Below are 54,798 nucleotides of genomic sequence, written 5' to 3'. Positions count from 1 at the left end.
CATTCTCATCGGTGGTAACAATTCTGCCATCCATTGTAATTATTTCATACCTTAATTTAAAGTCGTCTCCAACAGAAAGGTCGGATAGTTCCAAGTCTTCACCTAAAAGTTCTTCGATGGTATAAGAAATGTCCAGAGTTCTAACACTATCTGCTAAATCGAGGTCTGCAATGGTGTAAGTTTCAAAAAGCTCCTCTTCTTCTGAAAGATTCACATTGTCGTCACCAATGGTCAAGTCCCTGAAAGTCCTGTAAATGTTCAATGTTTCCAATAAACTAACTTCTTCGGTTCCGTCTTTAATACTTATAGATGCTTCATAATCCTCGATTACTCCACCTTCGGATAGATCTATTTCGTCGCTTGTGGTTACTTCATAATCGAAAGCAATACCATCATCGATCAATAGGGAATACAAGAAAGGTGAGCTAAAGAACGAGCCTCCTGTTACCGTAACGGCTGCATCACTGGCTTTAAAAGACCTACCATCGGTGAAGAATAGTTCAAGATTCATAATGATTCTATCTCCAGGTAGAACTTCGGTCAATGGAATGTTCAAAGTGGTCAAAGCCTCTTCCATGGTGAATGAAAAGCTGGTGCTTGGCAATCCTCTGTCACCTACTGTAAAAGCAGATGCCGGAATAGTGCTATAGGCAACACCGGATACACTGACATCGTTGTCGTCCTTATTGTTGTCCACATAGTCAACGGTAAGGTCAACACGGTCGATAAGTTCGCCTTCGGTTTCGTCTTGTTCTTCAACCGTAACAGAAAAAGAGTTTTCCGTCCTGAACATATCAAACGCTTCATCTTCGTCATCTGGAACTGTTTCCAGGGTTCTTAATACGGCTCCGGAGGTGTAGGTTTCCAAAACCTGATCCACTACTTTTTCGTCGGTATCACAAGAGAAATTGAGCGCGAGTAGGGAAATACAAATTAGATATAAACTGATTTTTTTCATCGTTATTTTTTTTAGTTAGCAGGTGGAAATGCTGGAGATGCAGGGTTTGTATCCCAGAATACTTGGCTCGCAACACCTGATTTCTGTACTATAAACTGATTGTTACTAGCAGCATTTGCAGGGTAGAAGAAAGATCGGATGAATGCTCCTGGATCTGGCTCTATGTTTGGCTCAAGGTTATCAGGGAATCCTGTTCTTCTGTAAAAGTTATAGGCATCATGGCCGTTTCCTTTTAATGCAGTAAAGAATTGTTCCGCCAATACGTTCCACTTGTCGGTTCCCTCTGCTTCATCGAAAGCCGCTCCTCTGTTCAAAACAAAGTCGTTGATCTCGAGTGCGGTTGGGCCAACAGAAAGGTCGGCATCTGGGTCTAAGCTACCAAAGGATTGAACCTTGGCGATAGATTTTTCGATACCGGAAATCATAAATGGTCTTGCTGCCTCTGGGCTTGTTGCCATGGCCAACTCAGCTCTCCAAAAGTCAACCGTAGAGGCCAAAAGCATTGGTGTAACACCTGCCCCTTGTCCACCTGTAACTAATGAAATTTCGGAGAACGAACTGTCATCATACTTACCTGCTTGTGGGTAAACACCAGGAGAAGTCCTTAAAAGACCATCTGGTGGAATACCTTCATCGTTACCGTGATTTCTTCCCCAGTAGCCATTAGGCAAAGAACAGTATGGGTATCCTCCATTTACATAATGTGCAGGAGCACTTGTAAGAGAACATGCCAAGGTTTCTTCGTTAGGGGCTACACCTGGAGCACCAGGTACAGTTTCGCTCTGACGATAGAAGTAATATCTGATCCTAGGGTCACCTGTGGTATCCATCATATCCATCAACCAAATGGAAGCATAGTCGCCACCACCTTCGTTGGAGTAGTTTTGCGAATAGTTTGGATGCCTTGTATCTGGTTGTACCTGGTTGGCGCCCCACTGGAATTGTAGGTCATCTTCTGTACTTTGAATGTAATTTCCACTACTGATTATTGAGTTGAATGCAGCTGTGTTGCCTAGATTTAGGTGTAACCTTAATTTTAAAGTGTTACAGGCCTTGATCCATTGGCTGGCATCCCCGTCATAAAAGAAATCGTATTGAGGCAATGCAGATGGTGTCGCATTGAAGCTAGAAATTGCTTGGTCTACCAAGGCCAATGCAGCTGCATAAATATCTGCTCCGCCATCAACTTGTGGATTAAGGATCTCTGGAGCTGCGATGGCCTCTGTATAAGGTACATCTCCAAAATAATCCACCAAAAGGGTAATCGTGTAAGCCTCTATGAATTGGCCCATTCCAATATGGTAGGTCAATTCAGCTTCTTCGGCCAGAACATTCATGTCGCGAATGTTCTTTATTACCTCTTGATACGCTCTTTCCCAAGCTGTATCGAAAGATGATGGAGAATAGTTGTTCTGGTAATTTCTACCATTCATATTCTCTATTCTTGTCACCTCTGCACCATTCTCGCCAAGTTCCTCCACTACACGAGCAAAAGTTTCTTGAAGGGCGTTCAAATAGAAATCCGGATTCGCCTGACTCGGGGTGAGTTCATTAGGGTTTTCACTAATGTCCAATTCTACTGTCTCACACGAGAAGAGCAATGTGGCGGTCATTAGAGCAAAACCAAAGTATTTTGTTATTTTTTTCATGATTCAATTTTTTTCTAATTAAAATGATGCTTTAACGCTCAAACCGTATCTTCTAGAACTAGGTCCATTTAGGTAATCAAAACCAGCACCGTTACCAACACCTACACCCGCAACGTTTGGATCAAAGTTTGTTCCATCGGGCATGTTGATGGCTTTATACCATAGGTTCTGTCCTGATACCGTGAAGCTCAAGCTTCCGAAAGGAGTTTTGTCCAAAAATTTACTTGGTAGGGCATAAGTTAATCCCAACTCCTGAAGTCTGATGGTCGAAGCATCGTAAATACCTAATTCATCCGGTCCAAATAGAACGTTGTTGAAGTAGAACGTTGAGTTGTTGATCTGTCTGGTGTTAGGAGTGCCGTCCGCTAATACACCCGGAAGGATGTACGTGTTCAAACGATCTTCTGTATCCGTGGTCAGACCTCTACCCAAAAGGGTCGAAACAGTACGACTGTATATGTCCCCGCCGTGGGTGTAGTTTACCAAGAAATTCAAAGAGAAATTTTTAAATCTCAATGTGTTTGCCACGTTAAATTGCCAGTCCGGGTTTGGATTGCCAATTACAAAAGTACCTTCCTCAACTACATAATCACCAGCAGAATTTACCAAATACTCTCCGCTTTCGGTCCTGCCGATTCTACTACCAACGATTACACCTAATTGTTCTCCTACGATGGCTGCATTACCCAGGTTACTGAACCCGGCATATACAACAATATCGGTATCAAGACCAAGGTCGGTAACTTCGGAGTCGTAAGTTGTCCAGTTGGCATTGATGTTCCAGTTGAACCCATCGCCATCGTTACGGAAGATATCCGCTCCCAAGTCAATTTCCCAACCATCGGATTTGATCTCACCAATGTTTGTTTGTGTGGAAGTATAACCTGTAGATGGATCAAGTGGTCTATCGATGATCAAATCTTCGGTTGTTCTACTGTAGTAAGATACATCTAGCGTTAAACGACTGTTAAAGAACCTTGATTCCATACCTACTTCGATCTCAGATAAAAGCTCGGGCTTCAAATTTGGGTTACCCAAAAGATTTGCACTTGTGTTGCCCACTACATCAACACCAGATCCATCTTGGAATGACTGGGTGTTCAGGTTTAGCGTGGACGCCACTGGATATCCTGTCGGGAAGTTTGCCGAAGTTCCGTAACCAGCTCTAAGTTTAAGGTAATTAACTCCTCCTGGTGTTTGTAACCCTGGGAATATTTTGGTAGGGATCACAGAAAGACTCGCGGATGGATAGAATATAGAACGATTTTCTCTTGCTAGGTTGGATACCCAATCGTTCCTTCCTGCCAAGGTTAAGTACACCATTCTGTCATAATCGAAATCCAACTGGCCATATGCGCCTGCAATATTCCTCTCTTGGAAGAACTGAATCTCATCTTGAAGTGCAAAGTTGAAGTGTCTAAGAACGCCAAATACCTGCTGACCTGTACTGCCTACACCGTTCTGGTCAAAAACCTCTCTTCTGGTAGTCGCACCGGTGTTGAAGCTAAATCCTACTTTTTCGGATAGCTCATATTGACCTGTAAGTATAAGGTTGTGGTCGTGGATGGTATTGGTGTTGTTCCATGTGTCCAACACACCACTTTGAGTGGCAACACTACCACCTACACCACCTTTGTTCTGGTAGTTGGTGTTGTTCTCGCTATAGTTGTCCAAACCGAATCTATAAGTAAGATTCAAATTGTCGTTTATGTTATAGGACAAGGCTGCATTACCAAAAACACGGTTGGTAACCTGTTGGTTTTTGGAGTTCTTAACAGTCCACAATGGGTGTTGTATACTATTATTTTGACGATAGTAAACGCTGGAACCATCAATTGGGTTCTCGAAAGGCAATCCTTGGATATCTACACTTCGGGGAGTGTAGAACAAATTTGCGAATATGGAAGAACCTGTACCGAATACACTGTTACCTGTACTTGCAGCAACAGGAGGTGTCTCAAAATCCGTTTTGGCATAGTTCAATGTTCCGGAAACTGTGAACTTGTTGGATAATTCTGCTCTACCTCCCAAACCTATCGTATGTCTTTTAAGCTGGTTTCCAGGGGTAAAACCTTGATCGTCCAGATGTCCAAAGTTAGCGTTGTAGGATACTTTTCCGTCGGTAGAAGCTCCTCGAACGTTAACAGAGTTAGTTTGAACTACTCCGGTTCTAAAGAATTTTTCAACGCTATCATAAGGTTTCCAATCGTAACGAGCGCCTTGAAATTCTGGAAAGGCTGCTTGGATTGCAGATGTAGAAGTTGAATAAGGGTGAGCCAATGTTCCATTGTCATCAATTGAGGGTTGAGCTCCCCATCCAGCGATTCCGCCTCTATCAAAACTTGGTCCCCAGTTACTAAAGAACCATCCAAAGTTTTGGTCGAATCCGTTACCGTACTGATCTTGGTAATCCGGCAACGAAGCAATCTCGTTGAAGAAAATAGAGCTGGAAACGGTAATCTCATTTTTCTTGGCCGCAGTTCCAGCAGCACCGTTTTTAGTGGTAATCAAGATTACCCCATTACGCCCTGCCGTACCATATAATGTTGCTGCAGCAAGACCTTTAAGTACGTTTACACTTTCAATGTTGTTCGGGTCCAAATCCAAGAAACGGCTGGAACCATTGTTACCATCCACGAAATCTCCTTGTTCGTTGGTTCCGCTATCGAAAGGTACACCATCAACAATGAACAATGGCTGGTTACTTCCACTAAATGTGCTTAAACCACGAATAATAATACTTGTACCAGATCCTGAAAGACCACTTTGGGAAGTAATGTTTACCCCGGAGGCCTTACCTGTCAGAATACGTCCGACATCACCCTCGGCACGCTGCTCCAATTGCTCGTTTCCTACTTCGGAAACCGCATAACCTAGAGCCTGCTTTTCTTTCTTGATACCTTGTGCGGTAACAATAACTTCCTCGAGCGCTTGAGTATCCGCCTCCATCTGAACGTTTATTACGCTGGATGCGCCAACAGTTCTGGTTGCGGGTCTCTGGCCAATGTAGGTAAAGAGAAGTGTTTGGCCTTCACTTGCGCTGATGGCATAGTTCCCATCAAAATCCGTTTGGGTACCCGTGGAGGTCCCTTCAACGACAATGTTGACCCCAGGCAGCGGGAGGCCATCGCCATCCGTAACCGTACCTGTAATCGTCTTGTCCTGCGCATAGGATATATGCACAACAAACGCCAATAATAGCGTTAACAATCCATTAAGTTTTGTTCTCATTGTTAAATTATTTGAATTAGCTGATCGCTAAAATCTTAATTTCATGTTAATAATCCAAAATAATTTTATAAAATATTTAAGAATATGGATTTAATTTAGATAACAATAAAATCATTGAGTATGATTAATAGATGTATAAAAATTAAGTCAAATGATTATATAATGCATAATAAACATGATTTAACATAAAAGAGGGGTGGTATATTTAAATCAACTGTATTTTGATTAGATTGAAGTAAAATCAAAAATAATGTTAACGAAATATGTTATAGAAATGTTAACATAAACAGATTTGAAATTTATCGTATACCTTAATATATATAAGTGGTAAAAAAACAAATGAAAACACTTTGTTTGGTGGTGATATTTTGCTGTTGTGGTTCCATGTTGACTCTATTGGTTTAATGGGCACACAACTTTTTTCTGTTAAGATGAAAATTAAATCGGTATGGATTTGAATTATTGGGAATTATCATTACATTTGCAGCCCTCAAAAAGAGGGTTATTTAGTTTTTAAAAGAAATTTAATGCCAACAATTTCACAATTAGTACGAAAAGGAAGGGCCACAATTACCAAGAAGAGTAAATCGGCTGCTTTGGATTCGTGTCCTCAAAGAAGAGGGGTTTGTACGCGTGTTTACACTACTACACCAAAAAAACCTAACTCTGCAATGCGTAAAGTTGCAAGGGTGAGGTTAACTAACGGTAAAGAGGTCAACGCATACATCCCCGGAGAAGGCCACAACCTCCAGGAGCACTCGATAGTATTGGTTAGAGGTGGGAGAGTAAAGGATTTGCCTGGTGTGCGTTATCATATCGTTAGAGGTGCGCTGGATACTGCAGGTGTTGCAGGTAGAACTCAGCGACGATCTAAGTATGGTGCAAAGCGCCCTAAAAATTAATCATTTTTAAGAAGAAGCGATGAGAAAAAAGCAGGCAAAAAAGAGACCATTATTACCAGATCCAAAATTTAACGATCAACTTGTTACACGTTTTGTTAACATGATGATGTGGGATGGTAAGAAATCAATTGCATTTAAAATATTTTATGATGCCATTGAGATAGTCGATGAAAAGAATACGGACGAGGAAAAAACAGGATTGGAGCTTTGGAAAGATGCTCTTTCCAATGTAATGCCGCACGTTGAGGTTAGAAGTAGAAGAGTGGGTGGTGCTACATTTCAGATTCCAATGCAAATTCGTCCAGATAGAAAAATCTCAACTGCTATGAAGTGGTTGATCAGTTTTTCTAGAAAACGTAATGAAAAATCTATGGCCCAAAAATTAGCGGCCGAGATTTTGGCAGCGGCCAAAGAAGAAGGTGCTGCAGTGAAAAAGAGAGTAGATACACACAAAATGGCCGAGGCCAATAAAGCATTCTCGCACTTTAGATTCTAATCAATACAATGGGAAGAGATTTAAAATATACAAGGAACATAGGTATTGCGGCACACATTGACGCAGGTAAGACGACGACTACAGAGCGTATTCTTTTCTATACAGGTGTGAGTCACAAAATCGGAGAGGTGCACGATGGTGCAGCTACCATGGACTGGATGGAGCAAGAGCAGGAGCGGGGTATTACCATTACTTCTGCAGCTACGACTTGTACTTGGAAGTTTCCAATGGAGAATGCGCAGACTTTGCCAGATACAAAAGATTATCACTTTAATATTATAGATACTCCCGGGCACGTGGACTTTACCGTTGAGGTGAACCGTTCTTTACGTGTGTTGGATGGTTTGGTTTTCTTGTTCAGTGCTGTTGATGGTGTTGAGCCTCAGTCGGAAACCAACTGGAGATTGGCTGATAATTACAAAGTGCCCCGTATTGGATTCGTAAACAAAATGGACCGTCAAGGTTCCAACTTTTTGAATGTGTGCAAGCAGGTTCGAGAAATGTTAGGTTCGAATGCTGTACCAATTGTATTGCCAATTGGCGAGGAAGCGGATTTTAAAGGTATCGTGGATTTGGCCAAGAACAGAGCTGTTGTTTGGCACGAGGATAACTTCGGTTCTACCTTTGATGTAGTTGATATTCCAGCAGAAATGCAGGAAGAGGTAAGAGAGTATAGAGCTGCCCTTATTGAGGCTGTTGCGGAGTATGATGAGGAGTTGATGGAGAAATTCTTCGAAGATGAGGATTCTATCACAGAGGAGGAAGTGCATGCTGCATTGCGTGCCGCTGTAATGGATAGGGCTATCATTCCTATGGTTTGTGGTTCTTCGTTTAAAAACAAAGGTGTTCAGTTCTTGTTGGATGCTGTTTGTCGTTACTTGCCATCGCCATTGGACAAGGATGATATCGTTGGTGTAAATCCGGATACAGGTAAAGAAGTTACAAGAAAGCCGGATCCAAAAGAGCCTTTTGCTGCGCTTGCATTTAAAATTGCTACCGATCCTTTTGTTGGTCGTTTGGCATTCTTTAGAGCGTATTCAGGTCGTTTGGATGCAGGTTCTTATATATTGAACAACCGTTCAGGTAAAAAAGAGCGTATTTCCCGTATTTACCAAATGCACTCCAATAAACAAAACTCGATCGATTATATCGAAGCAGGGGATATTGGTGCGGCTGTTGGTTTCAAAGATATTAAGACAGGAGATACTATGTCGGCCGAGAATGCTCCGATAGTATTGGAGAGTATGGATTTCCCTGATCCCGTAATCGGTATCGCGGTGGAGCCAAAAACAAAGGCTGATGTTGATAAATTGGGTATGGCCTTGGCTAAATTGGCCGAAGAAGATCCAACATTCCAGGTAAAAACAGATGAGGCTTCAGGTCAGACCATTATTTCTGGAATGGGCGAGCTTCACTTGGATATTATTTGTGACCGTCTTAAACGTGAGTTCAAGGTGGATGTGAATCAAGGCCAACCTCAAGTAGAGTACAAAGAGGCTATTACTGGAACGGCCGATCATAGAGAGACATATAAGAAACAAACAGGTGGTCGTGGTAAATTTGCGGATATCGTATTTACTATGGAACCTGCCGAGGAAGGAAAATCTGGACTTGAGTTTGTGAACGAAATTAAAGGTGGTAACATTCCTAAGGAATTTGTGCCATCGGTTGAAAAAGGATTCAAAGAGGCTATGAAAAATGGTCCTTTGGCCGGTTTCGAAATGGATTCTATGAAAATTACCCTGAAAGATGGTTCGTTCCACCCAGTGGATTCTGATCAGCTTTCTTTTGAATTGGCTGCCAAATTGGGTTATAAGGAGGCTGCTAAGAAAGCAAAAGCGGTAATAATGGAGCCAATCATGAAATTGGAGGTGTTGACACCAGAAGAGAACATGGGTGATATTGTTGGGGACTTGAACCGTAGAAGGGGTCAAGTGAACAACATGTCCGACAGGGCCGGTGCCAAGGTTATCAAAGCTGAAGTGCCACTGTCCGAAATGTTCGGGTATGTAACTTCTTTGAGAACATTGTCCTCTGGTAGAGCGACATCAACAATGGAATTTTCACACTATGCCGATACCCCTTCCAATATTGCAGAGGAAGTTGTAAAAGCAGCTAAAGGAGTAACCGCTTAATTTTTCAGCAAGATGAGTCAAAAAATTAGAATAAAATTGAAATCTTACGATCACAATTTGGTGGACAAATCTGCTGAAAAGATCGTGAAGACAGTAAAAACAACAGGGGCTGTGGTAACCGGACCAATTCCATTGCCAACACGCAAGAAGATATTTACAGTTTTGCGTTCCCCTCACGTTAATAAAAAATCGAGAGAGCAGTTCCAATTAAGTTCATACAAAAGACTATTGGATATATATAGCTCTTCATCAAAAACCATCGATGCACTTATGAAGCTCGAGCTTCCAAGTGGTGTCGAGGTTGAGATCAAAGTCTGATAATGTTTCTGCCTCGAGCAGAAACGACATGTCCCGAACGACGGTTCGGGAAAAACGGAGAAAGAAAAAAATCTGGGTCAGAACAGAATGTTTTTCTTGACCCAATTTTTTTGCCAAATAATTGGCGAGATTTTAAATAAGTAAGTAATTATTAATTAATTAAATATGTCTGGGTTAATAGGTAGAAAAATCGGTATGACCAGCATTTTCGACGAGAATGGAAAAAATATTCCATGTACCGTGCTAGAAGCTGGGCCATGCGTGGTTACCCAAGTCAGAACCGAAGAGGTGGACGGGTACAAGGCCCTTCAATTAGGTTTCGATGACAAGGCAGAAAAACGTGCTAACAAGGCCGAAACAGGTCACTACAAGAAAGCAGGTACTTCTCCTAAGAAAAAAGTCGTTGAGTTCCAAGGATTTGAAGGTGAATACAAATTAGGTGATACTGTTGGTGTCGATCTATTTGTGGAAGGTGAATTTGTGGATGTAATCGGTACATCCAAAGGAAAAGGATTCCAAGGTGTTGTAAAACGTCATGGTTTTGGTGGAGTTGGACAAGCGACACACGGTCAGCACAATAGATTGAGGGCTCCAGGTTCCATCGGTGCGGCATCTTACCCTTCTAAAGTTGTTAAAGGTCTTCGTATGGCCGGTAGAATGGGTGGTGAAAGAGTGACAGTTCAAAACTTGAGAGTATTGAAAGTGGTTCCTGAGAAAAATCTTTTGGTTGTCAAAGGATGTGTTCCAGGTCATAAGAATGCTTACGTAACAATTGAGAAGTAATGAAGGTTGCAGTATTAGATATCAACGGAAAAGAAACAGGTAGAAAGGTAGAGCTTTCTGACGATGTTTTCGCGATAGAGCCTAACGAGCACGCTATTTATTTGGATGTTAAGCAGTACTTGGCCCATCAAAGGCAAGGAACGCACAAAGCCAAGGAGAGAGCTGAAATCGCTGGTAGTACCAGAAAGATCAAAAAACAAAAAGGTACCGGTACCGCAAGGGCGGGCAGTATCAAATCACCTGTTTTTAGGGGTGGTGGTAGGATTTTTGGACCAAGACCAAAGGATTATACCCAAAAGTTGAACAAGAACATGAAGCGATTGGCCAGAAAATCGGCTTTGAGCATGAAGTCTAAAGAGCAATCCTTGGTGGTTGTGGAGGACTTCAGTTTTGAGGCTCCAAAGACCAAGGACTTCGTTAATTTCTTGTCTTCCTTGGGGATAGAAAAGAAAAAGTCCCTTATAGTGTTGGGCGATACAAATAATAACGTATATTTGTCGTCGCGTAATTTGGAGCGCTCTGAAGTCGTAACAGGCTCAGAATTAAACACTTACAAAATAGTTAATGCAACTAGTTTGGTGTTGACCGAAAGCGCTTTGGAAGGAATTGAATCGAACCTAAAGAAATAAGAGAATCATGAGTGTGTTGATAAAACCGATAATTACGGAGAAAATGACCGCTGACAGCGAGCTTTTCAATCGCTATGGTTTCTATGTTGATCCGAAAGCTAACAAGTTGGAGATCAAGGAAGCTGTAGAAGCTACTTATGGTGTTTCTGTTGAAAAGGTAAGAACCATGATCTATAGTCCAACGCGTAAGAGTCGTTATACAAAAACCGGAATTCAGCACGGTAAGACAAATGTTAGGAAAAAGGCAATTGTTGATGTGGCTGAAGGCGATATTATTGATTTTTACAGTAATCTATAAAGACGAGAAATGTCAGTTAGAAAATTAAAACCGATAACCCCTGGGCAGCGTTTTAGAGTAGTAAACGGATTTGACGCGATTACTACTGATAAGCCGGAGAAAAGCTTGCTTGCTCCGTTAAAAAAGTCAGGTGGTAGGAACAGTCAAGGAAAAATGACCATGCGTCACAGAGGTGGTGGTCATAAGAGAAGATATCGAATCATCGATTTCAAAAGGGATAAGCAAGGTGTAGAGGCCACTGTGGTGTCTATACAATATGATCCCAACAGAACTGCGTTTATCGCCTTGGTAGAATACAAGGATGGAGAGAAAAGGTATGTAGTGGCGCAAAATGGTATGCAGGTTGGGCAAAAAATCCAATCTGGTACCGGATCTGCACCCGAAATAGGAAATGCACTTCCTTTGAGTGAGGTTCCTTTGGGTACTATTGTCTCTTGTATAGAGTTAAGGCCTGGTCAAGGAGCTATTATGGCTCGTAGCGCAGGTACATTTGCTCAGTTGATGGCAAAAGACGGTAAGTTTGTAACCCTTAAATTGCCTTCGGGGGAAACTAGAATGGTGTTGGCTACTTGTTTGGCTACCATCGGTGCAGTTTCCAACTCCGACCACCAATTGCTTGTATCCGGTAAAGCAGGTAGAAGCAGATGGTTGGGTAGAAGACCAAGAACCAGACCAGTAGCTATGAACCCTGTGGATCACCCAATGGGAGGTGGTGAAGGTAGAGCTTCAGGAGGTCATCCAAGATCTAAGAACGGTATTCCTGCAAAAGGATTTAGAACTCGTTCCAAGACCAAGGACACCAATAGATATATCATAGAACGTAGAAAGAAATAAAAGAAAAGTAAATGGCACGTTCGTTAAAAAAAGGACCATACGTTCATTTTAGTCTGGAGAAAAAAGTCCAGGCCAATATAGAATCAGGTAAGAAATCAGTTATCAAAACGTGGTCTAGGGCCTCTATGATAACGCCGGACTTTGTTGGGCAGACCATCGCGGTGCATAATGGGAGACAATTTGTTCCTGTATTTGTAACCGAGAACATGGTGGGTCACAAATTAGGGGAATTTTCACCTACAAGATCATTTAGAGGTCATGCAGGGGCTAAAAACAAAGGTAAAAAGTAAGTAAGCTATGGGAGTTCGTAAAAGACAAATGGCCGAAAGGTTAAAAGAAGAAAAAAAGCAACTTGCTATTGCAAAGCTTAACAATTGCCCAACTTCTCCAAGAAAAATGCGTTTGGTCGCTGACTTGGTAAGAGGTAAGCAAATTGAGATGGCCTTGGCAACCTTAAGGTTTAACCCTAAAGAGGCATCCAGGAAATTGGAAAAGCTTTTACTTTCTGCGATTGCAAACTGGGAAGCTAAAAATGAAGGTGCCGATATCGAAGCTGCGGATCTTTATATTAAAGAGATCCGTGTAGATGGGGGAACCATGTTGAAGCGATTGAGACCAGCTCCGCAAGGTAGGGCACATAGAATTAGAAAGCGTTCCAATCATGTAACCATGATCTTGGAGGCCAATAACAACGTTCAAAGCTAGAAGAATAATATGGGACAGAAGACCAATCCAATAGGAAATCGCTTAGGAATTATCAGAGGATGGGAATCCAACTGGTACGGAGGAAATGATTATGGCGATAAACTGGCTGAAGACGATAAGATCAGAAAATACCTTTATGCGCGTTTGGCCAAAGCCAGTGTATCAAGGATTATAATTGAGAGAACCTTAAAATTGATCACGATTACCATTACCACGTCCAGACCTGGTATCATAATCGGTAAAGGTGGTCAAGAGGTAGATAAACTTAAGGAAGAGCTTAAGAAGATCACCAATAAGGAAGTTCAGATCAATATACATGAAATAAAGAGACCTGAGCTTGATGCAAATTTGGTCGCTGCCAGTGTTGCAAGACAGATCGAGAGCAGAATTTCATACAGGAGAGCCATTAAAATGGCGATCGCCGCAGCAATGCGTATGAATGCCGAAGGTATCAAGATTCAGATTTCCGGACGATTGAACGGTGCAGAAATGGCACGTTCCGAGTCCTACAAAGAAGGAAGAATTCCATTGTCTACTTTCCGTGCAGATGTGGACTACGCTTTGCACGAAGCTCATACTACTTATGGTAGATTGGGTATCAAAGTTTGGATCATGAAAGGAGAGGTGTATGGAAAAAGAGAGCTTTCACCACTTGTAGGATTGAGCAAAAGTCAAGGAAAAGGCGGCAAGGATAACAAGAAATCCCGTCGTAGAAAGTAATTAAGATAAAGTAAGGTAAAATGTTACAGCCAAAAAGAACAAAATTTCGTAAGGCCCAGAAAGGGCGTATGAAGGGTAACTCCCAGAGAGGGCACCAACTTTCCAATGGAATGTTCGGTATCAAGTCCATGGATTCACACTTCATTACTTCCCGTCAGATAGAGGCTGCGCGTATCGCTGCGACAAGATACATGAAGAGACAAGGTCAGTTATGGATCAAAATATTCCCGGACAAGCCCATCACCAAAAAACCTCTTGAGGTTCGTATGGGTAAAGGTAAAGGTGCTCCGGAATATTGGGTAGCCGTGGTAAAGCCGGGTAGAATCATGTTCGAGGTTGCCGGTGTACCAAAGGAGATTGCCCAGGAAGCCTTAAGGCTTGCGGCACAAAAACTTCCGGTGAAGACCAAGTTTGTTGTAGCAAGGGATTATTCCGCCTAATTTTTAATTGAGAAGAAAGATGAGACAATCAGAAATAAAAGAACTTTCAATTGAAGAGCTAAAGGAGAGATTGGCCGAGTTCAAAAAACAACACGCCGATCTTAAGATGGCCCATGCCGTTACGCCTTTGGAAAATCCTTTACAGATCAGGAAGACTAGAAGGACGGTAGCAAGACTTGCAACTGAATTAACTAAAAGGGAATTACAATAATCGGTTCTGCCTTATGGAAAACAGAAATTTAAGAAAAGAAAGAATAGGCGTTGTTACCAGCAACAAAATGGAGAAATCGATAGTGGTTTCTGAGGTAAAAAGAGTGAAGCACCCCATGTACGGGAAGTTCGTTCTGAAGACCAAAAAATATGTTGCGCACGACGAGAAGAACGATTGCAACGAAGGTGATACCGTTAAAATAATGGAAACACGACCATTGAGCAAAACAAAATGCTGGAGGTTGGTAGAAATCCTAGAAAGAGCTAAATAATTATGGTACAGCAAGAATCAAGATTAAGAGTTGCGGACAATACAGGTGCAAAAGAAGTTTTGACCATCCGCGTACTAGGAGGAACAAAAAGAAGATATGCTTCTTTGGGTGACAAAATTGTTGTTACCGTAAAAGAAGCCACTCCAAACGGTACTGTAAAAAAAGGTTCTGTTTCTACAGCAGTTGTTGTTAGAACCAAGAAAGAAGTGAGAAGGCCTGACGGTTCTTACATCCGTTTCGATGACAATGCATGTGTGTTGTTGAACCCGACAGGGGAGATGAGAGGAACTCGTGTGTTCGGTCCTGTTGCAAGAGAGTTGAGGGACAGACAATTCATGAAGATTGTTTCATTGGCGCCTGAAGTGCTATAACAGAAATATCAGAAAGATGAAGTTGAAAATAAAAACAGGGGATACGGTAAAAGTCATTGCGGGAGACCACAAAGGCAGCGAAGGTAAAGTACTTAAAGTAGACCGTGAAAAGAACAAGGCTATCGTAGAAGGCATCAACGAGGTGTCCAAGCACGAAAAGCCAAGTGCGAACAACCCTCAAGGAGGCATAACAAAAAAGGAGGCCCCTATACACATTTCCAATCTTTCCTTGATCGACCCAAAATCTGGCGAGGCAACTCGTGTTGGGTACGAAGTAAGGGACGGGAAAAAAGTAAGGTTTTCCAAAAAATCCAATGAAGTAATTTAGTCATGAGTTACATTCCAAGATTAAAGCAAGAATACAAGGAGCGCGTGATCAAGGCGCTGACCGAAGAATTTGGTTACAAAAATGTAATGCAAGTTCCCAAGTTGCAGAAAATAGTAGTTAGCCGAGGAGTAGGTGCTGCTGTTTCCGATAAAAAACTAATCGATCACGCTGTGGACGAGTTGACCAATATTACAGGTCAGAAAGCGGTTGCGACCCTATCCAAAAAGGATGTGGCTACCTTTAAATTAAGAAAAGGTATGCCAATCGGGGCCAAAGTAACCCTTAGAGGAGAACGCATGTACGAATTTTTGGATAGATTGATCACAAGTGCCCTTCCAAGGGTGCGTGATTTCTCAGGAGTTAAAGCCACTGGTTTCGACGGTAGAGGTAACTACAATTTGGGAGTTACCGAGCAAATCATCTTTCCAGAAATCAATATCGACAGAATTAACAGGATCAATGGGATGGACATCACGTTTGTGACCTCCGCTGAAACTGATAAAGAAGCAAAATCATTGTTAACCGAACTGGGAGTACCCTTTAAAAAGAACTAGAATGGCCAAGGAATCAATGAAAGCCCGCGAGAGAAAAAGGGCTAAAATGGTAGAAAAATACGCCGAGAAAAGAAAGGCTCTAAAAGAAGCGGGAGATTATGAGGCTTTGCAAAAGTTGCCAAAGAATGCTTCTCCTGTTCGTATGAGAAACCGTTGTAAACTAACTGGTAGACCACGTGGTTACATGAGAAACTTCGGTATATCTAGGGTTATGTTCAGGGAAATGGCCAATAAAGGTCTAATTCCAGGAGTTAAAAAGGCAAGTTGGTAATTTAGATAAAGAAAAGAAATGCTTACAGATCCAATTTCAGATTATTTGACCAGATTGAGAAATGCCAACAAGGCAGGTCATAGGGTTGTAGATATCCCAGGTTCCAATCTAAAGAGACAGATTACCAAAATATTGTTCGATCAAGGATATATTTTGAGCTATAAGTTCGAGGACAATAAAGTACAAGGGAACATTAAAATAGCCCTTAAGTACGACAAGTTGACCAAAGAACCCATCATAAAAAAATTGCAGAGGGTAAGTAAGCCCGGTCTGCGCAAGTATTCAGGCTCTAACGATTTACCTAGAGTTCTGAACGGATTGGGAATTGCCATTGTGTCAACATCACATGGTGTTATGACAAGCAAGCAGGCCCAACAGGAGAACGTAGGTGGTGAAGTATTGTGCTACGTATATTAATTGAGAAAAGAGAAGAAAAATGTCTAGAATAGGTAACAGTCCAGTAAACATTCCTGATGGAGTCACTGTAGAAGTGAAAGATTCCACGGTTACTGTAAAAGGTAAAATGGGTGAGCTTACACAAGAATTTTCGGGAATCGACATCAAAGTCGAGGACGGAAGTATTGTTTTAGAAAGAGCCTCCGACGACAAAGATCATAAATCAAAACATGGTTTATACCGAGCTCTTATCAATAATATGGTAGAAGGTGTTTCCAATGGATGGACCAAGGAATTGGAACTAGTAGGCGTTGGTTACAGAGCCAGCAACCAAGGACAAAAATTGGATTTGGCACTCGGATTCTCTCATAACATTGTTCTGGACATTGCTCCCGAAGTAAAGATCGAGACCATCTCCGAAAAAGGGAAAAACCCTATTGTAAAACTAACATCTCACGACAAGCAATTGGTAGGTCAGGTGGCCGCCAAGATCAGATCTTTCCGTAAGCCAGAACCTTACAAAGGAAAAGGAGTGAAGTTTGTAGGTGAGCAATTAAGAAGAAAAGCAGGTAAATCAGCTTAATAATTAAGACTATGGGATTATCTAAGACTGAAAGAAAATTACGCATCCGAAGAAGAATACGAAAAGTGTCCTTCGGAACTGAAGCAAGACCAAGGTTGTCTGTATTCAGAAGCAATAAAGAAATATACGCCCAGTTGATTGACGACAATAAAGGTGTAACTTTGGCGGCAGCTTCATCCAGGGATAAAGATGTCGATGCCAAGGGAACCAAGTCCGAAGTAGCGACCAACGTGGGTAAGGCCATAGCCGAAAAGGCTCTTAAGCTAGGTGTTGAAACTGTTGCTTTTGATAGGGGAGGAAACCTATATCACGGAAGAGTAAAATCATTGGCTGAAGGAGCTAGGGAAGCCGGACTAAAATTTTAATAAACTATGTACCAGAATTACAAAAACGTAGAAACAGTAAAGCCGGGTGGACTGGAGTTGAAAGACCGTTTGGTTGGAGTACAAAGGGTTACCAAGGTAACAAAAGGTGGTAGAGCCTTTGGTTTTTCAGCAATTGTTGTGGTTGGTGATGAAAACGGAGTAGTAGGACATGGTTTGGGTAAATCCAAAGAAGTAGCAACGGCAATCGCCAAAGCTATCGAGGATGCCAAAAAGAACTTGGTTCGTATTCCATTGAACAAAGGCACGCTGCCTCACGAGCAAAAAGGAAAGTTCGGTGGAGCTAGAGTATTCATTAAGCCTGCATCGCACGGTACCGGGGTAATTGCCGGTGGAGCTGTAAGGGCCGTATTGGAAGCTGTAGGTGTACAGGACGTACTTTCTAAATCCCAAGGTTCTTCCAACCCGCACAACGTTGTAAAAGCTACTTTTGATGCATTGTTGCAACTAAGAAGTGCGGATACCGTTGCAAAACAGAGGGGAATTTCTTTGGAAAAAGTCTTTAAAGGATAAATAGAGGATATTATGTCAAAGATTAAAGTTACACAAATAAAGAGCGGCATCAAAAAGCCACAGAACCAAAAAAGAACTTTGGAGGCTCTTGGACTAAAGAAAATCGGACAGGTGGTTGAGCACGAAGCAACTCCTAGTATCCTTGGAATGGTAAATAAGGTAAAACACTTGGTTTCCACAGAGGAAGCTTAAAATATAAAGGCACATGGATTTGAATAATCTTAAACCAGCGGATGGCGCTGTGCACAAAGAAGGAAAACGTGTAGGACGTGGAGAAGGTTCCGGTAAAGGAGGAACTGCAACACGTGGGCACAAAGGAGCCAAGTCTAGATCGGGGTATTCCAAAAAGATTGGTTTCGAAGGTGGTCAGATGCCATTGCAAAGACGTGTACCCAAGTTTGGTTTCACCAACATCAACAGAAAAGAGTACACAGGGATCAATTTGGGCAAACTACAAGAATTGGTGGACAAAGGAACCATTAAAGATGTTGTTACCTTGGACATTCTTGTGGAGAACGGATTGGCACACAAAAACGATTTGGTAAAGATATTGGGCGATGGTGAATTAAAAGCAGCGCTAAAAGTATCTGTACATAAATTTACTGCTTCCGCTAAAGCTGCTATCGAGTCGGCAGGAGGTGAAGCAATAAGTTTATAAGAATTATAGCATGAAGAAATTTATTGAGACCATATCAAATATCTGGAAGATAGAAGAACTAAGACAACGCATTATCCTAACATTGGGTTTATTGTTGGTGTACCGATTCGGTGCGCAAGTTGTACTTCCCGGTATTGATACCGCCCAGTTGGCCCAATTATCCTCGAACACTGAAAATGGTATCTTGGGTATTCTGAATGCTTTTACGGGTGGTGCTTTTGCGAATGCTTCGGTGTTCGCTTTGGGTATTATGCCCTACATCTCCGCTTCCATTGTGGTGCAGTTGATGGGAATAGCGATTCCCTACCTTCAAAAACTACAAAAGGAAGGAGAAAGTGGTAGAAAAACCATAAACCAGATTACCCGTTGGTTAACTATCGGTATCTGTATTGTCCAAGCCCCTGCCTATTTGTACGGTCTTGGCGCCCTAGGTGTACCGGACAGTGCTTTTGTTTTGGGTAAAGGCTTGGATTTTATCGTTCCAGCTGTTATTATATTGGTAACAGGGTGTGTGTTTGCCATGTGGTTGGGTGAGAAAATCACCGACAAGGGAATCGGAAACGGTATCTCCTTGTTGATTATGGTCGGTATCATTGCAACATTGCCACAAGCGTTTGCACAGGAATTCGTATCAAGAACAACCAACAATACCGGTGGAATCATGTTTATGTTGATAGAGGTGATTGTTTGGTTCTTGGTTATCTTGGCCAGTGTGTATTTAACAATGGCTGTAAGGCAGATTCCGGTACAGTACGCAAGAAGAACAGCTTCTGGAGGATACGAAAAGAACGTGATGGGAGCACGTCAGTACATTCCACTTAAGTTGAATGCATCTGGAGTAATGCCCATTATCTTTGCACAGGCAATTATGTTCGCGCCAAGTTTAATTGGTAGAACATTTAACGATACCGCAGCAGGACAATGGATGGAGGTTCAATTTGCCGATATATTCGGATTGGCCTACAACATACTGTTTGCAGTGTTGATCATAATATTTACCTACTTCTACACAGCGATTACCGTGCCTACGAACAAAATGGCCGATGATCTGAAAAGAAGTGGTGGTTTTATCCCGGGCATTCGTCCAGGGAAAGAAACCGGAAACTATTTGGACAAGATAATGTCCTTGATTACATTTCCTGGTTCCATCTTTTTGGCACTTTTGGCAGTGTTGCCGGCAGTAGTGGTAAAGTTGATGGATGTACAGGCAGGTTGGGCATTGTTTTATGGAGGTACATCACTGTTGATTATGGTAGGTGTAGCTATTGATACGGTACAGCAAGTAAATTCTTATTTGTTGAACAGACATTACGATGGCTTAATGAAAACCGGTAAAAACAGAAAAGTAGCATAATTTATGGCAAAGCAGCCAGCAATAGAACAAGACGGGACTATTATTGAAGCATTGTCCAATGCAATGTTCAGGGTAGAATTGGAAAACGGGCACGTGGTAACGGCGCACATCTCCGGAAAAATGCGGATGCACTATATTAAGTTGCTTCCCGGGGATAAGGTAAAGTTGGAAATGAGTCCATACGATTTAACAAAAGCAAGAATTACGTATAGATACTAGTTACATGAAAGTAAGAGCATCAATAAAGAAGAGAAGTGCCGACTGCAAGATTGTTCGCAGAAAGGGCAGATTGTATGTAATCAACAAAAAGAATCCTAGATTTAAACAAAGACAAGGGTAATTATGGCAAGAATTGCAGGGGTAGATATACCTAAACAAAAGCGTGGCGTTATTTCGCTTACCTATATCTTCGGGGTAGGTAAAAGCAGGGCGAAGGAAATTTTGGCGGCGGCCCAAGTAAGTGAAGATACCAAGGTTTCAGATTGGACCGACGATGAAATCGGAAAAATCAGGGAAGCTGTTGGTGCCTACACTATAGAAGGAGAACTTCGTTCAGAGACCCAAATGAACATCAAGCGTTTGATGGACATCGGTTGTTACCGTGGAATTCGTCACAGATCCGGATTGCCATTGAGAGGTCAACGTACCAAAAACAACTCTAGGACCAGAAAAGGAAAAAGAAAAACAGTTGCCAACAAGAAAAAAGCAACTAAATAATATATAGTCATTAGTATTTAGACGTTAGAAGAATCTGTTTGAAATGTAAAAGTCTAGGATTCCAATAACCAAAAAGCTAACACTAGAAACTAAAAAATATGGCAAAGGCAAGTACCAAAACAGCAAAGAAGCGCAAGGTAGTAGTAGAATCTACAGGAGAGGCGCATGTTGTTGCATCTTTCAACAACATCATTATTTCACTTACCAATAAGAAAGGTGATGTTATATCATGGTCATCCGCAGGTAAAATGGGTTTCCGAGGCTCTAAAAAGAACACTCCATACGCAGCACAGGTTGCAGCAGAAGATTGTGCCAAGGTTGCTCACGAAGCAGGACTGAGAAAAGTGAAGGTTTATGTAAAAGGACCAGGTAACGGTAGAGAATCAGCTATACGTTCCATTCACAATGCAGGAATCGAAGTAACAGAGATCGTAGATGTTACTCCATTGCCGCACAACGGATGTAGACCACCGAAAAGAAGAAGAGTTTAATTATCAATTATATTGTTTAACGGGCCCCCTAAAAAGGGTCTTCACCCCGAAGGTGCAGTTAGATTATCGAAGGATAAGCCTTAATTCATAATCGCACTTTCAAATAAATAGAAGATGGCAAGATACACAGGACCAAAAACAAAAATCGCTAGAAAATTTGGAGAAGCGATTTTCGGAGACGATAAGTCGTTCGAAAAGAAAAATTATCCTCCAGGACAACACGGTAACAACAGACGTCGTGGTAAGAAATCTGAATACGCAATCCAGTTAATGGAAAAGCAAAAAGCAAAATACACATACGGTATTTTGGAAAAGCAATTCCGTAACCTGTTTGCCGAGGCGAAAAGAAAAGAAGGAGTAACCGGTGAGGTATTGCTTCAATTGTGCGAGTCTCGTTTGGACAACGTAGTTTTCAGAATGGGAATTTCACCATCAAGAAGAGGCGCGCGCCAATTGGTTTCGCACCGTCACATTACCGTAAACGGAAATGTTGTTAACATTCCATCCTATTCACTAAAAGCAGGAGATGTTGTTGGTGTTAGGGAAAAATCTAAATCAGTACAGTCCATCGTAGATTCTTTGGCTAACAATAGCAGTGTTTACGAATGGATCACTTGGAACTCTGAAAAGAAAGAAGGTACTTACGTTGCTGTTCCAGAAAGACTTCAGATCCCTGAGAATATCAAGGAGCAACTGATAGTCGAATTATACTCTAAATAAGAATTCAACATTAATCCAATTATGGCATTACTTAATTTTCAGAAGCCCGATAAAGTTATAATGATCGATTCAACAGATTTCGAGGGGAAATTCGAATTTCGTCCTTTGGAACCTGGATATGGATTAACAGTTGGGAATGCGCTGAGAAGGGTTTTGCTTTCCTCTTTGGAAGGTTTTGCCATCACTTCTGTGCGCATAGATGGAGTTGAACATGAATTTTCTGTTATACCAGGCGTTGTTGAAGACGTTACAGAAATTATACTGAACCTAAAACAAGTTAGGTTCAAAAGACAGATTGATGATGTTGAGAGCGAAACCGTATCCATTTCCGTTAGCGGAAAGGAGCAAATGACCGCTGGTGACTTCCAAAAGTTCATCTCCGGATATCAAGTCCTTAACCCGGACTTGGTTATTTGCAACATGGATCCGAAAGTGAGCATCAACATGGAGATCGTTATAGAAAAAGGCCGTGGTTATGTTCCAGCGGAAGAAAACAAAAAATCCAATGCCCCTCTGGGCACAATTTCAGTGGATTCTGTTTACACTCCGATAAAGAATGTAAAATACAGCATCGAAAACTATAGGGTAGAGCAAAAGACCGATTACGAAAAATTGGTTTTTGAAATCATTACCGATGGTTCTATCCACCCAAAAGATGCATTGACCGAGGCCGCCAAAGTTTTGATTCACCACTTTATGCTGTTCTCCGATGAGCGCATCACCCTTGAGGCCGATGAAATTGCCCAGACAGAGACTTATGATGAGGAATCATTGCACATGCGCCAATTGTTGAAGACCAAATTAGTGGACATGGATTTGTCCGTAAGGGCTCTGAACTGTCTTAAAGCTGCCGAGGTGGATACTTTGGGGGATTTGGTATCATTCAATAAAAACGATTTGATGAAGTTCAGAAACTTCGGTAAAAAATCATTGACCGAATTGGAAGAATTGGTCATCAATAAAGGCCTACAATTTGGTATGGACCTTTCCAAATACAAATTAGATAAAGATTAACAATCATATTTTGCTCTCCTCATACAAAAGGATTTGGTAGCAAGATGATAACTTAGAACAATGAGACACGGAAAGAAGTTTAATCATTTAGGTAGAACTGCCGCACACAGAAAGGCAATGTTGGCCAACATGGGCTGTTCCCTAATAGAACATAAAAGAATCAACACAACGGTTGCAAAAGCCAAAGCGTTGAAAAGGTTTATCGAGCCTTTGATCACCAAAGCCAAGACCGAGAACAACCAGACTACCGAAAAAGGTACACACAACAGAAGGGTTGTTTTCAGTAACTTGAGAAGTAAAGAGGCTGTAACCGAATTGTTCGGTACAGTTGCTGAGAAAGTTGGCGACAGACCTGGAGGTTACACTAGAATTATCAAGTTAGGCAACCGATTGGGAGATAATGCCGATATGGCAATGATCGAGCTGGTAGATTTCAACGAGCTGTACAATGCAGGTAAACCTAAGAAGAAATCGACCAGAAGAAGCAGAAGAGGTGGTGGAGCTAAAAAAGCTGAAGCACCGGCCCCGGCAGCTGAAACAAAAACTGACGATTCTGAAGAATAAGAAGAATGTTATTAACTATTGTATTTTAGGAAAAAGGATAAGTGAAAACTTATCCTTTTTTTATGTTTTTTTGTCATAACTGAAACTAGAGCACGAAATGAAGTATCACACAAAGAAAAAAGCGTTGATTTTGTTGGCCGATGGAACCATTTTTTATGGAAAGGCAGTCGGAGGTAGAGAAGGTACCGCAGTAGGAGAAGTATGTTTCAACACCGGGATGACCGGTTATCAAGAGATTTTTACCGATCCATCCTATTACGGTCAATTAATGGTGACCACTAACGCGCACATTGGCAATTACGGAGCCCATTTGGACGAAGTGGAATCGGATTCTGTTAAGATTGCAGGTCTGATCTGTAAAAATTTCAGTTACGAATATTCAAGACCAGATGCCACTATGAGCCTTTTGGATTTCTTGGACAACAACAACCTTTTGGCCATCTCCGATGTAGATACCCGTGCTTTGGTAAGCTACATTAGGGACAATGGAGCCATGAACGCATTGATTTCCACTAGAGTTGACGAAATCGAAGCTCTAAAAGAAGAGTTGAAGCAAGTGCCAAGCATGGAAGGTCTGGAACTATCTTCCAAAGTATCCACAAAAGAACCATATTTCTATGGAGATGAAAATGCGGATATTAAAATTTCCGCTTTGGATATCGGAATCAAAAAGAATATCTTAAGAAACCTGGCAAAAAGAGGAGCGTACATTAAAGTCTTCCCATACAACACGTCGTATTCGGAAATGAAGGAATGGAACCCCGATGGATATTTTATATCCAACGGACCAGGTGACCCAGAGCCTTTGACAGATGCCGTTGCAGCAACCAAAGAAATGATCGCTTCCGACAAACCATTGTTCGGAATTTGTTTGGGGCACCAAGTATTGGCATTGGCCAACGGAGTATCCACCTATAAAATGCACAATGGCCACAGGGGAATCAACCACCCGATACTAAATTTAATGACCGGTAAGGGTGAGATCACTTCCCAAAACCATGGATTTGCCGTGAACAGGGAAGAGACAGAGGCCAACGCCGAACTGGAGATTACACATACCCATTTGAACGACCAGACGGTGGCAGGAATAAAAATGAAGAACAAAGATGTTTTCTCGGTACAATATCACCCAGAAGCAAGCCCAGGTCCACACGATGCAGATTATTTGTTCGACCAGTTCTTTGATTTGATCAAGGCTAGGAAAAACTAAAACGATATAGTTTTATTTTTAAGTAAATATGTGCGTTTTGTGAGGATTATCATGGAATTAAAAACAGCACCTTTTGTATCTTAGCCCAATAATCACAACTAAAAATATAGTAGTAAAATGAGCATCATTATCAACATTCATGCAAGACAGATATTGGATTCCAGAGGGAACCCGACAGTAGAAGTAGATGTCGTAACAGAAAATGGAATTATGGGAAGGGCGGCAGTGCCTTCTGGAGCCTCTACCGGAGAGCATGAAGCCGTTGAGTTGCGCGATGGTGGCAGTTCCTTTATGGGTAAAGGAGTAGGTAATGCAGTAAACAATGTAAATACCCTGATAGCCGAAGAATTGATCGGTACTTCTGTTTTTGAACAGAATTACATCGACCAGACGATGATCGAGCTGGATGGCACGCCGAACAAATCAAAATTGGGAGCAAATGCCATACTAGGGGTTTCCTTGGCAGTGGCCAAAGCAGCAGCCAATGAATTGGGTATGCCGTTGTACCGTTACGTGGGCGGCGTAAGTGCCAACACACTTCCAGTTCCAATGATGAACATTATAAATGGAGGTTCGCACTCCGATGCTCCCATTGCGTTCCAAGAGTTTATGGTGATGCCCGTTAAAGCCAAGGATTTTAGCCATGCCATGCAAATGGGGACAGAGATCTTCCATAACCTTAAAAAAGTATTGCATGATCGTAATTTGAGTACTGCAGTGGGAGATGAAGGAGGGTTCGCCCCAACCTTGGAAGGTGGTACCGAAGATGCTTTGGATACTATCGGAAAAGCGGTGGAAAAAGCAGGCTACAAATTGGGTGATGAGATCATGATCGCATTGGATTGCGCATCTGCGGAATTCTACGTGGACGGCAAATACGATTATACCAAGTTCGAAGGAGATAAAGGAATGGTCAGAACATCCGAAGAGCAGGCCCAATACTTGGCCGACCTTTGCGAAAAATATCCAATAATTTCCATAGAAGACGGAATGGACGAGAACGATTGGGACGGTTGGAAGATGCTGACCGACAAAATCGGTGATAAGGTACAATTGGTAGGCGATGATCTATTCGTGACCAACGTTGAGCGTTTGTCCCGTGGTATCGAGAACGGTATTGCCAATTCTATTTTGATCAAAGTAAATCAAATTGGTACATTAACGGAAACCATTGCAGCCGTAAATATGGCCAAGAATGCAGGGTATACTTCCGTAATGTCCCATAGATCTGGTGAAACCGAAGACAATACCATTGCTGATTTGGCAGTAGCTTTGAACACAGGTCAGATCAAGACCGGTTCCGCTTCTCGAAGTGATCGTATGGCCAAATACAACCAGCTGTTGAGAATTGAAGAAGAGTTGGGAGATGTGGCCTACTATCCACAAGAAAAAGCATTCAAAGTAAAATAATCATAATGATTACTTAGCATTAAAAAAGCCTTTTCCGTTTCGGAAAGGCTTTTTTTTGTTTCAGTAACAAACTTTGGTTAAATTAAGGGTGCACTAAACTACCTTTCAAATTCTTCTCTACATGAACAACTTTCTTTTTGTCGCCGCCGAAAACGATGCTTTGGAAAACTGTAAAGCCGGGGGAATGGGCGATGTGGTTCGCGATGTACCGAGACAAATTTCGGAGCGTGGCGATAAAGTGCACGTGGTTGTTCCGGCCTATTCCAGACTACATCATGGGGGATTGCCACGGACTACCCTGAATTTTTCATTGCGGGGCATGGCCTACACTGCGGAGTTGTACGAAGTAAAACCTAAAAAAGAATTTCCCAATATATTTCATTATGTGCTCCATCATCCTGAGATAGAAGCTGGAGATATTGCACACATCTACCACAACGACCCAGAAGAGCCATTTTACACCGATGCCATTAAATACATTATATTTTGTACTGCGGTTGCAGAAGCCATAAAGCAGGGTGCCTTTGGCGATGTGGACATTGTACATTTACACGATTGGCATTCCAGTCTGCTTTTGTTCTTAAGGGAATATCACACAGAGTATACGAATTTAAAGGACATACGCATAGTGTATAGCATCCACAATTTGGCAATACAGGGAATTCGTCCGTTCGATGGTAATTATTCTTCGGTAAAAAACTGGTTCCCCAGTGTACCGTTGGATTATCAAAAGTTGATGGATTACCGATATCAGGATTGCATTAACCTTATGGCCGTAGGTATTCGATTTGCAGATGCTGTCCATACCGTTTCACCATCCTATAAAGAAGATGTGCTACTGCCAAGTTCCCCACCGGAGTTTATTGGTGGCGAAGGGTTGGAAAAAGACCTACAGAAAGCGGATCAAGAAGGACGTTTGTTCGGTATTTTAAACGGATGTAATTATAAGAACATCAACAAGGAGAAGAAAGGAAATATTTATCGGAATACGGTAAAGGCTTTATTTAGATGGTTGCAAGAGGAATCCAAAAAATACAAGGCCGATTTTTTGGCACACACCGGGGAGAAAATAATGGCATATGTGGACGAAAACCCTAAGTTCATCGCTTCGAGTGTGGCACGGTTGACCGAGCAAAAGTTTTACTTTTTTATGCGATCTCCCGAAGCATTTGTAGAAATTTTGAAACGATTGGAGAAAGTCGACGGAATTTTTATGCTGTTAGGAACGGGTGCACCGGAATACGAAGAGCTTTTTAGAAAATTGAGCTACGAGCACAAAAACTTTATTTTCACCAATGGTCAGTCGGAAAAGTTGATCGATTCCATTTATTTGGAATCGGACCTGTATTTCATGCCCAGTCTGTTTGAACCTTGTGGAATTAGCCAGATGTTGGCCATGCGGAACGGAAATCCATGCCTTGTACACCATACCGGGGGGCTAAAGGATACCGTTGAACACATGAAAACCGGTTTTGCCTTTGATGGGGAAAGCTACGACGAGAAAATTTCCAGCATGATCCAGACTCTGGATGAGGCACTAAATGTGTTCGAAAACGACAAACCTACCTGGAAAAAAATCCAATCCGCTGCGCGTAGAAAACGTTTTACATGGAAGAAATCAGCGGACGAGTATTACAAACTGCTCTATAAATTGGATTAGGTTATTTTTCCTATATCATTTTAGCGTTAATATCAGCACAAAAAGGGTCTGTAAATTGTTAATGGCAGTGCTTTTTCGTAATTTTCGCAATCAATTTTTACTAATCTATTAAAATATAAAATGTCGGATAAAGCTATACTCGAATATGGGGGAGAAAGGTATGAATTCCCTGTGATCAAAGGTACTGAAGATGAATTGGCCATAGATATTAAAACCTTGAGGGCCGCAACAGGAATGGTGACGATAGACCCCGGATATAAAAATACGGGCTCGTGCGAAAGTGCCATTACTTTTTTGGATGGCGAGCAAGGTATTTTAAGATATCGTGGATATTCCATTGAAGATTTAGCAGAGAAAGCCGACTTTTTGGAAGTAGCCTACCTATTAATATTTGGTGAACTGCCTAATAAAGAACAATTGGAGAAATTCCATAGCGATATCAAGGAAGAGTCCCAAGTTGATGAAGAAATGAAGAAAATCTTGGATGGCTTTCCAAAATCGGCTCACCCAATGGGGGTGTTATCCTCATTGACCAGTGCTTTGGTGGCGTTCAATCCATCTTGCGTAGATGTATCCTCGGAATCCGCCATGTACAATTCCATAGTTCGTATTTTGGCCAAGTTCCCAGTGTTGGTCGCTTGGGCCATGCGCAAGAAAAAAGGTCTTCCGTTGGATTATGGAGACGATACCTTGGGGTATGTTGAGAACATCCATAAAATGATGTTCAAAAGACCTAATCAAGAGTATAAAAGAGACCCTATTGCCATTGATGCCCTAGACAAACTTTTGATTTTACACGCTGATCACGAGCAAAACTGTTCAACTTCTACAGTTCGTATTGTGGGTTCTTCGCACGCTGGATTGTTCGCATCGCTGTCCGCAGGCATTTCTGCACTTTGGGGACCATTGCACGGAGGGGCCAACCAAGCGGTTTTGGAAATGCTCGAGGCTATTGAGGCCGATGGAGGCGATACTAAAAAATATATGGCCAAAGCCAAGGATAAGGACGATCCCTTCCGTTTGATGGGCTTTGGACACCGTGTATACAAAAACTTTGACCCAAGGGCCAAGATCATTAAAAAATCCGCAGACGAAGTGTTGGGCAATCTAGGAATCGAAGATCCTATTTTGGACATTGCCAAAGGTCTGGAAAAAGAAGCATTGGAAGATCAGTACTTTGTGGATAGAAAATTATATCCAAACGTGGATTTTTATTCCGGTATCATTTATCGGGCGTTGGGCATACCTACAGAAATGTTTACCGTAATGTTCGCGTTGGGCAGACTGCCCGGCTGGATAGCACAATGGAGAGAAATGCGTTTGAGAAAAGAGCCCATCGGAAGGCCAAGACAGGTATACATAGGAGAAAACCTAAGAAGTTTTGTTCCTTTGGAAAAAAGGTAAGATTTGGGACAATACAAAAATTAAAAGGGGCGGTTTCGCCCCTTTTTATATGGGGTAAACCTTTAAACTACAACATGCCTGCGGCATTATGGTTCAACGATTTGTCCCTTTCGTAGCAAATTCGCATAATTTCCAAATGATAATATTTCTGTAGGTCGGATATATCTTTATTGGCAATAATGTGCTTGGATTTTTCAAAGGATTGATGGATATATTCATGCGCATCCACCGTGCTTAGATTCTTTAAGGTAGCGTCCATGGATCTCCCAAACTTTTTTATAGAAGCATCTATTTTAGAAATTGAACTATCCAACTGAAGCTCATATAATTTTTGAATATGCCCATGTAGTTCTGTGGGTAGATCAGCATCTGTAATACAATCGTTGTATTTGATGGAGGATTGTCCTCCAAAAGGTAGATCGGCATCAGGTTTGGAAGATAAACGGACATCATTCATTTTTTGGAACGCATGCATACTTCCCATAACAATAAATAAGGTAGCTAAAATAGCCGATGTAAGTAGTAGTTTTTTCATAAGTAGGAAAAATCTTAATGCAAATGTAGTCAATATAATTTATTGAAAAACTGATAATTGTTAGTTTTTTGGTTTCAAAGCTATTTTTAAGCATTTGATAAACAATTTCGTATAGAATAACATCATTTTGTTGATTTAATATTTCTACCGTGTATTCAGTAAAGAATTTTTGATTTTGTCAGGGTAAAAAAATCAAGTAAAACACTAGATTTGCCCTCATACTCTAAAGGACACTACTTTAGGGTGGTCATCTATGATTTTTGACCCATAAAAAACCTTATATGATTAAACTAAACGTGGTCAACGAGACCAGTGCACTAAAAGAGGTTATACTGGGAACGGCACAAAGCAATGGACCTGTACCCACTATTGATGAAGCCTACGATCCAAAATCAATTGAACATATCAAAGCGGGCACTTACCCCAAAGAAGAGGATATGATCAAAGAAATGGAGGCCTTTGCCCAGGTTTTTGCCAAGTACGGGGTAAAGGTATATCGACCGGAAGTCCTCCAAGATTGCAACCAAATTTTTGCAAGGGATATTGCTTTTGTAATAGAGGACAAATTGTTCCATGCCAATATTTTGCCCGATCGAGAGCAGGAATTTGAGGCCATACATAATGTGCTGGATATAATTGACCCCAATAAAATAATTAGGCCGCCGGAAGAGGTGCATATTGAAGGTGGTGACGTAATGCCGTGGAACGATCATATTTTTATTGGAACCTACACAGGCCCGGACTATGCTAGCTATATTACGGCACGAACAAATATTGAGGCAGTTGAGTTTATTCGCGATATGTTTCCACATAAGACCGTAAAATCTTTCGAACTGCGTAAATCCAATACCGATCCCAAGGAAAATGCCCTGCATCTGGATTGTTGTTTTCAACCTGTTGGTAAGGACAAAGCTATTTTGCACAAAAACGGTTTTTTGGTAGAGGAAGAATATCAATATTTGGTTGATTTTTTTGGTCCAGAAAACATTTTTGAGATAGATAAAGAGGAAATGTACCAAATGTTCAGTAATGTTTTCTCCATATCGCCAGAGGTAGTGGTATCCGAAAGAAGCTTTACCAGACTCAACAATTGGCTACGTGACCATGGTTTTACCGTGGAAGAAATTCCCTATGCCGAGATTGCCAAACAGGAGGGGCTGTTACGTTGTAGCACCATGCCTTTGGTAAGAGCGTAAATTAGTAGAATAATCCCTTTTGCGGGGAACAACAAAAAACTTCATGCAATTGAGAAATCAGATTACCAATACCATTCTTATGGTTCGTCCCGTTAATTTTAGGATGAACGAACAAACAGCGGTCAACAATTATTTTCAAGAAGACCCGGATTTAAAAAAAGCCGAAATCAACCTAAAGGCACAACAGGAGTTTGATCAATTTGTAAAGGTGCTTCGGGAGCAGGGCGTAAATGTATTGACCATAGATGATAATATGGAGCAGGATACACCAGACTCTATTTTTCCAAATAACTGGGTGTCCTTTCACGATAACGGAACAGTATGTGTATATCCGATGTTTGCCGAAAACCGAAGAAGAGAACGTAGAGAGGATATATTTGAGTTGTTGGAACAGAACGGATTTGTGATCAACAATGTTATGGATTATACATCTGCCGAGGAAGAGGGCGTGTATTTGGAAGGCACTGGGAGCATACTAATGGACCGCATAAATCAAAAGGCCTATTGTGCTTTGTCCGAGCGAGCCCACGAAGAGCTATTTATAGAATTTTGCGAAGATTTTGATTGTTTTCCCGTGATTTTTCATGCGAACCAAACTGTGGACAACAAGCGATTGCCCATTTATCACACCAATGTAATGATGGCCATGGCGGAGACCTTTGCCGTAATCTGTTTGGATTGTATCGATGACAAGAAAGAAAGAAAAAGTGTCGTGGAACACCTAAAGATGGATGGAAAGGAAATCATTAAGATCACCGAAGAACAGATGTACCATTTTGCAGGGAACATGCTCCAAGTTGTGGGCTCCAACGACCGACGATTTATGGTAATGAGTACCCAGGCGTACAAGAGCCTGACCACACAACAGATCAATGCTATCGAAAAGCATTGTGGCATTGTACACAGTTCCCTTGATACCATTGAGACTTGCGGAGGAGGCAGTGCACGTTGTATGATGGCCGAAGTTTTTTTGCCAAAGGCATAGTGCCTGAGTTTCATTTCCAGATGGTTCCTGGGCGGCATCGAAAATGTATAGTGTCATTTCGAACCGACTGAAAGCAGAGTGAGAAATCTAAGAAACTACTAAGATTTCTCAATCACTGCTTTCGCATCTCATTTCGAAATGACACCTTATCATGATGAACTAGAAGGTATATAAAGTTAAGAGATAAAAACATGGAAGTCCCTTTATCCCAAATTTGTAGTTTGGAAACTCAGAACTCTTAACCCAAAACTCATAACTAATCTTCCTCTTCAACCGTAAAACCACGAATGGCCTGGTTGGGTTCCATAATATTGTAACCTTTCCAAAACTCGGGATTGTAACGGGGCATATAGGTGGCTCGCACTGTTTTATCCTCTTTGTAAGATGTGAATTCGGATTTGGAAATATTATCTTGCTCGAACACTACGAGTTCATATTTGGTGGTCATGTTCATACGGAAATCAATGTTCAACTTTAATTCGTTTTGCTTACGGCGGCCTTTTACGTGTTTGTTTTTTTCCACGACTTTTAACGGACGGTCAACGCCAAAATATCTACCATCGGATAAATCCATAAACTGAAGATCGTATTTGCCAGTGGGCAATTTAGCAAAGCGCATGGTTCCCTTGTACATGGTTTTGCGGTAGGTAATACCCAGCAACCTAAAATTGCGGAGGCGTTTTGTATTGGTAAAGTCGAGCCGCATAATGGCATAATCCTCAATGTTGATGAATAGGCGACCTTTAAAGTCCGCGCTGCTCCGTTTGGGCCAAAAGTCTATCACGTAGACCCCTGCATTGTCTATTTCTGCATAACCCGCCAGTTGAAATTCGTAGCGGTTGGGTTTTTCCACAAAGTCCAGCTTGGTATCCTCTTTGTAATACAATTGACTCAACATTTCCTCAAACTGCCAGCGTTGGCTGTCCACCAATCCAGAAACACTGTCTTTTTTTACCTGAGCTTTCACTTTTTCAACTTGCTCCATCCGTTCGTCGTCCATAGTGTCCAAAATGGAATCCACTTGGATTTTTTCACTGAAAATGCCCGATTTAATTTTAAGATAGGATCCCGGTTTTACATTCTGTTTAAATATATCCTCCATGTGTTCGGCCAGATCTTCAAAGGAACCCACATCTTTTTTATCGTAAAGATCGGCCGCTTTTATTATGTTGAGTTTGTACTCCGTATCGTTTTTGTATAGATCTCCAAAACTTTCTGTGTAATGTGAAGCATGTTGTGGAATGGCCCTGGCTATACTGTCCATAAGCTCTTTGTTCAACTCTTTTATGGTGGATTTCTCAAAACCAAAATCCACTTTTTGCATGTTGGCCAGTTCCGATTTCCTAAGGAAGAAGCGTTGTTTAATGGTTTCCTTGTTCACGTTTTTGGGAATGTTCTCGATCATTTTTTGAATAATGTCGTCCACCTCCAGTTCCTTGTCGAAAACATAGACTCCGCTAAGTTCAATGGCCCTGGCATTTAATGTGATCACACTGTCTTGCATTTGCTCTAGGGCGAAACCTTTTTTTTCATACCCCATCGAGGTAATATAGATCGAATCGGGCCTGGAAATGCCATCCTCCAAAACAAAACTGAACCTGCCTTCTTCGTTCGTTATAACCCCGTTATATTCTCCATATTGAACAGTGGCATAGGGAATTCCTTTTTGGGTCTTGGCATCCACCAAACGAGAACTAATGGTCTGTGCCATTGATGTAAACCCTGTAAAAATGCTAAAAATAGAAAGGTAGTAAATGGGTTTTATGGACATATTGTGATGTATGGTTTCATTAAAAATAGACGCCTCTTGGATGGAAAAGGTTGCCTGCTTGTTAGACGAGCCGAAATGAATTTTGTGACAAAGTGCCAAAAATTCCGCGAATAGTAGTGGCACTTAGTAGTATTTTAACAATGTATGTGTTTAAAGTTAGGTGTAGGGAGATAGGGGCAATGGAGAAAGATTTATGGTTTTTGATAAGGATTGTTCCTATTATAGAACCATCTATATTTTCTCGTTCATGGATGGATCCCTGAGCGTAGTCGAACGGACAGCAGTATGGTTTGATCATTGCTCTCGAACTTGAAACCTCTTAATTTTCTTTAGTTTGAAATGAGATTAATTGTTGTGTTTCTTTTGGTGAAAAGTACGTTGAGCAACATTTAAGGTTAAACATTGGGGTCAATCAGTTTTTGCAATATTCTTTATCATATTCCCAAAAATGAAGAGGTGAAAGGGTAGTACGGAATACCAATACAGGCGACCCAATAATCCTTTCGGTCGGAACGTGGCAGTTTGGTACAGAATGTTGTCCTTGATCCTAAATTCTAGCCATGCTTCCCCAGGGGTTCGCATTTCTGCAAACAGGAGCAAACGCTTGTTTTTTTTGTCGGCTAAAAGCACTCTCCAAAAATCCAGAGCATCACCGGGAAAAATTTTATCAAGATGGGTTCGTCCACGTCGTAGCCCTGGACCTCCGACCAATTTATCCAAAAAACCACGGATTTTCCACAGCCAATTGCCATAATACCACCCATTTTCACCACCAATTCGCCAAATGTTGTCCAAAACAGCTCCTTCGTTTGTAATTTTAATGGATTTTTTATCTTGTAGCACCCCGAATTTAGGCACTTGGATATAATTTTCGAGATCTTCCTGTATTTGCCCGCTCGCTATGCTGTCCTTCCAACTACTTATTACCAGATTCTGTTCAATTTTCTTAAAGGCCAGATCAATGGCTTCTTCATAAGTGTGGGTTTTTAATCCCAGCATTTGCTGTAATCGATTGTCCTTTGCCACGACTTCCATTTTCATGCTATCCACAAGATTTGTGGCCAATTTGTACGAAGTAGAGGTAACAAAATAAAGCCAATAGGAGGATAGTTTAGGTGTCATTACCGGAACGGTGAATATCCAGTTTTTAAAGCCACGGACCTTTGCATAGCGTTGGAGCATATCCTTGTAAGTAAGAACATCTGGCCCGCCAATATCAAAAGATTGGTCGTAGGTTTGCTTATTGCCCAATACCATGGTCAGAAATTGGATCACATCGCGAATGGCTATGGGCTGTGTTTTGGTAAGCACCCATTTGGGCGTGATCATGACCGGCAGTTTTTCGCAGAGATCTCGAATAATCTCAAAAGAGGAACTGCCCGAGCCTACAATGATCCCGGCTCGGAGCACGGTAAGTTTAAAATTGCCCCGATATAGTATGTCCTCCACATTTTTCCTGGAACTTAAATGTTTGGAGAGTTCTTCGTTATTTACGATCCCGCTCAGGTAGATCACCTGTTCGCACTGGGTTTTTTCAATAATTTTATTGAAGTTTTTAGCGGCCTGGGCCTCCTTTTCATCAAAATCGGTAACAGAGGAGGTCATGGAGTGTATCAGGTAATAGGCCGCATCAATATCGGGGGGTATTTTTTGTTCTTCAGGGATGTCCAGAAAATCTATCTCAACTACTTGGATTCGGGAGCGTATCTTACTATCTACCGAAAGTCTTTTTTCATCCCGAACGGCACATACCACTTCGTGGCCCATGTCCAAAAGTTGGGGCAATAGACGCATACCGATATACCCATTGGCACCTGTCAGTACTATTTTCATAGGTCTTCGAGATTTGTAGGTAGGTTTTCCGCACGATGATCCATTAACTTCTTAAAATAACGTTGGATAGCTTTGGTATCGGCACGCACCTTTACAAAATAATGGTCCATATAAATGGAATATATGCCAATATCCCCTTTGTACATATTTAATTTGTAATAGGGAATTACCAGCCCGTAGGTTTCCAATCGGGAGCGAAACCGCACGATTATGCCGTTAGGTCGCATTTCTACATTGCACGTATTGGTATTGTTGTCCAAAACAAACAAATTATAAATATCTACACTGGCTTCTGTTACGTGTAGTTTTGGCGATCCAATGCCCCCCATGGCAAAACGATCTTTTAATGGGTAGGGCTTACCAACGGCATCGTTTATTTTTTGAATGATTTTTTTGTCGTTGTACGAAACGTTCAGTAGCATGTTTAAAGGTTTTGTCCAAATCGGATCAGGTTGCCGTCAATGTCCAATATAGAAAATTCTCGAACTCCCCAAGGTTTGTCTTCTAGACTGCCATTGGGGTGGATAACTTTGGAATTTTGCATTTCGAGGTAGAGCCCGTCCACATTTTCAACATAGATGTAACAACTGGTGTTTTCTGGAAATATCTTGTTGTTGCATTTCCAAAAATGGATTTCCACTTTGTCCCTGCCAATTACGGCATAGTTTTCATCAATCCAGCCAGATTTATCAAACCCCAATTTCTCTTTGTAAAAAGTCACGGTTTTATGGATGTCCATTGAGGCCAAAACCGGGGCGGCATGTTGAAGATGATCCATAGATAGTTTTTCTTAAAAATACGATTTATAAGTGGTCAACACCAATCCATATGACGGAAAAAGCCCAAAAAAATGCGTAGTTTTGCGCCCTTAAATGCCTTTTTAAATGAGTTTGCAGAACGATTTGACCCAAAACGTGATCGAGGCGGTAAAACAACTGTACCAAGTTGAGCTGCCAACAGTGGAGTTTCAACCTACCCGGAAGGATTTTGAAGGAGATATTACCGTAGTGGTATTCCCAATGTTGCGCTACGTTAAGGGTAATCCTGTGCAGATTGGAACAAAGATCGGTGAATACTTGGTAGAGCAGGTCGACGAGGTATCCAAATGCAATGTGGTCCAAGGTTTTTTGAATATCGTTATCGAAGAAAGCTACTATTTAAACTTCTTCAATTCCATTTTGGGCGAGGTGGATTTTGGTTATGTAACATCTCGGTCCGATGATGCGGTAATGGTGGAGTATTCGTCCCCGAACACCAACAAACCATTACACTTGGGGCATATTCGGAACAACTTATTGGGGTATTCCGTGGCAGAGATTCTAAAAGCCTCGGGCAAAAAGGTCTATAAAACCCAGATCATTAACGATCGGGGAATACATATTTGCAAAAGTATGCTGGCCTGGCAGAAGTTTGGTGAAGGAGAAACGCCGGAGTCTTCAGGTTTAAAGGGCGATCACTTGGTCGGAAAGTACTATGTTGCTTTTGATAAGGCCTATAAAGAAGAAATTACCGGTCTGGTAGATAAGGGCATATCCAAGGAAAGAGCAGAGAAAGAAGCGCCAATATTGCTCGAAGCCCAGGAAATGCTTCGTAAATGGGAAGCTGGCGATGATGAGGTAGTACATCTTTGGAAAAAAATGAACGGTTGGGTGTACGATGGTTTCGATATTACCTACAAAAATTTGGGGGTTGATTTTGATACCCTGTACTACGAGAGCGATACCTATTTGTTGGGGCGTGATGTGGTAAAGGATGGATTGGAACGTGGTATTTTCTTTAGAAAAGAGGATGGCAGTGTTTGGATAGATCTTACCGATGAAGGCCTGGATGAGAAAATTGTGTTGCGTTCGGATGGTACCGCGGTATACATGACCCAGGATATTGGCACCGCCATTCAACGGGTAACCGATTTTCCGGATATCAACGGAATGGTCTACACAGTGGGAAACGAACAAGATTATCATTTTAAGGTCTTGTTCCTTATTCTTAAAAAGTTGGGTTATGCATGGGCAGAACAACTGTACCATTTAAGTTATGGTATGGTAGATCTGCCAAGTGGCAAAATGAAGAGCAGGGAAGGAACCGTTGTGGATGCCGATGACCTTATCAAAAATATGGAAGATACCGCAGCATCCATTTCACAAGAATTGGGCAAGCTCGACGGTTATACCGAAGAAGAAAAAAAACAATTGTACCGAACCATAGGTTTGGGGGCACTTAAATACTATATATTAAAAGTAGATCCCAAAAAACGTATTCTTTTTAACCCGGAGGAATCCGTGGATTTTCAAGGAAACACGGGGCCGTTTATCCAGTACACCTATGCAAGGATACAATCCATTTTGCGCAAGGCTGATTTTGATCTCTCGACTGCGCTCGACATAACAATGGATTTGCACGAAAAGGAGAAGGAACTATTGAAACAGCTGCAATTGTTCCCTGAAACGGTACAGTTGGCGGCAGAAAACTATAGTCCAGCACTAATTGCCAACTATACCTACGAACTGGTCAAGGAATTCAACTCGTTTTATCAACAAGTTTCCATTTTAGGTGAAACGGACGAACAAAAGAAAACCTTTAGGGTATTGTTGTCCAAGAAGGTGGGCGAGGTGATTCAATCTGCCTTCCGCCTGTTGGGTATCGATGTGCCCGAGAGAATGTAGCAACTTACTTTTGCCGGAACGACATCTTTTGTTATTTTGAGTAGCTAACCTTAGCGTATTCGATGGTTTTATAAAAGTGCTTTAGGTATTTTTTGCGAATTATTTGAGTGCTCACAAATTTGCGTAGGCCGTTTAGGGCGCAATCGAAAAATCTCGATTTAAAAACTAACCCTAAAACTCACATTGGGCGTAATACCCAAAGAAAAATTTTCAATGGTTTCAATTTCATTGTCCTCGTTTACTCGATAGTATTTGTTCAGGGTGTTTCTTCGGTTGGTAATATTTAAAATGGAGAGTCCTGCATTGGCACGGATGGCCCTGCTTATCGAAAAATTATAGATAGCGGATGCATCGGCCCTAAAATATTCCGGTAGACGGCTATTGTTTGGCGATTGAAAATTGATTCTGGGCGGAAAGAATTCTTCATCAAGTCCTTCGTCCCCCTCAACAGGTTCCGTATAAGGCTTACCGGTTCGGTAATTGATACCCATACTCAGTTTTAGATTTTTGTAGGTGTAGGTGCTCGCAAATGTGACCGTGTGCCGAATATCCAAGTTGTTTGGGAAACGTTTGGGTACAATCGAATCGAACGTGTAGTCGTTTTTGTTGTACGCATAGCTCAACCATGTACTATAATTGTCCCCTTTTTTGTTGATAAGAAACTCTAGTCCCTTAACCTTGTAACTCCCAATTTCTCCGGAAAACTGATAGGGGTTCTGAAATCCTTGGGTACTTGTACTGATACCATCCACATTTTTGATAAACCCTTCAATACCGATATAAAAATTGTTCCTTTCGTAATTGAGTCCAACAGAACCTTGCTTGCTCTTGGTTACCGGCAGTGTATCATCGTTGGATAGGATCCATCGTCGTTTTTCGATACCCAAAAAGTTTTGCTCCAAATCTATCACCTGATTTGTGGCCTGGCTTTTAAATTCGCCCAATATTTCGGCTCTTACATAATTGGCCAGCTTAAAATTTAAATTGAGTCGTGGCTCTATTAGTAATTTTTTAAAAGTGTCCAGATTTTCCACAAAATTGAACCGTGCTCCCACTTTTCCAACAAACGTGTTGTCGGGCGAACTGTAATTCAGCTGGGAATAAGGGGCATGTGTTCGGATAACCCCTTTAATTTCGCTATTAAAATCCGGTTGATTGATTATGGTGGCATTTGTGATCCCCGTTTCAATATATTGGTAACCGTTGTTCCAACTAAATTGATCGTTGATTATATAGTTGGTATCGAACTTTAGTGCGTTTTCGGTGACCTGATTGTTCTGGAACAATTGCTGTACCCGATTGGCGAACACATTTTGTGCATCCAAATTATATTTGGAGTAATATAGATTGAGGTGGGAGGTAAACCTATCCGTCCATTGGCTTTGCAATTGCCCTCCAACGGAAATATTGTCTTGTTTTAATAGGCTAACATTGGTTTCGTTGGCATCGATATTGGTCTCTTCGAATTTTAAGTTGTTTTTAATATGAATGGCACTCAGTCTGATTTTGTGCGCGTTATTGAGGTCATAAAGAATTTTTCCTGAAAAATCGTAAAAGAAAAAATCTTCGTCCCTAGCAAATTCATCATCTACCGTATTGTTGTTTTGCAGGGTAATTTCACTATCCTGAAAGGCTCTGTTGATGAACTGTTTGTAGGTGGGAGTGCTCAAAAAATCGGTTGCAGAGCGACGTGCTGAGAACTGTATTCCCAAATTGGGTGCAATGGGAACTTCTGCGTAAACATCGCCACTGATCAAATTAAAGCCTGCACCACCTTTCCAGGTTTCGGTTATGGTATTGCTGGTTTCCATTTGGATCACACTGCTTACCCCATCGCCAAAATTGGATGGTGTTCCGTTTTTGTAGATGGTGACCTTATCTGTCTGGTATGGGTTGAAGGCTGAAATCAACCCAAAAAAGTGCCCTGATTGATACATTTTTATACCATTCCAAAGAATAAGGTTCTGGTCGTTCGTGCCACCTCGGACATTGATATCGGAAACGGTTTCGTCGATACTTTTTATGCCTGGCAAAGCTTGAACGGTTTGCAGGATATCGGGTTCGATCAGGCCGGGTAGAATACCGAATTCGGCAGTGTTCAAGGTTATGCTCGCATCATTTTCTTTAATAATTCCAGAAGTAAGATATTTATAAACGAATACTTCATCTAGTTGCTCATAATATTGGGCCAATAATATTTTGGGGCAATCACCTTGCTGCAAGAGCTTTTCTATGGGAACATATTTGGTGATATAGCCAAGGTATCTAATCTTAAGGGAACTGTTTCTGGGGATGTTTCTCAATATAAAAGAACCGTCCGAATCGGTTATTTTGGCGATTTTGGTCCCTAAAACTTCCACAGTGGCACCTATTACCGTATTCTCGGCAAAATTATCCAAGACCACGCCACAAAGATCCACTCGGTCGTTTTTGGTGATGGCGTAGTATCTATCATTCAATTTTTCCGTGTCGATATGGAAAGTACTTTCGATAAATGTTAGGATTTGCCCTAGCGTATTTAAGTTCTCGGGAATAGTAATATTGAGCCCTTCCAAATCCTTGTCAATGTAAGAAAACTTTACGTCGAATCTATTTTCCAAGGTTTTTAAATACGGGATAAGGCCAACGGAAGTCGGTTGTTTTTCCTGTGCATTAACATGGCAAAACAGAAAAAACAGTAAACCTAAGATGAGCCCAAAATGCTTATTGTAGTTTGTTCCCAGCATAAAAAAGTACGTTGTCTCCGTCTATTTTAAATCTTGTTTTGGAGGGTGTGCTTATACTTTTTAACGCCATATTTAGGTCTGTGTTGTTAAAAGACCCTGTAAATAAGAGGTTTGTGTCGATGTCTTTTGTGCTAACTTTAATGTTGAACTGCCTTTCCAGCTCGGCGAAGACGTAGGTAAGAGGAATGCTTTCAAAACTACTTTCGTTGTTCATCCAAGATGGAACAGTGCCTTCTGGGGTACCCGTGTTCACTATTTTACCGTTGACCACCATAAAAGCGCTACCTGCAGGTAGCTTGGTAACTTGTTCGTTATGGGTTACGCTGACCAACCCTTCGAAACAGGTTACCTCAAAAAAGCCATCTCTATTTTCCACATTGAACTGGGTTCCCAAAACAGCAACAGCTCCATGTTTTGTGGAAACAGTAAACTTTTTTCCTTTGGCAACCTTAAAAAAAGCTTCGCCTTCCAGTTCAATATTTCTGTTTTTGTCCCAATTCTTTTTACTGTAAGATATTCTGGATTCTGCGTTAAGGAAAACCTCTGAATTATCGGGCAGAACAACTTCGGAGCGTTCGGCGAATTCAGTTCTTACGCTTTCGTTAATTGTGCTGATATAAAAATACGAACCAGCAATCAAAACAGCGATAACCGCTGCCACTCTTAGAAATTTCTTGAACGGGTTAAGGGTAATGACCTTGGGAGTATTGTAAATTTGTTCATCTTTTAAGCGTTGCAAAGCAAGATCAGCATCAAATTCGGGTGCTGTTAACTTCTCGGAAGCGATTTTGAGCTTTTGGTACGAAGCATACTCCGGAGAACTCTCAAATTCCCTGAGTTCTTCACCGGAAAGCTCTCCACTAAGCCATTTTGCCAAATAATTTTCCTGCATGGTTTCTATGCTTTACTCTAGTTAAACAACTGATATAAAAAATACCCTACCTCTTAATTAATAAATTAAATGCCGTCGATATGTTCGCGCAAACTTTTAAGGGCCAAATGCATGCGTTTTTCGATTGCTTTTACGCTCACACCTTCCAATTCGGCAATTTCTGCATATTTTTTTCCATCCACGCGGTTCAATAAAAATGTAGTGCGTTGGTTTTCCGGAAGGGCGTTCAATGCATTGTCCAATTTTTCCTTGTATTCTTTTTCTTCCATCAAGAACTCAGGGGATTCATTGGTGCGGTCGTTAACCAGGCTGCCGGCATGTTTTAACCTTACCTTTTCTGCTTTTATTACATTCAAATACAAATTGTTGGCAACGGTGTAAACGTAAGATTTAGCCTTGTCGGGGCTAACTTTGGCGCAGTTCTGCCAAAGTTTCACAAAAGCCTCTTGTACGGCATCGTGGGCCTTTTCCTCATTTCCGAACTTGTAGAAAATAAAATTAAAGACAGTCCTGGAGTGTGTCTTAAAAACTTCACTAAAAATATGGTCTTCACAAACATTGTCCATAAACCCGAATTTGTTTACCCCTCCAAATATATTTGAAAAATTTTAAGGAAAAGTAGGGTTTTTTTTTAGAGTGTTGTTTCAATATTGAATTATAACCCCAAAAGTTCAGTTATTATGAAAAAGTTGATTAGCAATATATTGCGCGCAGCATTGGTTGTACTTGTTTTCAGTATGTCGGCATGCCAAGAAGAATATGAAGAAGTTGGCGGCGGCAACGAAGAACAAACTATAGCTGCTAACTCCTCAACGGCCATCTTGATCCAAAACACATCTTCCAATGATGGCTCCTACGACAATATCGTGGACGGTGCAAGCTGTTTTGCCGTTCAATTTCCGTATACCGTAAATGTAAATGGTGTAGAGGTCACCATAGATTCCAAGGAAGACCTTGAGGTTGTCGAAGAAATTTTTGATGAGCTTGATAGCGATCAGGACATTCTTGATATTATTTTTCCCATTGTGATTACCCTGTCGGATTTTAGTGAAATCAATATCGAAAGCCAAGATCAGTTGGAAGCGTTGGCCAGGGAATGTCTGGAAGGTGGTGACGACGACGATATCGAATGTATCGATTTCGTCTACCCGATCATTATGTTCAAATTTGATTTGCAAAACCAGGTCACCGGAGAATTTCAAGTGGAGAACGACAAAGAAATGAGAAGGTTTTTTGCTGATCTGGAGGACAATGAACTCATTAGTATCGAGTTTCCGATTACCCTTAAAAAATATGATGGAACAGAAGTTGTGATCAATGGCAACAGCGAATTGGCGGCCGCTCTGGAAATGGCCAAAAACGAGTGCGATGAAGATGACGACGATGATTATAACGATGATGATTTTACAGTAGAAGAATTGGACGAGCTATTGGTGGAGTGTCCATTACAGGTAAGGCAAGTGATCCGTAACGAAGTGGATAATACAGGCCAGTATATTGAGCGGTTGTTGACATTTAATGCGGATGGCACTGTGTATTTCTCAACTTCCACAACAGATCAGGTTGTGGGTACATGGAGTACGAGCAATACAGATCAAGGCGTACAGCTTGATTTAAATTTTCAAGACTTCCCGGATTTTACTTCCGAATGGTACGTTTACGAACTGGAAGAAGGAGTCATCAAACTATATAAAGATGGCGGTAACAAAATCGTGCTCAAAAGGTTTTGTGAAGACGATGGCAACATAAATAGGGAAGCATTTCTAAATCTACTTTTGGAATGTGAGTGGATCATAAAAGAGGTGGAGAACCAAGGAGAGGATGTAGAAAGGTTGCTAGGGTACGAGTTCCAGTTTACGGCCGATGGAAGCGTATCTCTGGGCAATGGCGTTACAACCATGCAGGGAACTTGGCAAGTTGGATTCAATAGCGAATACAAACTATCCTTGATGATTTCGATCGGGGACGAGCCAGGAGTAAGTTTTGAGTGGCCAATCAGGGAAATGCTGGAAACCCGCTTGGAGTTCGAAATTGAAGAGACTGACCACGAAATGGTACTCCTACGGGTATGTGACGATAGTGCCAATGATGGAGATGTGGCCGAAATTAGAAACATAGCCATGGGCGGAACCTGGAATGTAGCTTTGTATCAAGAAGGGGAAACGGATCTGACCGTTACTTATGCCGAAATGGATTTTAACTTTTCCGCCGATCACCAAGTAGAAGTGTCCATAAATGCCGATCCTATAGCCGAAGGACTATGGAGAATAGTTAGGGATTCCGAAGAAGGCTTAAAATTTTACCTCAACTTTGATTTCGAGTACGATTTGGGAGAATTGACCGAAGATTGGAAAGTTATTTCCATTACTTCAACCAGAATAGAACTAAAAGATGAGAGCGACGATGGTACAGTAGAAACCCTGGTTTTTGAAAAACCATAAGATTATCCCCAATCTTTTTTCCAAAAGAAGGACGGCTCACCCCAAAGCCGTCCTTTTTCTTTTATATTATTATTAAATTTGTGCCTCCTTTAAAACAAAGAACACATGTTCGATAATTTAAGTGAAAAATTAGATAAGGCATTACATGTCCTAAAGGGACACGGTCAGATTACGGAAATAAATGTTGCGGAGACCCTCAAAGAAGTCCGCAGGGCTTTGTTGGACGCCGATGTCAACTTTAAGATAGCAAAGGAATTTACCAATACCGTCAAGGAAAAAGCAATGGGTCAAAATGTATTGACCACGCTTCAGCCAGGGCAACTTATGGTAAAGTTGGTAAAGGACGAGCTCACCGAACTAATGGGCGGAGATGCAGAGGAAATGGATCTTTCCGGAAACCCATCCGTAATTTTAATGTCCGGTCTGCAAGGTTCCGGTAAAACCACTTTTTCTGGAAAACTTGCCAATTATCTTAAAAACAAGAAAACCAAGAAGCCCCTTTTGGTAGCTTGTGATGTATATCGTCCGGCGGCGATAGATCAGTTGCACGTAGTGGGCGATCAAATTGGCGTGGAGGTGTATTCCGATCGCGATAACAATGACCCTGTGGCCATTGCCAAGGCAGGTATTGCACACGCCAAGAGCGTCGGGTGCAATGTGGTGATCATAGATACCGCAGGTCGATTGGCCGTGGACGAGCAGATGATGACGGAGATATCCAACATCCATAAAGCCATTCAACCCCAAGAAACATTGTTCGTAGTGGATTCCATGACGGGTCAGGATGCCGTAAATACAGCTAAGGCATTCAACGATGTGTTGAATTTTGATGGAGTTATCCTAACCAAGCTCGATGGTGATACCAGAGGTGGTGCCGCCATATCCATTAAATCCGTGGTGGACAAGCCCATCAAGTTCATCGGTACTGGTGAAAAAATGGAAGCTATCGATGTGTTCCACCCATCACGTATGGCCGACCGTATCCTTGGTATGGGAGATGTGGTCTCCTTGGTGGAACGTGCCCAAGAGCAGTTCGATGAAGAACAGGCACGCAAGATCCAAAAGAAAATTGCCAAAAATAAGTTTGGGTTCGACGATTTCTTGAGTCAGATCCAACAAATCAAGAAAATGGGGAACATGAAAGACCTTATGGGAATGATCCCAGGTGCCGGCAAAGCATTAAAAGGCCTTGATATTGACGATGACGCCTTTAAACATATCGAAGCCATCATTCATTCCATGACCCCCGATGAGCGATCCACACCTTCCAAACTGAATGCCAGTAGAAAAAAACGTATAGCCGCAGGTAGTGGTACTTCAATTCAAGAAGTAAACCAATTGCTAAAACAGTTCGATCAAATGAGCAAAATGATGAAGATGATGCAAGGCGGTGGAGGCAAAAAAATGATGCAGATGATGCAGAACATGCGCTAACCCCAATCAAAAGATAAAACCAACACAATCCATGAAAATCCTTGACGGAAAAAAAGTATCCAACCAGATAAAAGAAGAAATCACCGTTGAGGTGGCCAAAATGAAACAGCAAGGGGAAAAAGTCCCTCATTTGGCAGCCGTTTTGGTGGGTAACGATGGTGCTAGCCTAACCTATGTAGGGAGCAAGGTAAGATCCTGCAAAAAAATAGGTTTCGAATCCACATTGATACATTTGCCAGAAGAAACCACCGAAGAAGAATTGCTAAAGCAAGTATATCAATTGAACAATGATCCAAATATCGACGGTTACATTGTGCAACTACCACTGCCCAAACATATTGATGAGGAAAAAGTTCTTATGGCCGTAGATCCGGATAAAGATGTGGATGGTTTTCATCCCACCAATTTTGGGAAAATGGCCTTGGACATGGAAACTTTTGTTTCGGCTACCCCATTCGGAATTATGGAGTTGTTGAAACGTTATCAGGTAGAAACCGAAGGCAAACATACCGTTGTAATCGGTAGAAGCCACATTGTAGGTAGGCCGATCAGTATTTTGATGAGCCAAAAAGGAAGTCCCGGAAATTCCACCGTAACCTTGGCCCACAGCAGGACCAAAAACCTAAAAGAGCTCACTCTACAGGCCGATATTGTAATTTCTGCCTTGGGCGTTCCAAAGTTTCTTAAGGCCGATATGGTAAAAGAGGGGGTTACCATTATCGACGTAGGGATTACCCGTGTTCCAGATAATACATACGAAAAAGGGTACTACATTACGGGAGATGTAGATTTTGAAAATGTCAGTAAAAAAGCATCCTACATTACCCCGGTACCCGGTGGCGTAGGTCCTATGACCATTGCAATGTTATTGAAAAACACATTGTTGGCAAGAGAGCGCCACAACGCCAAATAGGTCAGTCTGCGTTTTCCTGTTCTAATTGTAAAGCAGTTTGTTGCTCTTCCTCGGGGTTTATGATCTGAAAATCCGTATCGTCTTCATCATTGGTGCAACTGGACACGGCCATACCGGAAAAGATCAAGGTGATCAAGAGTAGAATTGTCTTCATAATTGTAGGATTTGGGCAAGGCATAAGGGCCTAATCATTGCATTTATAACGAATTACCTTGTAAATTCTTGTTTTTATCCCCAAATAATCGATAACTTACTTCTTGCAAAACCAATAATATGGCTCAATCGGTACGGAATAAAGCGGCATGGGTGGTCTTCGTTTTATTGGCCATTGGTATTGGTCTATACCCATTAATTTACCTATTTGCAACGGAGGAGTTTGGTATCTTAATGAACAAATCGGATGAGTTGCTGTCCAGTACTTTATGGAATTTCGCCTTTTATGGACATATCAGTTTTGGAGGTTTGGCTTTGATGATCGGTTGGTTGCAATTTGTAAAAAAAATAAGGACCAAACGATTGCTGGTACATCGCAATGTAGGTAAGGTTTATATAGTCTCGGCAGTGGCAAGCGGTCTATGTGGTGTTTATCTTGGTTTTTTTGCTACAGGAGGTATAGTTTCTTCAATAGGGTTTATTTGTTTGGGCGTTATTTGGTTGTTTACGACCATAAGGGCCTATATTGCAGTTAAAAACAAAGATCTATCGCTACACCAAGGATTGATGATTTACAGCTACGCGGCATGTTTTGCTGCGGTCACTCTACGGATTTGGTTGCCTATCCTGACCTTGATTTTTGGAGAATTTGTATTGGCCTACAAAATAGTGGCTTGGTTGTGCTGGGTGCCCAATATGATCTTTGCTCATTTGTGGGTTCGCAAAAAAGGGTTGAACCTGGTATAGCTTATTTTGCAAACAATTGTCCCATATCCTTAAAGGCTTTAAATTCAAGGGCATTACCGGCAGGATCTAAAAAGAACATGGTGGCCTGTTCCCCGGGCTCACCCTTAAATCTAATGTAGGGCTCTATTACAAATTCGATTCCTTTTTTGATCAAACCTTTGGAAAATGTCTCAAAGGTATCCCAGGGCAATACAACACCGTAGTGGGGTACAGGAACATTTTTCCCATCTACTGGGTTGGTGTGGGTCTTTTCGTCCGATTTAGGCTTGTAATGAATTACAAATTGGTGACCAAAAAAGTTGAAATCTACCCAATGTTCGGCACTTCGACCCTCTTCGCAACCAAGAACATCTCGGTAAAAAGTGCGGCATTCTTCCAAATTATGAACAGGTACGGCAACGTGAAAGGGTGTTATGCTTTGCATGGTCTCTATTTTTTATGAAAAATAGAACAACTTTTTTAACCCTCCAAAAATGAAATGATCTGGTCGTTTATATTGTCTTGGTGCATCGAATGGCCAAGCCCTTCTGTGCTTATCAATTTGCTGTTTTTCCATTTTTCACTTACCGATACCGATGCATTGTAGGGTGCTATCTTGTCTAGTTTATCATGAAAAAGCAAACCTTTTTTACTGATGGACTGGGCAAATTCCGCTGTAGAAAATTGGTCGATTTTAAACCCAAAACGATTTTCGATATAATTGTCCAGATTCTTCATTACCCTATTGTTCAATTTTAACAAATCTTGAAAATGGTCGATAAAATCCTGGATATGGGAAGGGGCTCCAATCGTGATTATCTTTTCAACGGAATCTTTGGGATTTTTATATTGGTTGTAAACAATGGTCATCCCGCCCATGGAGTGGCCGATAAGGTGCTTAGGGTCGTGTTTTAGCACCATGTAGTTTACCACTTCTTCATATAGTGGTACGTATAGATGTTTCCCGGAGGAGTACCCATGCGAAGGAGCATCAAAAGCAATGATATTAAAATCGGCTTCCCTTAATTTTTTGATTAGGTTGCGCCATCTATAGGTGTTGCTCTCCCATCCATGTACCAGCAAAACGGTTTCTTTGTTTCCGGGCCAATGGTAGGTCTGTATTTGATGTCCCACAACTTTTTCAATAGTAAACTTGGCGCCGTTCAAAAAATCGGCCTGTTCCGGTTTAACCCTTCCCTTTCTTACTGTGCTGAACGTATGAAAGGCACTTTGGGCCGCTTTTTTCGGAGCTATCCATGTATAGGCATTGTAGTACTGCCCATAGACCAATGGAATTATTTTGTTAAGTGCTTTTTTCATTTGGGGACAAGGATTTTGGGTCTATTCCCAACCCACCATCAAATATTTTATTTTAGCTTCATCGGGTATCTGTACCGCTTCAATATTGGAAGATGAGAAACGAAGGCCCTCGGGCAGTTCTTCTTTATCAATGGTAAAATAAAGGTTGCTTCCTTTTGGAAAAACAACAATACTGTTCAATGTGGTCACAATTTTTTTGATATCGTAACTGTTTTGGATGTCCTTGAAGGTACTTTGCAAGCTTACACCTTTGTCTGAAACATACCTTGGGTCCATGATCCTTACGTTTTCAATGGTAGGGATACTATCGGAATTCGCCTTTAGGGTTAAAAGGTGTTTGCCGCCTTTTTCGTAAACCTCCATTTTTTTTGGTGATACCCCCAGGTTGATCTGTGTAGAATCGGCTACGACCGAATCTTGCACAAAAACAGTTTTTATGTCTGGAACTCTGGTAGTTTGGGTCAGCGGGCCTACACTGGTTTCGGTAATTAAAAACGTGGTGTCCTTTTTACAGGATTGTATTGCTGCAATGCCGCAAATTAGGGTCAATATGCTAATTGTTCTTTTCATTTGAATTATTATCGAATCACTTTTTTTAATACGCCCAAAACCCCCCGGATAAATGTTGCACTGGTCAAAACTTTGACCACAGGGTTCATTCTGGTGCTTCTTCGTGTTGAGGTTGTTCTGCGGGAAGTTTGTTTTATTTCTTTTTCTTTCTCTGCCTCCTTTTCAGCTTTTTCAATTTTTTCACTCAGGATTTCGTAAGCACTTTCCCTATCGATTTCCTCATTGTATTTTTTTATCAATTTGGAGGCGTCCAAAACCTCTTTGATCTCGGAATCGCTTAACACATCCATTCGACTCATAGGAGCACGCATCATGGTTGCTGCCAGTGGAGTGGGGCGTCCTTTTTCGTCCAAAGCGGAGATCAAGGCTTCCCCGGTTCCTAAAGAGGTAAGTACCTCGGCTGTGTTGTAAAACTCGGAAATGGGATAGTTCTGCGCCGTGAGCTTTATGGCTTTTCGGTCCTTGGCCGTAAAAGCACGTAGGGCATGTTGCACCTTTAATCCTAATTGTGCCAGTACGTCGTCCGGCACGTCGGTCGGGTTTTGGGTTACAAAATACAACCCTATTCCTTTGGAGCGAATTAGTTTCACAATACTTTCAATTTGATCTAAAAGCGCTTTGCTGGCATTGTCAAAAATAAGGTGTGCCTCGTCTATGAACAATATCAATTCGGGTCGGTCGCTATCGCCTTGCTCTGGGAAGGTGGCATAAATTTCCGCCAAAAGGCTCAACATAAAGGTTGAGAAGAGTTTGGGACGGTCCTGAATATCGGTCAAACGGATTATATTGATAAATCCTCGTCCGTTTTCATCAATACGGACCAAATCGTCCACTTCGAACGATTTTTCCCCGAAAAACAAATCGGCTCCCTGTTGTTCGAGCTCGATGATCTTTCTTAAAATAGTCCCTGTGGAACTTGTGGATATACGGCCATAAGCCGATTGAAACTCTTTTTTGCCCTCACCAGTTGCATATTGCAGTACCTTTTTAAAATCATTTAGGTCGAGCAAGGGTAATTTATTATCGTCACAATATTTAAATACTACGGCAACAATACCTTCTTGGGTTACTGTCAAATCCAAAATACGGGATAAAAGTACAGGGCCAAATTCGGAAACAGTGGCGCGTAGGCGTACCCCATCTTGTTCGGATAGCGACATGATCTCTACAGGAAAACCTTTGGGTTCGAATGGAAGCCCGATCTTTTCGTGCCGTTCATCAATTTTAGGATGGCCGGGGCTTGGTTGGGCGATACCGCTCAAATCTCCTTTTAGATCCATGAGCAAAACCGGGATTCCTTTGTCGGATAAATTCTCTGCAAGCACTTGTAGGGTCTTCGTCTTACCGGTTCCCGTTGCACCTGCGATGAGTCCGTGACGGTTCATCATTTTTAAAGGAATCTTTATATGTGCATCGGTGATGGTTTCACCATCCAACATACCGGCACCCATGGTAATGTAATCGCCTTTCATGGCGTATCCCTGTGCTATATGTTCAAAGAATTTTTCTTTATTGCCCATCGCTGTTCAATTTGCGATAAAAATAGGGTAATTTTAGGCAATACTAAAAACGAGATCATGAAACCTTTTCAGTACACCATCTTGGCAATTTTGTTGAGCGGCTTTGTTGCAACCACTTATGCACAGGAAACCACCGAACTTATTTTCCATAATTCGCACGAACCTAAAAAACAGAAAGCTCCCTTTAGCGATGTGGTTGAAGCTGGCAATATGTATTTTTTGGCCGGGCAGATTGGAATGGACCATACAACGCGTACCCTTGTTGATGGCGGTATCCAGGCCGAGACCAAACAAGCTATTGAAAATATAAAAGCGGTCCTTGAGGAGCACAATTTGACTTTGGACAATGTGGTGAAATGTACCGTGATCTTGGCAGATATTGATGATTTTGCGGCTTTTAACGAAATTTATGTCCAGTATTTTACCAAAAAGCCTGCTCGGACCACTTTTGCCGCGAAGGGCATTGCTGCCAACGGACAGATAGAAATCGATGTTATTGCCGTAAAATAGGTGAAACCGCCCAAGAGGACTATCTTTGCGGCATGGTAAAAGAAAATGTAATGGAATTGGTGGAGAAAGGTGCCATGTTGCCGCTCATGGAAGAATTCTATACCATTCAGGGTGAAGGATATCATAAAGGTACGGCCGCTTATTTTATAAGGGTGGGAGGTTGTGATGTGGGTTGTCATTGGTGCGATGTAAAGGAGAGCTGGAACGCGGAAACACATCCTCCTACACACATCGATAGCATAATCGCAAACGCCGAAAAGTACTCCGATACCATTGTGATTACAGGAGGTGAGCCCCTGACTTGGGATATGGGACCATTGACCCATGGCCTAAAGGCCAAAAACATGAAGACACATATCGAGACTTCCGGGGCTTATCCTTTAACAGGGGTTTGGGATTGGATTTGTCTTTCGCCAAAAAAAAATAAGCTCCCTGTTGGGGATATTTCCAAAAAAGCACACGAACTAAAGGTAATTGTGTACAATAAACACGACTTTATATTTGCGGAAGAGCAAGCGGCACAAGTTGGGGAGAACTGTATTTTGTATTTACAGCCCGAGTGGAGCGTTAGGGATAAAATGGTGCCACAAATTGTGGATTATGTAATGAAGAACCCTAAATGGAAAGTATCTTTGCAGACCCACAAATATTTAAATATCCCTTAATTTTCTGGCAATTTATCGACCACCGTACTTTTGAAGGTCCAAAATGCATTCGGCATCAAAATCGGGAATAGTGGCCAATCCTTTGGAGGCGTTTTTCTCCATCTGTTTGAGCATGGAGCTCCCGAATTCCAATTCAGAACGCATTAAACAGCCTTCAACATTACAATGGTTGGTGCCTTCCTGATTCCCGTCTTCATTTTCCGTGGTTTCTTCGTGGTCGTTTACAGATTGTGTGGACAAGTTTACCAAACCGAACAAATGGCCAAATTCATGTAGTAAGGTAGCAGTCTCCACATCGGCTATGGTTACGAACGAGCTGCGGTTTGCAATATCCTCCACGGTGGATTGATAAATGACCATGGATGTATTTCGGTAGACGGCGCCAAGAGTGACCAATCCTTCATCTTCATCATCACTATCGGATGGTGCGTCGGCAAAATAGATATATACCGCAATGGCATTTTCGCTGTTGTACTGGGTCCTGTTTTTTTCCTCCAGGTCTACAACTTCATCTAGGGTAAGGGTTTCTTCGGATGGTGTGGAAAGTGAGGTAAACTTGAATTCTATATTCTCCTTAAAGGTTCTTTCCAATAAAAAGTCTTCAAAATTGGAAATGGCCTCAAATGTAGGCTCAAAACCGGCAACATACGCAATTTCAATTATAAGCTTGTCAAAATTTTCGTTGGATAATAGGTCTCTTGCCGACGCGCCCGTGGTCAATAGGTTCCCAGCTTTAAGATTGGTACTGGATTCGCTAGTGGTGTTTTCGTCCGAACTCTTGGAGCAGCTCGTTAATAATCCAACACAGAATAGGGCACAAAGAGCAATTTTTTTCATAACAAGAGAATTAGTATATCAACGTTCTAAATGGGAAACTATTACTTTTTTAACGTTAGTTTGGCCAAATAATCGTAGTGTTCCCCAGATAGTACAAGTTCACAATTAAGATTATTCGATTCACAGGCATTTTTTAGGGTATTGAAGTCTATATAGACCCAATCAAACTCATCGGTTTCCATTCCTTTATATTCCATCTTAAATTTTACTTCGCCATAGTAATCGCCATTGTCCGGAATCCAATAACCACCGTCATCATCCTGTTCGAACATGTAAATAATGTCGCTGGAATCGACCAAAACCTGACCATTGGGCATCAATAATGAGGCCAAATGCTTTAAAAAGTGACTTAAATTTTTCAATTTTCCGGCCAAACCGATTCCGTTCATCAACAATAGCAAGGTGTCGAAACGGGTATCGCTATACTCCAATATGCTGCCTAAAACCACAGATTTTATGCCACGCTCCTCGCATACCGCTATACATCCTTTGGAATTGTCCAAGGCTGTAACATCCAATCCCTTTTCTTGAAGATACAGGGAGTGGCTTCCGGCACCTGCACCAATATCCAGGACCTTTCCCCGTGCCAACTCAAGGGCCTTTTGTTCTATTTTGGGCATTTTATGGAAGCTGCGGAACAAATAGGGGACAGGGATAACATCCTCTTCATCTAAAGATGAAAAGGTTTTAATGTCTTCCGTATATAGGCCTTTTTGATAATCTAATACCGCCTTTCCAAAAGCATCTGCCATTTTGGGTGTTTTGTTTTTGCAAAGGTGGGACTTTAATTGCATTGAAAGGTTTAAAATGGATAAGTTTGTGCACTATGGACGAAATACTTAAGGAGTTGGCGCAACGGGCAAAGGAAAAACATGCCGAGAACAAAAAATTCTTTGCTAAACTAAAAAAGCGTCCTCCCAAAAACCTTGATTATACAATGCAGGATTTGCACGAGAGCGAATTCGAGCGTACCGACTGCCTTAATTGTGCCAATTGTTGCAAAACCACGGGTCCATTGTTTACCACTGCGGATATCGAGAGGATAGCAAAACATTTTAGGATGAAACCTTCACAATTCATAGATGAGTTTTTACGAATGGATGAAGAGAACGATTATGTGCTGCAATCCGTACCCTGTACGTTTTTGGGTGCCGATAATTATTGCTCCATTTACGACGTTCGGCCCAAGGCATGTCGTGAGTTTCCGCATACGGACCGAAAAAAGTTCCAACAGATTGCCCATTTGACCCTGAAGAATGTGGCCATTTGCCCTGCGGCCTTCAATATTGTGGAGGAAATGAAAAAATCCATAAAATTTTGATGATTTGTTATATTTGAAGGAATGGAACAGATAATTTCTTATTTTGAAACGATTCCTTCGTGGCACCGAAGCCTAATTTTGGTAGGAGGAATCACTTTTTTTTGGATTTTGGAGGGTATTGTGCCCTTGTTCAACGCGCCTTACAAAAAATGGCGTCATTCAGTGCCCAACTTCTTTTTTACGTTCACAACGATAATAGTGAACTTTCCTTTAGCGTTCTTGCTCCTAAAATCTTCGGACTGGGCTGTGGAGAATGGGTTCGGGATCATTAATTGGTTGCCCGAAATGCCGTTGTGGCTATATGTGCTTTTAGGGGTAATGCTTCTGGATTTGATCGGGGCATATGCGGCCCATTGGGTGGAGCACAAAGTAAAACCTTTATGGATGGTACATTTGGTGCACCATTCCGACCACAATGTGGATACCACTACCGCCAACAGGCATCATCCTTTGGAAAGTTTAATACGCTACGCTTTTACTTTGGCAGGTGTTTTAATCGTTGGTGCGCCCATAGGAATAATAATGCTGTACCAGAGTCTGTCGGTAATTTTTTCTCAATTTAACCATGCGAACATCGGATTGCCAAAAAAAGTGGACAATGCTATC

At 41.6% G+C, this 54,798-nt stretch carries 65 protein-coding genes (2 of these 65 cut by a window edge); 47 read left to right on the top strand and 18 right to left on the bottom strand.

What is annotated here, in order from left to right; genetic code table 11:
* The 3 genes in view from AB9K32_RS02710 to AB9K32_RS02700 are tightly spaced (at most 18 nt apart) and all read right to left on the bottom strand, a layout consistent with a single transcriptional unit that may run on beyond the window.
* On the bottom strand, window positions 1-958 hold the 5' portion of the coding sequence (locus tag AB9K32_RS02710) for a hypothetical protein (RefSeq protein ID WP_252080532.1). It extends 380 nt beyond the left edge of the window; the window shows 958 of its 1,338 coding nt (coding positions 1-958); the start codon lies at window positions 956-958; its stop codon lies off the left edge, out of view.
* Between the two features lie 11 nt (window positions 959-969).
* Window positions 970-2,607 (bottom strand): SusD/RagB family nutrient-binding outer membrane lipoprotein, encoded by a 1,638-nt coding sequence (locus AB9K32_RS02705; RefSeq protein WP_224837419.1) that lies wholly within the window; start codon window positions 2,605-2,607, stop codon window positions 970-972.
* Between the two features lie 18 nt (window positions 2,608-2,625).
* Window positions 2,626-5,838: a SusC/RagA family TonB-linked outer membrane protein gene (locus AB9K32_RS02700; RefSeq protein WP_369884266.1), complete on the bottom strand. Its 3,213-nt coding sequence runs from the start codon at window positions 5,836-5,838 to the stop codon at window positions 2,626-2,628.
* 527 nt (window positions 5,839-6,365) lie between these two features.
* On the opposite strand from AB9K32_RS02700, the gene rpsL reads away from it, so the two are divergent.
* From rpsL to AB9K32_RS02520, 36 genes are all read left to right on the top strand, one after another.
* On the top strand, window positions 6,366-6,740 hold the full coding sequence (gene rpsL / locus AB9K32_RS02695) for a 30S ribosomal protein S12 (protein WP_014032016.1): 375 nt from the start codon (window positions 6,366-6,368) through the stop codon (window positions 6,738-6,740).
* 19 nt (window positions 6,741-6,759) lie between these two features.
* On the top strand, window positions 6,760-7,236 hold the full coding sequence (rpsG, locus tag AB9K32_RS02690) for a 30S ribosomal protein S7 (protein WP_108246806.1): 477 nt from the start codon (window positions 6,760-6,762) through the stop codon (window positions 7,234-7,236).
* Between the two features lie 8 nt (window positions 7,237-7,244).
* Window positions 7,245-9,371, top strand: coding sequence for an elongation factor G (gene fusA, locus AB9K32_RS02685; RefSeq protein ID WP_224837421.1), 2,127 nt, complete (start codon window positions 7,245-7,247; stop codon window positions 9,369-9,371).
* 12 nt (window positions 9,372-9,383) lie between these two features.
* Window positions 9,384-9,689: a 30S ribosomal protein S10 gene (rpsJ, locus tag AB9K32_RS02680; RefSeq protein ID WP_014032013.1), complete on the top strand. Its 306-nt coding sequence runs from the start codon at window positions 9,384-9,386 to the stop codon at window positions 9,687-9,689.
* Window positions 9,690-9,854: 165 nt separating this feature from the next.
* Window positions 9,855-10,472, top strand: coding sequence for a 50S ribosomal protein L3 (rplC, locus tag AB9K32_RS02675; protein WP_224837422.1), 618 nt, complete (start codon window positions 9,855-9,857; stop codon window positions 10,470-10,472).
* Window positions 10,472-11,101, top strand: coding sequence for a 50S ribosomal protein L4 (gene rplD / locus AB9K32_RS02670; RefSeq protein WP_224837423.1), 630 nt, complete (start codon window positions 10,472-10,474; stop codon window positions 11,099-11,101). The genes rplC and rplD overlap by 1 nt, the downstream gene beginning before the upstream one ends.
* Window positions 11,102-11,108: 7 nt before the next feature.
* Window positions 11,109-11,399: a 50S ribosomal protein L23 gene (rplW, locus tag AB9K32_RS02665; RefSeq protein ID WP_369884265.1), complete on the top strand. Its 291-nt coding sequence runs from the start codon at window positions 11,109-11,111 to the stop codon at window positions 11,397-11,399.
* 9 nt (window positions 11,400-11,408) lie between these two features.
* Entirely contained in the window at window positions 11,409-12,233 is an 825-nt protein-coding gene (gene rplB, locus AB9K32_RS02660) for a 50S ribosomal protein L2 (protein WP_224837425.1), read from the top strand.
* Between the two features lie 11 nt (window positions 12,234-12,244).
* A complete protein-coding gene (gene rpsS, locus AB9K32_RS02655; protein ID WP_014032008.1) occupies window positions 12,245-12,523 on the top strand; it encodes a 30S ribosomal protein S19 in 279 nt (92 codons plus the stop codon).
* 7 nt (window positions 12,524-12,530) lie between these two features.
* Window positions 12,531-12,938 carry a 50S ribosomal protein L22 gene (rplV, locus tag AB9K32_RS02650; protein ID WP_014032007.1) on the top strand — a complete coding sequence of 136 codons (408 nt, stop codon included), beginning with the start codon at window positions 12,531-12,533 and terminating at the stop codon, window positions 12,936-12,938.
* Between the two features lie 9 nt (window positions 12,939-12,947).
* Window positions 12,948-13,658 (top strand): 30S ribosomal protein S3, encoded by a 711-nt coding sequence (gene rpsC, locus AB9K32_RS02645; protein WP_224837426.1) that lies wholly within the window; start codon window positions 12,948-12,950, stop codon window positions 13,656-13,658.
* A 20-nt stretch (window positions 13,659-13,678) separates the two neighbouring features.
* Entirely contained in the window at window positions 13,679-14,098 is a 420-nt protein-coding gene (rplP, locus tag AB9K32_RS02640; RefSeq protein ID WP_224837427.1) for a 50S ribosomal protein L16, read from the top strand.
* 19 nt (window positions 14,099-14,117) lie between these two features.
* Window positions 14,118-14,309, top strand: coding sequence for a 50S ribosomal protein L29 (gene rpmC / locus AB9K32_RS02635; protein WP_014032004.1), 192 nt, complete (start codon window positions 14,118-14,120; stop codon window positions 14,307-14,309).
* A gap of 13 nt (window positions 14,310-14,322) precedes the next feature.
* Window positions 14,323-14,580 carry a 30S ribosomal protein S17 gene (gene rpsQ / locus AB9K32_RS02630; RefSeq protein WP_014032003.1) on the top strand — a complete coding sequence of 86 codons (258 nt, stop codon included), beginning with the start codon at window positions 14,323-14,325 and terminating at the stop codon, window positions 14,578-14,580.
* Window positions 14,581-14,582: 2 nt separating this feature from the next.
* The gene (rplN, locus tag AB9K32_RS02625) at window positions 14,583-14,951 is read left to right on the top strand and encodes a 50S ribosomal protein L14 (RefSeq protein ID WP_014032002.1); all 369 of its coding nucleotides are present in this window, start codon (window positions 14,583-14,585) and stop codon (window positions 14,949-14,951) included.
* Between the two features lie 16 nt (window positions 14,952-14,967).
* Window positions 14,968-15,279 carry a 50S ribosomal protein L24 gene (gene rplX, locus AB9K32_RS02620; RefSeq protein WP_224837428.1) on the top strand — a complete coding sequence of 104 codons (312 nt, stop codon included), beginning with the start codon at window positions 14,968-14,970 and terminating at the stop codon, window positions 15,277-15,279.
* Between the two features lie 2 nt (window positions 15,280-15,281).
* Window positions 15,282-15,833 (top strand): 50S ribosomal protein L5, encoded by a 552-nt coding sequence (gene rplE / locus AB9K32_RS02615; protein WP_108246819.1) that lies wholly within the window; start codon window positions 15,282-15,284, stop codon window positions 15,831-15,833.
* 1 nt (window position 15,834) lies between these two features.
* Window positions 15,835-16,104 (top strand): 30S ribosomal protein S14, encoded by a 270-nt coding sequence (gene rpsN, locus AB9K32_RS02610; RefSeq protein ID WP_224837429.1) that lies wholly within the window; start codon window positions 15,835-15,837, stop codon window positions 16,102-16,104.
* Window positions 16,105-16,122: 18 nt separating this feature from the next.
* Window positions 16,123-16,521, top strand: a complete 399-nt coding sequence (rpsH, locus tag AB9K32_RS02605) for a 30S ribosomal protein S8 (protein WP_252080529.1) — start codon at window positions 16,123-16,125, stop codon at window positions 16,519-16,521.
* 19 nt (window positions 16,522-16,540) lie between these two features.
* Window positions 16,541-17,083: a 50S ribosomal protein L6 gene (gene rplF, locus AB9K32_RS02600; RefSeq protein ID WP_369884264.1), complete on the top strand. Its 543-nt coding sequence runs from the start codon at window positions 16,541-16,543 to the stop codon at window positions 17,081-17,083.
* 11 nt (window positions 17,084-17,094) lie between these two features.
* Window positions 17,095-17,448, top strand: coding sequence for a 50S ribosomal protein L18 (rplR, locus tag AB9K32_RS02595; RefSeq protein ID WP_224837432.1), 354 nt, complete (start codon window positions 17,095-17,097; stop codon window positions 17,446-17,448).
* Between the two features lie 6 nt (window positions 17,449-17,454).
* Window positions 17,455-17,979, top strand: coding sequence for a 30S ribosomal protein S5 (gene rpsE, locus AB9K32_RS02590; RefSeq protein WP_224837433.1), 525 nt, complete (start codon window positions 17,455-17,457; stop codon window positions 17,977-17,979).
* 12 nt (window positions 17,980-17,991) lie between these two features.
* Complete coding sequence (rpmD, locus tag AB9K32_RS02585) at window positions 17,992-18,171, top strand: 50S ribosomal protein L30 (RefSeq protein WP_224837434.1); 180 nt, start codon at window positions 17,992-17,994, stop codon at window positions 18,169-18,171.
* Between the two features lie 13 nt (window positions 18,172-18,184).
* Window positions 18,185-18,637 (top strand): 50S ribosomal protein L15, encoded by a 453-nt coding sequence (gene rplO / locus AB9K32_RS02580; protein WP_224837435.1) that lies wholly within the window; start codon window positions 18,185-18,187, stop codon window positions 18,635-18,637.
* A gap of 10 nt (window positions 18,638-18,647) precedes the next feature.
* Window positions 18,648-19,991, top strand: coding sequence for a preprotein translocase subunit SecY (gene secY / locus AB9K32_RS02575; RefSeq protein ID WP_224837436.1), 1,344 nt, complete (start codon window positions 18,648-18,650; stop codon window positions 19,989-19,991).
* 3 nt (window positions 19,992-19,994) lie between these two features.
* Window positions 19,995-20,210 (top strand): translation initiation factor IF-1, encoded by a 216-nt coding sequence (gene infA, locus AB9K32_RS02570; protein WP_014031991.1) that lies wholly within the window; start codon window positions 19,995-19,997, stop codon window positions 20,208-20,210.
* Between the two features lie 4 nt (window positions 20,211-20,214).
* Entirely contained in the window at window positions 20,215-20,331 is a 117-nt protein-coding gene (gene ykgO / locus AB9K32_RS02565) for a type B 50S ribosomal protein L36 (RefSeq protein ID WP_010519235.1), read from the top strand.
* A gap of 2 nt (window positions 20,332-20,333) precedes the next feature.
* On the top strand, window positions 20,334-20,708 hold the full coding sequence (gene rpsM, locus AB9K32_RS02560; RefSeq protein ID WP_224837437.1) for a 30S ribosomal protein S13: 375 nt from the start codon (window positions 20,334-20,336) through the stop codon (window positions 20,706-20,708).
* A 98-nt stretch (window positions 20,709-20,806) separates the two neighbouring features.
* On the top strand, window positions 20,807-21,199 hold the full coding sequence (gene rpsK / locus AB9K32_RS02555; protein WP_224837438.1) for a 30S ribosomal protein S11: 393 nt from the start codon (window positions 20,807-20,809) through the stop codon (window positions 21,197-21,199).
* A 114-nt stretch (window positions 21,200-21,313) separates the two neighbouring features.
* A complete protein-coding gene (gene rpsD, locus AB9K32_RS02550) occupies window positions 21,314-21,919 on the top strand; it encodes a 30S ribosomal protein S4 (protein ID WP_224837439.1) in 606 nt (201 codons plus the stop codon).
* A gap of 21 nt (window positions 21,920-21,940) precedes the next feature.
* Window positions 21,941-22,933, top strand: a complete 993-nt coding sequence (locus AB9K32_RS02545) for a DNA-directed RNA polymerase subunit alpha (RefSeq protein ID WP_224837440.1) — start codon at window positions 21,941-21,943, stop codon at window positions 22,931-22,933.
* A gap of 60 nt (window positions 22,934-22,993) precedes the next feature.
* Complete coding sequence (rplQ, locus tag AB9K32_RS02540) at window positions 22,994-23,497, top strand: 50S ribosomal protein L17 (protein ID WP_224837441.1); 504 nt, start codon at window positions 22,994-22,996, stop codon at window positions 23,495-23,497.
* Between the two features lie 97 nt (window positions 23,498-23,594).
* Window positions 23,595-24,707, top strand: a complete 1,113-nt coding sequence (carA, locus tag AB9K32_RS02535; protein WP_224837442.1) for a glutamine-hydrolyzing carbamoyl-phosphate synthase small subunit — start codon at window positions 23,595-23,597, stop codon at window positions 24,705-24,707.
* A gap of 117 nt (window positions 24,708-24,824) precedes the next feature.
* Complete coding sequence (eno, locus tag AB9K32_RS02530; RefSeq protein WP_338196493.1) at window positions 24,825-26,117, top strand: phosphopyruvate hydratase; 1,293 nt, start codon at window positions 24,825-24,827, stop codon at window positions 26,115-26,117.
* A gap of 121 nt (window positions 26,118-26,238) precedes the next feature.
* Window positions 26,239-27,777, top strand: coding sequence for a glycogen synthase (locus AB9K32_RS02525; RefSeq protein WP_338196490.1), 1,539 nt, complete (start codon window positions 26,239-26,241; stop codon window positions 27,775-27,777).
* A gap of 120 nt (window positions 27,778-27,897) precedes the next feature.
* Window positions 27,898-29,181: a citrate synthase gene (locus AB9K32_RS02520; protein WP_224837445.1), complete on the top strand. Its 1,284-nt coding sequence runs from the start codon at window positions 27,898-27,900 to the stop codon at window positions 29,179-29,181.
* Between the two features lie 67 nt (window positions 29,182-29,248).
* Here the strand turns inward: AB9K32_RS02520 and AB9K32_RS02515 are convergent, their stop codons facing one another.
* Entirely contained in the window at window positions 29,249-29,716 is a 468-nt protein-coding gene (locus AB9K32_RS02515) for a hypothetical protein (protein ID WP_252080525.1), read from the bottom strand.
* Window positions 29,717-29,997: 281 nt separating this feature from the next.
* Between AB9K32_RS02515 and AB9K32_RS02510 the strand changes: the two genes are divergently transcribed.
* Together AB9K32_RS02510 and ctlX are read left to right on the top strand one after the other, a co-directional pair.
* Window positions 29,998-30,912, top strand: coding sequence for a dimethylarginine dimethylaminohydrolase family protein (locus AB9K32_RS02510; protein ID WP_252080524.1), 915 nt, complete (start codon window positions 29,998-30,000; stop codon window positions 30,910-30,912).
* 43 nt (window positions 30,913-30,955) lie between these two features.
* Window positions 30,956-31,897: a citrulline utilization hydrolase CtlX gene (gene ctlX, locus AB9K32_RS02505; RefSeq protein ID WP_252080523.1), complete on the top strand. Its 942-nt coding sequence runs from the start codon at window positions 30,956-30,958 to the stop codon at window positions 31,895-31,897.
* Window positions 31,898-32,153: 256 nt separating this feature from the next.
* Here the strand turns inward: ctlX and AB9K32_RS02500 are convergent, their stop codons facing one another.
* From AB9K32_RS02500 to AB9K32_RS02485, 4 genes are all read right to left on the bottom strand, one after another.
* Complete coding sequence (locus AB9K32_RS02500; protein ID WP_369884263.1) at window positions 32,154-33,791, bottom strand: carboxypeptidase-like regulatory domain-containing protein; 1,638 nt, start codon at window positions 33,789-33,791, stop codon at window positions 32,154-32,156.
* Between the two features lie 285 nt (window positions 33,792-34,076).
* Window positions 34,077-35,501, bottom strand: coding sequence for an SDR family oxidoreductase (locus AB9K32_RS02495; RefSeq protein WP_252080521.1), 1,425 nt, complete (start codon window positions 35,499-35,501; stop codon window positions 34,077-34,079).
* Window positions 35,498-35,923: a hypothetical protein gene (locus AB9K32_RS02490; protein WP_224837455.1), complete on the bottom strand. Its 426-nt coding sequence runs from the start codon at window positions 35,921-35,923 to the stop codon at window positions 35,498-35,500. The genes AB9K32_RS02495 and AB9K32_RS02490 overlap by 4 nt, the downstream gene beginning before the upstream one ends.
* Before the next feature lie 2 nt (window positions 35,924-35,925).
* Window positions 35,926-36,279, bottom strand: a complete 354-nt coding sequence (locus tag AB9K32_RS02485; RefSeq protein WP_224837456.1) for a VOC family protein — start codon at window positions 36,277-36,279, stop codon at window positions 35,926-35,928.
* Between the two features lie 106 nt (window positions 36,280-36,385).
* On the opposite strand from AB9K32_RS02485, the gene argS reads away from it, so the two are divergent.
* Window positions 36,386-38,164, top strand: a complete 1,779-nt coding sequence (gene argS, locus AB9K32_RS02480; protein WP_369884262.1) for an arginine--tRNA ligase — start codon at window positions 36,386-36,388, stop codon at window positions 38,162-38,164.
* A gap of 158 nt (window positions 38,165-38,322) precedes the next feature.
* On the opposite strand, the gene AB9K32_RS02475 is transcribed toward argS, so the two are convergent.
* The 3 genes from AB9K32_RS02475 to AB9K32_RS02465 form a co-directional block, all read right to left on the bottom strand.
* Window positions 38,323-40,890: a carboxypeptidase-like regulatory domain-containing protein gene (locus AB9K32_RS02475; protein WP_369884261.1), complete on the bottom strand. Its 2,568-nt coding sequence runs from the start codon at window positions 40,888-40,890 to the stop codon at window positions 38,323-38,325.
* Entirely contained in the window at window positions 40,868-41,782 is a 915-nt protein-coding gene (locus AB9K32_RS02470) for a FecR family protein (protein WP_224837459.1), read from the bottom strand. Before AB9K32_RS02470 ends, AB9K32_RS02475 begins: the two co-directional genes overlap by 23 nt.
* A gap of 65 nt (window positions 41,783-41,847) precedes the next feature.
* Complete coding sequence (locus AB9K32_RS02465; protein ID WP_224837460.1) at window positions 41,848-42,348, bottom strand: RNA polymerase sigma factor; 501 nt, start codon at window positions 42,346-42,348, stop codon at window positions 41,848-41,850.
* Between the two features lie 114 nt (window positions 42,349-42,462).
* On the opposite strand from AB9K32_RS02465, the gene AB9K32_RS02460 reads away from it, so the two are divergent.
* The 3 genes from AB9K32_RS02460 (at window position 42,463) to folD (ending at window position 46,570) form a co-directional block, all read left to right on the top strand.
* Window positions 42,463-44,223, top strand: coding sequence for a hypothetical protein (locus AB9K32_RS02460; RefSeq protein ID WP_369884260.1), 1,761 nt, complete (start codon window positions 42,463-42,465; stop codon window positions 44,221-44,223).
* Between the two features lie 105 nt (window positions 44,224-44,328).
* Complete coding sequence (gene ffh, locus AB9K32_RS02455) at window positions 44,329-45,657, top strand: signal recognition particle protein (protein ID WP_369884259.1); 1,329 nt, start codon at window positions 44,329-44,331, stop codon at window positions 45,655-45,657.
* 31 nt (window positions 45,658-45,688) lie between these two features.
* Window positions 45,689-46,570 (top strand): bifunctional methylenetetrahydrofolate dehydrogenase/methenyltetrahydrofolate cyclohydrolase FolD, encoded by an 882-nt coding sequence (folD, locus tag AB9K32_RS02450; RefSeq protein ID WP_369884258.1) that lies wholly within the window; start codon window positions 45,689-45,691, stop codon window positions 46,568-46,570.
* A 1-nt stretch (window position 46,571) separates the two neighbouring features.
* Here the strand turns inward: folD and AB9K32_RS02445 are convergent, their stop codons facing one another.
* Complete coding sequence (locus AB9K32_RS02445; RefSeq protein WP_224837464.1) at window positions 46,572-46,724, bottom strand: hypothetical protein; 153 nt, start codon at window positions 46,722-46,724, stop codon at window positions 46,572-46,574.
* Window positions 46,725-46,843: 119 nt separating this feature from the next.
* Here AB9K32_RS02445 and AB9K32_RS02440 point away from each other — a divergent pair, with 119 nt between their 5' ends.
* Entirely contained in the window at window positions 46,844-47,470 is a 627-nt protein-coding gene (locus AB9K32_RS02440) for a DUF2306 domain-containing protein (protein ID WP_369884257.1), read from the top strand.
* A 1-nt stretch (window position 47,471) separates the two neighbouring features.
* Here the strand turns inward: AB9K32_RS02440 and AB9K32_RS02435 are convergent, their stop codons facing one another.
* Genes AB9K32_RS02435 through AB9K32_RS02420 form a run of 4 tightly spaced genes read right to left on the bottom strand, consistent with a single transcriptional unit; the run spans window position 47,472 to window position 50,859 of the window.
* Entirely contained in the window at window positions 47,472-47,894 is a 423-nt protein-coding gene (locus AB9K32_RS02435) for a VOC family protein (RefSeq protein WP_369884256.1), read from the bottom strand.
* A gap of 35 nt (window positions 47,895-47,929) precedes the next feature.
* Window positions 47,930-48,769: an alpha/beta hydrolase gene (locus AB9K32_RS02430; protein ID WP_369884255.1), complete on the bottom strand. Its 840-nt coding sequence runs from the start codon at window positions 48,767-48,769 to the stop codon at window positions 47,930-47,932.
* Between the two features lie 21 nt (window positions 48,770-48,790).
* Window positions 48,791-49,339 carry a hypothetical protein gene (locus AB9K32_RS02425; RefSeq protein WP_369884254.1) on the bottom strand — a complete coding sequence of 183 codons (549 nt, stop codon included), beginning with the start codon at window positions 49,337-49,339 and terminating at the stop codon, window positions 48,791-48,793.
* 8 nt (window positions 49,340-49,347) lie between these two features.
* Window positions 49,348-50,859: a helicase HerA-like domain-containing protein gene (locus AB9K32_RS02420; protein WP_369884253.1), complete on the bottom strand. Its 1,512-nt coding sequence runs from the start codon at window positions 50,857-50,859 to the stop codon at window positions 49,348-49,350.
* Window positions 50,860-50,916: 57 nt separating this feature from the next.
* On the opposite strand from AB9K32_RS02420, the gene AB9K32_RS02415 reads away from it, so the two are divergent.
* Entirely contained in the window at window positions 50,917-51,369 is a 453-nt protein-coding gene (locus AB9K32_RS02415) for a Rid family detoxifying hydrolase (protein ID WP_252080509.1), read from the top strand.
* Window positions 51,370-51,401: 32 nt separating this feature from the next.
* Window positions 51,402-52,034: a 7-carboxy-7-deazaguanine synthase QueE gene (locus AB9K32_RS02410; protein ID WP_224837471.1), complete on the top strand. Its 633-nt coding sequence runs from the start codon at window positions 51,402-51,404 to the stop codon at window positions 52,032-52,034.
* Window positions 52,035-52,046: 12 nt separating this feature from the next.
* Here the strand turns inward: AB9K32_RS02410 and AB9K32_RS02405 are convergent, their stop codons facing one another.
* Window positions 52,047-52,871 (bottom strand): hypothetical protein, encoded by an 825-nt coding sequence (locus tag AB9K32_RS02405; RefSeq protein WP_252080508.1) that lies wholly within the window; start codon window positions 52,869-52,871, stop codon window positions 52,047-52,049.
* A 41-nt stretch (window positions 52,872-52,912) separates the two neighbouring features.
* On the bottom strand, window positions 52,913-53,623 hold the full coding sequence (locus tag AB9K32_RS02400) for a class I SAM-dependent methyltransferase (protein ID WP_369884252.1): 711 nt from the start codon (window positions 53,621-53,623) through the stop codon (window positions 52,913-52,915).
* A 74-nt stretch (window positions 53,624-53,697) separates the two neighbouring features.
* Between AB9K32_RS02400 and AB9K32_RS02395 the strand changes: the two genes are divergently transcribed.
* Window positions 53,698-54,192, top strand: coding sequence for a YkgJ family cysteine cluster protein (locus AB9K32_RS02395; RefSeq protein ID WP_224837474.1), 495 nt, complete (start codon window positions 53,698-53,700; stop codon window positions 54,190-54,192).
* Window positions 54,193-54,213: 21 nt separating this feature from the next.
* On the top strand, window positions 54,214-54,798 hold the 5' portion of the coding sequence (locus tag AB9K32_RS02390) for a sterol desaturase family protein (protein ID WP_369884251.1). 246 nt of this gene lie beyond the right edge of the window; 585 of the gene's 831 nt are visible here — the first part of the coding sequence; the start codon lies at window positions 54,214-54,216; the stop codon falls past the right edge of the window.

The sequence above is a fragment of the Allomuricauda sp. XS_ASV26 genome (assembly GCF_041224615.1).
Classification (GTDB): domain Bacteria; phylum Bacteroidota; class Bacteroidia; order Flavobacteriales; family Flavobacteriaceae; genus Flagellimonas; species Flagellimonas alginolytica.
Note: the sequence above shows the minus strand (reverse complement) of the source record. Positions and strands in the feature narration are given on the sequence as shown.

What these genes read in the sequence shown, in the direction of transcription:
- AB9K32_RS02475 (WP_369884261.1), bottom strand. Translation starts at nt 40,890, where the DNA reads ATGCTGGGAACAAACTACAATAAGCATTTTGGGCTCATCTTAGGTTTA.
- rplR (WP_224837432.1), top strand. Translation starts at nt 17,095, where the DNA reads ATGGGATTATCTAAGACTGAAAGAAAATTACGCATCCGAAGAAGAATA.
- AB9K32_RS02410 (WP_224837471.1), top strand. Translation starts at nt 51,402, where the DNA reads ATGGTAAAAGAAAATGTAATGGAATTGGTGGAGAAAGGTGCCATGTTG.
- ctlX (WP_252080523.1), top strand. Translation starts at nt 30,956, where the DNA reads ATGCAATTGAGAAATCAGATTACCAATACCATTCTTATGGTTCGTCCC.
- infA (WP_014031991.1), top strand. Translation starts at nt 19,995, where the DNA reads ATGGCAAAGCAGCCAGCAATAGAACAAGACGGGACTATTATTGAAGCA.
- rpmD (WP_224837434.1), top strand. Translation starts at nt 17,992, where the DNA reads ATGTCAAAGATTAAAGTTACACAAATAAAGAGCGGCATCAAAAAGCCA.
- AB9K32_RS02515 (WP_252080525.1), bottom strand. Translation starts at nt 29,716, where the DNA reads ATGAAAAAACTACTACTTACATCGGCTATTTTAGCTACCTTATTTATT.
- rplF (WP_369884264.1), top strand. Translation starts at nt 16,541, where the DNA reads ATGTCTAGAATAGGTAACAGTCCAGTAAACATTCCTGATGGAGTCACT.
- rplP (WP_224837427.1), top strand. Translation starts at nt 13,679, where the DNA reads ATGTTACAGCCAAAAAGAACAAAATTTCGTAAGGCCCAGAAAGGGCGT.
- AB9K32_RS02700 (WP_369884266.1), bottom strand. Translation starts at nt 5,838, where the DNA reads ATGAGAACAAAACTTAATGGATTGTTAACGCTATTATTGGCGTTTGTT.
- AB9K32_RS02465 (WP_224837460.1), bottom strand. Translation starts at nt 42,348, where the DNA reads ATGGACAATGTTTGTGAAGACCATATTTTTAGTGAAGTTTTTAAGACA.
- rpsC (WP_224837426.1), top strand. Translation starts at nt 12,948, where the DNA reads ATGGGACAGAAGACCAATCCAATAGGAAATCGCTTAGGAATTATCAGA.
- rpsE (WP_224837433.1), top strand. Translation starts at nt 17,455, where the DNA reads ATGTACCAGAATTACAAAAACGTAGAAACAGTAAAGCCGGGTGGACTG.
- AB9K32_RS02545 (WP_224837440.1), top strand. Translation starts at nt 21,941, where the DNA reads ATGGCATTACTTAATTTTCAGAAGCCCGATAAAGTTATAATGATCGAT.
- rplV (WP_014032007.1), top strand. Translation starts at nt 12,531, where the DNA reads ATGGGAGTTCGTAAAAGACAAATGGCCGAAAGGTTAAAAGAAGAAAAA.
- AB9K32_RS02400 (WP_369884252.1), bottom strand. Translation starts at nt 53,623, where the DNA reads ATGGCAGATGCTTTTGGAAAGGCGGTATTAGATTATCAAAAAGGCCTA.
- rplO (WP_224837435.1), top strand. Translation starts at nt 18,185, where the DNA reads ATGGATTTGAATAATCTTAAACCAGCGGATGGCGCTGTGCACAAAGAA.
- AB9K32_RS02490 (WP_224837455.1), bottom strand. Translation starts at nt 35,923, where the DNA reads ATGCTACTGAACGTTTCGTACAACGACAAAAAAATCATTCAAAAAATA.
- AB9K32_RS02510 (WP_252080524.1), top strand. Translation starts at nt 29,998, where the DNA reads ATGATTAAACTAAACGTGGTCAACGAGACCAGTGCACTAAAAGAGGTT.
- rpsQ (WP_014032003.1), top strand. Translation starts at nt 14,323, where the DNA reads ATGGAAAACAGAAATTTAAGAAAAGAAAGAATAGGCGTTGTTACCAGC.
- rpsD (WP_224837439.1), top strand. Translation starts at nt 21,314, where the DNA reads ATGGCAAGATACACAGGACCAAAAACAAAAATCGCTAGAAAATTTGGA.
- eno (WP_338196493.1), top strand. Translation starts at nt 24,825, where the DNA reads ATGAGCATCATTATCAACATTCATGCAAGACAGATATTGGATTCCAGA.
- rpsN (WP_224837429.1), top strand. Translation starts at nt 15,835, where the DNA reads ATGGCCAAGGAATCAATGAAAGCCCGCGAGAGAAAAAGGGCTAAAATG.
- rpsG (WP_108246806.1), top strand. Translation starts at nt 6,760, where the DNA reads ATGAGAAAAAAGCAGGCAAAAAAGAGACCATTATTACCAGATCCAAAA.
- folD (WP_369884258.1), top strand. Translation starts at nt 45,689, where the DNA reads ATGAAAATCCTTGACGGAAAAAAAGTATCCAACCAGATAAAAGAAGAA.
- AB9K32_RS02525 (WP_338196490.1), top strand. Translation starts at nt 26,239, where the DNA reads ATGAACAACTTTCTTTTTGTCGCCGCCGAAAACGATGCTTTGGAAAAC.
- rpsK (WP_224837438.1), top strand. Translation starts at nt 20,807, where the DNA reads ATGGCAAAGGCAAGTACCAAAACAGCAAAGAAGCGCAAGGTAGTAGTA.
- rplE (WP_108246819.1), top strand. Translation starts at nt 15,282, where the DNA reads ATGAGTTACATTCCAAGATTAAAGCAAGAATACAAGGAGCGCGTGATC.
- rplQ (WP_224837441.1), top strand. Translation starts at nt 22,994, where the DNA reads ATGAGACACGGAAAGAAGTTTAATCATTTAGGTAGAACTGCCGCACAC.
- AB9K32_RS02425 (WP_369884254.1), bottom strand. Translation starts at nt 49,339, where the DNA reads ATGAAAAGAACAATTAGCATATTGACCCTAATTTGCGGCATTGCAGCA.
- AB9K32_RS02470 (WP_224837459.1), bottom strand. Translation starts at nt 41,782, where the DNA reads ATGCAGGAAAATTATTTGGCAAAATGGCTTAGTGGAGAGCTTTCCGGT.
- AB9K32_RS02405 (WP_252080508.1), bottom strand. Translation starts at nt 52,871, where the DNA reads ATGAAAAAAATTGCTCTTTGTGCCCTATTCTGTGTTGGATTATTAACG.
- rplW (WP_369884265.1), top strand. Translation starts at nt 11,109, where the DNA reads ATGAGTGTGTTGATAAAACCGATAATTACGGAGAAAATGACCGCTGAC.
- rplD (WP_224837423.1), top strand. Translation starts at nt 10,472, where the DNA reads ATGAAGGTTGCAGTATTAGATATCAACGGAAAAGAAACAGGTAGAAAG.
- rpsM (WP_224837437.1), top strand. Translation starts at nt 20,334, where the DNA reads ATGGCAAGAATTGCAGGGGTAGATATACCTAAACAAAAGCGTGGCGTT.
- AB9K32_RS02430 (WP_369884255.1), bottom strand. Translation starts at nt 48,769, where the DNA reads ATGAAAAAAGCACTTAACAAAATAATTCCATTGGTCTATGGGCAGTAC.
- rpmC (WP_014032004.1), top strand. Translation starts at nt 14,118, where the DNA reads ATGAGACAATCAGAAATAAAAGAACTTTCAATTGAAGAGCTAAAGGAG.
- AB9K32_RS02495 (WP_252080521.1), bottom strand. Translation starts at nt 35,501, where the DNA reads ATGAAAATAGTACTGACAGGTGCCAATGGGTATATCGGTATGCGTCTA.
- rpsS (WP_014032008.1), top strand. Translation starts at nt 12,245, where the DNA reads ATGGCACGTTCGTTAAAAAAAGGACCATACGTTCATTTTAGTCTGGAG.
- AB9K32_RS02445 (WP_224837464.1), bottom strand. Translation starts at nt 46,724, where the DNA reads ATGAAGACAATTCTACTCTTGATCACCTTGATCTTTTCCGGTATGGCC.
- rpsJ (WP_014032013.1), top strand. Translation starts at nt 9,384, where the DNA reads ATGAGTCAAAAAATTAGAATAAAATTGAAATCTTACGATCACAATTTG.
- AB9K32_RS02395 (WP_224837474.1), top strand. Translation starts at nt 53,698, where the DNA reads ATGGACGAAATACTTAAGGAGTTGGCGCAACGGGCAAAGGAAAAACAT.
- rplC (WP_224837422.1), top strand. Translation starts at nt 9,855, where the DNA reads ATGTCTGGGTTAATAGGTAGAAAAATCGGTATGACCAGCATTTTCGAC.
- AB9K32_RS02705 (WP_224837419.1), bottom strand. Translation starts at nt 2,607, where the DNA reads ATGAAAAAAATAACAAAATACTTTGGTTTTGCTCTAATGACCGCCACA.
- rplB (WP_224837425.1), top strand. Translation starts at nt 11,409, where the DNA reads ATGTCAGTTAGAAAATTAAAACCGATAACCCCTGGGCAGCGTTTTAGA.
- AB9K32_RS02440 (WP_369884257.1), top strand. Translation starts at nt 46,844, where the DNA reads ATGGCTCAATCGGTACGGAATAAAGCGGCATGGGTGGTCTTCGTTTTA.
- argS (WP_369884262.1), top strand. Translation starts at nt 36,386, where the DNA reads ATGAGTTTGCAGAACGATTTGACCCAAAACGTGATCGAGGCGGTAAAA.
- ffh (WP_369884259.1), top strand. Translation starts at nt 44,329, where the DNA reads ATGTTCGATAATTTAAGTGAAAAATTAGATAAGGCATTACATGTCCTA.
- rpsH (WP_252080529.1), top strand. Translation starts at nt 16,123, where the DNA reads ATGCTTACAGATCCAATTTCAGATTATTTGACCAGATTGAGAAATGCC.
- rplX (WP_224837428.1), top strand. Translation starts at nt 14,968, where the DNA reads ATGAAGTTGAAAATAAAAACAGGGGATACGGTAAAAGTCATTGCGGGA.
- AB9K32_RS02485 (WP_224837456.1), bottom strand. Translation starts at nt 36,279, where the DNA reads ATGGATCATCTTCAACATGCCGCCCCGGTTTTGGCCTCAATGGACATC.
- AB9K32_RS02520 (WP_224837445.1), top strand. Translation starts at nt 27,898, where the DNA reads ATGTCGGATAAAGCTATACTCGAATATGGGGGAGAAAGGTATGAATTC.
- carA (WP_224837442.1), top strand. Translation starts at nt 23,595, where the DNA reads ATGAAGTATCACACAAAGAAAAAAGCGTTGATTTTGTTGGCCGATGGA.
- secY (WP_224837436.1), top strand. Translation starts at nt 18,648, where the DNA reads ATGAAGAAATTTATTGAGACCATATCAAATATCTGGAAGATAGAAGAA.
- fusA (WP_224837421.1), top strand. Translation starts at nt 7,245, where the DNA reads ATGGGAAGAGATTTAAAATATACAAGGAACATAGGTATTGCGGCACAC.
- AB9K32_RS02435 (WP_369884256.1), bottom strand. Translation starts at nt 47,894, where the DNA reads ATGCAAAGCATAACACCCTTTCACGTTGCCGTACCTGTTCATAATTTG.
- AB9K32_RS02415 (WP_252080509.1), top strand. Translation starts at nt 50,917, where the DNA reads ATGAAACCTTTTCAGTACACCATCTTGGCAATTTTGTTGAGCGGCTTT.
- AB9K32_RS02460 (WP_369884260.1), top strand. Translation starts at nt 42,463, where the DNA reads ATGAAAAAGTTGATTAGCAATATATTGCGCGCAGCATTGGTTGTACTT.
- ykgO (WP_010519235.1), top strand. Translation starts at nt 20,215, where the DNA reads ATGAAAGTAAGAGCATCAATAAAGAAGAGAAGTGCCGACTGCAAGATT.
- rpsL (WP_014032016.1), top strand. Translation starts at nt 6,366, where the DNA reads ATGCCAACAATTTCACAATTAGTACGAAAAGGAAGGGCCACAATTACC.
- rplN (WP_014032002.1), top strand. Translation starts at nt 14,583, where the DNA reads ATGGTACAGCAAGAATCAAGATTAAGAGTTGCGGACAATACAGGTGCA.
- AB9K32_RS02420 (WP_369884253.1), bottom strand. Translation starts at nt 50,859, where the DNA reads ATGGGCAATAAAGAAAAATTCTTTGAACATATAGCACAGGGATACGCC.